The organism is Kitasatospora sp. NPDC058492, from assembly GCF_042720685.1.
Taxonomy (GTDB): domain Bacteria; phylum Actinomycetota; class Actinomycetes; order Streptomycetales; family Streptomycetaceae; genus Kitasatospora.
The window spans coordinates 137,122-194,792 of sequence record NZ_JBHXMU010000002.1 but is presented as its reverse complement, the minus strand read 5'-3'; the positions used below and the strand labels follow the sequence as shown (position 1 = coordinate 194,792).

General features: G+C 74.7%; 33 protein-coding genes (1 of these 33 running past the window's edge). 12 read left to right on the top strand and 21 right to left on the bottom strand.

Going from position 1 to position 57,671, the window contains the following annotated elements:
- Together ACFWPI_RS02365 and ACFWPI_RS02360 are read left to right on the top strand one after the other, a co-directional pair.
- On the top strand, window positions 1–591 hold the 3' portion of the coding sequence (locus tag ACFWPI_RS02365) for a DUF2690 domain-containing protein (RefSeq protein ID WP_380378606.1). The gene continues 339 nt to the left of window position 1, outside the view; only the last 591 of its 930 coding nucleotides appear in the window; its start codon lies beyond the left edge, outside the window; its stop codon occupies window positions 589–591.
- Between the two features lie 65 nt (window positions 592–656).
- Window positions 657–1,217: a DinB family protein gene (locus ACFWPI_RS02360; protein WP_380378608.1), complete on the top strand. Its 561-nt coding sequence runs from the start codon at window positions 657–659 to the stop codon at window positions 1,215–1,217.
- Window positions 1,218–1,255: 38 nt separating this feature from the next.
- On the opposite strand, the gene ACFWPI_RS02355 is transcribed toward ACFWPI_RS02360, so the two are convergent.
- A complete protein-coding gene (locus tag ACFWPI_RS02355; RefSeq protein WP_380378609.1) occupies window positions 1,256–3,706 on the bottom strand; it encodes a polysaccharide lyase 8 family protein in 2,451 nt (816 codons plus the stop codon).
- A gap of 115 nt (window positions 3,707–3,821) precedes the next feature.
- A complete protein-coding gene (locus tag ACFWPI_RS02350) occupies window positions 3,822–4,838 on the bottom strand; it encodes a LacI family DNA-binding transcriptional regulator (protein WP_380378610.1) in 1,017 nt (338 codons plus the stop codon).
- A gap of 241 nt (window positions 4,839–5,079) precedes the next feature.
- Here ACFWPI_RS02350 and ACFWPI_RS02345 point away from each other — a divergent pair, with 241 nt between their 5' ends.
- On the top strand, window positions 5,080–6,528 hold the full coding sequence (locus ACFWPI_RS02345; protein WP_380378611.1) for a DUF2252 domain-containing protein: 1,449 nt from the start codon (window positions 5,080–5,082) through the stop codon (window positions 6,526–6,528).
- A gap of 42 nt (window positions 6,529–6,570) precedes the next feature.
- Here the strand turns inward: ACFWPI_RS02345 and ACFWPI_RS02340 are convergent, their stop codons facing one another.
- Genes ACFWPI_RS02340 through ACFWPI_RS02330 form a run of 3 tightly spaced genes read right to left on the bottom strand, consistent with a single transcriptional unit; the run spans window position 6,571 to window position 9,334 of the window.
- Window positions 6,571–7,257: an alpha/beta fold hydrolase gene (locus ACFWPI_RS02340; RefSeq protein WP_380378613.1), complete on the bottom strand. Its 687-nt coding sequence runs from the start codon at window positions 7,255–7,257 to the stop codon at window positions 6,571–6,573.
- 38 nt (window positions 7,258–7,295) lie between these two features.
- Entirely contained in the window at window positions 7,296–8,774 is a 1,479-nt protein-coding gene (locus ACFWPI_RS02335) for an MFS transporter (RefSeq protein ID WP_380378614.1), read from the bottom strand.
- On the bottom strand, window positions 8,771–9,334 hold the full coding sequence (locus ACFWPI_RS02330) for a helix-turn-helix domain-containing protein (protein WP_380378616.1): 564 nt from the start codon (window positions 9,332–9,334) through the stop codon (window positions 8,771–8,773). Before ACFWPI_RS02330 ends, ACFWPI_RS02335 begins: the two co-directional genes overlap by 4 nt.
- Before the next feature lie 302 nt (window positions 9,335–9,636).
- On the opposite strand from ACFWPI_RS02330, the gene ACFWPI_RS02325 reads away from it, so the two are divergent.
- Window positions 9,637–10,974 carry a DUF5685 family protein gene (locus tag ACFWPI_RS02325; protein ID WP_380378617.1) on the top strand — a complete coding sequence of 446 codons (1,338 nt, stop codon included), beginning with the start codon at window positions 9,637–9,639 and terminating at the stop codon, window positions 10,972–10,974.
- Between the two features lie 181 nt (window positions 10,975–11,155).
- Here ACFWPI_RS02325 and ACFWPI_RS02320 read toward each other — a convergent pair whose 3' ends face one another.
- Window positions 11,156–11,323, bottom strand: a complete 168-nt coding sequence (locus ACFWPI_RS02320) for a hypothetical protein (RefSeq protein ID WP_380378619.1) — start codon at window positions 11,321–11,323, stop codon at window positions 11,156–11,158.
- A gap of 188 nt (window positions 11,324–11,511) precedes the next feature.
- Between ACFWPI_RS02320 and ACFWPI_RS02315 the strand changes: the two genes are divergently transcribed.
- Window positions 11,512–12,708: an alginate lyase family protein gene (locus ACFWPI_RS02315; protein ID WP_380378620.1), complete on the top strand. Its 1,197-nt coding sequence runs from the start codon at window positions 11,512–11,514 to the stop codon at window positions 12,706–12,708.
- 93 nt (window positions 12,709–12,801) lie between these two features.
- Here ACFWPI_RS02315 and ACFWPI_RS02310 read toward each other — a convergent pair whose 3' ends face one another.
- Window positions 12,802–13,641, bottom strand: a complete 840-nt coding sequence (locus tag ACFWPI_RS02310) for an HAD family hydrolase (protein WP_363373571.1) — start codon at window positions 13,639–13,641, stop codon at window positions 12,802–12,804.
- A gap of 248 nt (window positions 13,642–13,889) precedes the next feature.
- Between ACFWPI_RS02310 and ACFWPI_RS02305 the strand changes: the two genes are divergently transcribed.
- On the top strand, window positions 13,890–15,161 hold the full coding sequence (locus ACFWPI_RS02305; RefSeq protein ID WP_380378622.1) for an ROK family protein: 1,272 nt from the start codon (window positions 13,890–13,892) through the stop codon (window positions 15,159–15,161).
- Window positions 15,162–15,176: 15 nt separating this feature from the next.
- Here the strand turns inward: ACFWPI_RS02305 and ACFWPI_RS02300 are convergent, their stop codons facing one another.
- Window positions 15,177–15,746: a TetR/AcrR family transcriptional regulator gene (locus ACFWPI_RS02300; RefSeq protein ID WP_380378623.1), complete on the bottom strand. Its 570-nt coding sequence runs from the start codon at window positions 15,744–15,746 to the stop codon at window positions 15,177–15,179.
- 101 nt (window positions 15,747–15,847) lie between these two features.
- Between ACFWPI_RS02300 and ACFWPI_RS02295 the strand changes: the two genes are divergently transcribed.
- Both ACFWPI_RS02295 and ACFWPI_RS02290 read left to right on the top strand, forming a co-directional pair.
- A complete protein-coding gene (locus ACFWPI_RS02295) occupies window positions 15,848–16,318 on the top strand; it encodes a nuclear transport factor 2 family protein (protein WP_363373577.1) in 471 nt (156 codons plus the stop codon).
- Window positions 16,319–16,471: 153 nt separating this feature from the next.
- Complete coding sequence (locus tag ACFWPI_RS02290) at window positions 16,472–17,539, top strand: hypothetical protein (RefSeq protein WP_380378625.1); 1,068 nt, start codon at window positions 16,472–16,474, stop codon at window positions 17,537–17,539.
- Window positions 17,540–17,613: 74 nt separating this feature from the next.
- On the opposite strand, the gene ACFWPI_RS02285 is transcribed toward ACFWPI_RS02290, so the two are convergent.
- Window positions 17,614–17,940 (bottom strand): hypothetical protein, encoded by a 327-nt coding sequence (locus tag ACFWPI_RS02285; RefSeq protein WP_380369935.1) that lies wholly within the window; start codon window positions 17,938–17,940, stop codon window positions 17,614–17,616.
- A gap of 360 nt (window positions 17,941–18,300) precedes the next feature.
- Between ACFWPI_RS02285 and ACFWPI_RS02280 the strand changes: the two genes are divergently transcribed.
- Window positions 18,301–19,497 (top strand): hypothetical protein, encoded by a 1,197-nt coding sequence (locus ACFWPI_RS02280; RefSeq protein WP_380369938.1) that lies wholly within the window; start codon window positions 18,301–18,303, stop codon window positions 19,495–19,497.
- Between the two features lie 133 nt (window positions 19,498–19,630).
- On the opposite strand, the gene ACFWPI_RS02275 is transcribed toward ACFWPI_RS02280, so the two are convergent.
- The 4 genes from ACFWPI_RS02275 to ACFWPI_RS02260 all read right to left on the bottom strand — a co-directional run bounded on the left by ACFWPI_RS02275 (window position 19,631) and on the right by ACFWPI_RS02260 (window position 23,422).
- A complete protein-coding gene (locus ACFWPI_RS02275; protein WP_063350563.1) occupies window positions 19,631–20,620 on the bottom strand; it encodes a hypothetical protein in 990 nt (329 codons plus the stop codon).
- A 134-nt stretch (window positions 20,621–20,754) separates the two neighbouring features.
- On the bottom strand, window positions 20,755–21,345 hold the full coding sequence (locus ACFWPI_RS02270; RefSeq protein WP_380369942.1) for a hypothetical protein: 591 nt from the start codon (window positions 21,343–21,345) through the stop codon (window positions 20,755–20,757).
- A gap of 124 nt (window positions 21,346–21,469) precedes the next feature.
- Entirely contained in the window at window positions 21,470–22,354 is an 885-nt protein-coding gene (locus ACFWPI_RS02265; protein ID WP_380369945.1) for an alkaline phosphatase family protein, read from the bottom strand.
- A gap of 78 nt (window positions 22,355–22,432) precedes the next feature.
- Window positions 22,433–23,422 (bottom strand): phospholipase D-like domain-containing protein, encoded by a 990-nt coding sequence (locus tag ACFWPI_RS02260; protein WP_380369948.1) that lies wholly within the window; start codon window positions 23,420–23,422, stop codon window positions 22,433–22,435.
- 251 nt (window positions 23,423–23,673) lie between these two features.
- Here ACFWPI_RS02260 and ACFWPI_RS02255 point away from each other — a divergent pair, with 251 nt between their 5' ends.
- The gene (locus tag ACFWPI_RS02255) at window positions 23,674–24,939 is read left to right on the top strand and encodes a serine hydrolase domain-containing protein (RefSeq protein ID WP_380369951.1); all 1,266 of its coding nucleotides are present in this window, start codon (window positions 23,674–23,676) and stop codon (window positions 24,937–24,939) included.
- A gap of 101 nt (window positions 24,940–25,040) precedes the next feature.
- On the opposite strand, the gene ACFWPI_RS02250 is transcribed toward ACFWPI_RS02255, so the two are convergent.
- Entirely contained in the window at window positions 25,041–27,431 is a 2,391-nt protein-coding gene (locus ACFWPI_RS02250) for an ATP-binding protein (RefSeq protein WP_380369954.1), read from the bottom strand.
- A 295-nt stretch (window positions 27,432–27,726) separates the two neighbouring features.
- Window positions 27,727–30,489 (bottom strand): BTAD domain-containing putative transcriptional regulator, encoded by a 2,763-nt coding sequence (locus tag ACFWPI_RS02245; protein WP_380369957.1) that lies wholly within the window; start codon window positions 30,487–30,489, stop codon window positions 27,727–27,729.
- Window positions 30,490–30,840: 351 nt separating this feature from the next.
- Here ACFWPI_RS02245 and ACFWPI_RS02240 point away from each other — a divergent pair, with 351 nt between their 5' ends.
- Window positions 30,841–33,660, top strand: coding sequence for a BTAD domain-containing putative transcriptional regulator (locus ACFWPI_RS02240; RefSeq protein ID WP_380369960.1), 2,820 nt, complete (start codon window positions 30,841–30,843; stop codon window positions 33,658–33,660).
- Window positions 33,661–33,750: 90 nt separating this feature from the next.
- Here ACFWPI_RS02240 and ACFWPI_RS02235 read toward each other — a convergent pair whose 3' ends face one another.
- Both ACFWPI_RS02235 and ACFWPI_RS02230 read right to left on the bottom strand, forming a co-directional pair.
- Window positions 33,751–34,449 (bottom strand): sigma-70 family RNA polymerase sigma factor, encoded by a 699-nt coding sequence (locus ACFWPI_RS02235; protein WP_063350556.1) that lies wholly within the window; start codon window positions 34,447–34,449, stop codon window positions 33,751–33,753.
- Window positions 34,450–34,666: 217 nt separating this feature from the next.
- On the bottom strand, window positions 34,667–35,017 hold the full coding sequence (locus tag ACFWPI_RS02230) for a hypothetical protein (RefSeq protein WP_380369963.1): 351 nt from the start codon (window positions 35,015–35,017) through the stop codon (window positions 34,667–34,669).
- A gap of 616 nt (window positions 35,018–35,633) precedes the next feature.
- Here ACFWPI_RS02230 and ACFWPI_RS02225 point away from each other — a divergent pair.
- Complete coding sequence (locus ACFWPI_RS02225; protein ID WP_380369966.1) at window positions 35,634–36,971, top strand: AAA family ATPase; 1,338 nt, start codon at window positions 35,634–35,636, stop codon at window positions 36,969–36,971.
- Window positions 36,972–37,200: 229 nt separating this feature from the next.
- Here the strand turns inward: ACFWPI_RS02225 and ACFWPI_RS02220 are convergent, their stop codons facing one another.
- From ACFWPI_RS02220 to ACFWPI_RS02205, 4 genes are all read right to left on the bottom strand, one after another.
- Window positions 37,201–38,511: a S8 family serine peptidase gene (locus tag ACFWPI_RS02220; RefSeq protein WP_380369969.1), complete on the bottom strand. Its 1,311-nt coding sequence runs from the start codon at window positions 38,509–38,511 to the stop codon at window positions 37,201–37,203.
- Entirely contained in the window at window positions 38,508–41,945 is a 3,438-nt protein-coding gene (locus tag ACFWPI_RS02215; protein WP_380369972.1) for a right-handed parallel beta-helix repeat-containing protein, read from the bottom strand. Before ACFWPI_RS02215 ends, ACFWPI_RS02220 begins: the two co-directional genes overlap by 4 nt.
- A 64-nt stretch (window positions 41,946–42,009) precedes the next feature.
- Window positions 42,010–43,404, bottom strand: coding sequence for a hypothetical protein (locus tag ACFWPI_RS02210; protein ID WP_380369975.1), 1,395 nt, complete (start codon window positions 43,402–43,404; stop codon window positions 42,010–42,012).
- Window positions 43,405–43,611: 207 nt separating this feature from the next.
- Window positions 43,612–57,594 (bottom strand): hypothetical protein, encoded by a 13,983-nt coding sequence (locus ACFWPI_RS02205; RefSeq protein WP_380424522.1) that lies wholly within the window; start codon window positions 57,592–57,594, stop codon window positions 43,612–43,614.
- Between the last annotated feature and the right edge of the window lie 77 nt (window positions 57,595–57,671).

Below are 57,671 nucleotides of genomic sequence, written 5' to 3'. Positions count from 1 at the left end.
CCGCGGCCCGCCCCGTGGCGGCGGCCGGCGGCCGGCGTGGGGGCCGCCGTGGCCGCCGTGCTCATCCTGTTCGCGGCCCTGTACCTGCGCGGCCCGCACGGCGGCAACGGCACGGCATCGGCGGCGACGCTCCCGCCGAAGACGGCGGCGGCGACGACGGCAGCGGCGACCGCCGGGCCGGCGCCGCTCTGCGAGGGCGTCGGCTGCGCGGGCAAGGACCCCCAGGACATGCGGTGCGACGTCGACCAGCGCACCCTGCTGACCGGCAACGTGGGCAAGGTCGTCCTCTACGTCCACTACAGCCCGCGCTGCCGGGCCGCCTGGTCGGGGATCACCGACGGCTCCCCCGGGGACAGCGCCACCATCACCACCAACCACGGCTGGCAGGAGACCGCCCTGATCCACTGGGGCTACGACAACTACTCCGTGATGGTCGACGCGAGCCCCGGCGACACCACCTTGCAGGTGTGCGGCCACCAGAAGGACGGCGACAACTGCACCGGCGTCGTCACCGACCCCGCCGCCCGCGCGAGCGCCCTCCCCAGCCCCCCGCCTCCGGCCGCCACTCCCACGCCGACGCCGACGCCCTGAGGATCCGCCACCATCGCGGCAAAACCCACTGGCGGCTCGGGGCCGTACGAACGAGCATGGCCCTCATGAGCGACCAACCCGAACGATGGACCCAGGCGACCGTCTACCCCGACATGTGGGCCGACCCGGACGACGACCCCCGCAACAGCGAGGGAGTCTGCCCTGACGGCGAACTCCCCACCCTGAAAGACTTCCTGACGAACTACCGCCACACCCTGCTGATGAAGTGCGAAGGCCTGGACCCGGAGCAGCTGGCCCGCCGGTCCGTCCCGCCGTCGACGATGTCGCTGCTCGGCCTCGTCCGGCACCTCGCCGCAGTGGAACGGGACTGGCGCGGCTGGATCAGCGACGGTGATCCGCTGCCGAAGCTCTACGGCAAGCGGGACGCGGACTTCGACGGAGCCGTCGCCGAGCAGGCCGAGGTCGACGCGGCGTTCGCCGACCTGGCCCGCGAACAGGCCGCGACCGACGCCGCCCTGGCCGCGCACCCGGACCTGGGCACGCGGCTGGGGAAGAGCGGCATCGCGGTGCGAGAGCTGCTGGTGCACAGGATCGACGAGTACGCCCGTCACTGCGGGCACGCCGACCTGTTGCGCGAGTGCCTCGACGGGCGGGTCGGCCAGTGAGGCCCGTCCCGGTGCGCTGACCTCGGCGGCCGGTCCCGTCAGGCGGCGCCCCGCTGGAAGGCGGCGCTGCGCCGGAAGACCGCCGACAGGCTCGCTCCCCCGGTGCCCGCCACCGCGCAGCGCAGCACCAGCGGCCCGGAGTCCGAGAGCACCGTGATGCCGGTGCCGCCGCTCGCGAGCCGGTAGCCGTCCAGCGCCAGCGTCAGCTGGACGGTGGACGCCTTCCGGGTGGGGTCGGCGACGGCGACGGAGAGGTCGCCGCCGTTCTCGCGGAGCAGGACGGAGCAGGGGGCGGAGACGGTCAGCGGGCCGACGGTGCCGGGGGCGAAGAAGTTGGCGAGGGTGAGTCCGAGTCCGGGCGCGCTGATCGCCTGGGCGTCGGCCGTGTTGGCGAGCACGGTGGCCGTCGGGGCCGCCGCGCGGGCCGCCGCCTGGTCCGGGCCGGCCCCGGGCATCAGCACGTAGTGGTACGTCCCGTCGACGGGGTCGGTGCCGTGGTCGAGGCCGATCGACAGGTAGGTCCGGGTGATCGGGTCGGGCGCCCCGCCCCGGTTGATGTCGGCCCACGCCCCGGTCCGCCGTTCGCGGGCGAGGTCGAGGGTGGCGCCGTCGGGGAACACCCAGGCGCCCGACCCGGCGAGCGCCGCCCAGCGGACGCCGTCGGCCCGCCGGCTCCAGCCGGGGTCGGCGGGCTGGCGGACGCCGTCCAGCACGAACTCCCGGTCCTCGCGGGCCCCGAGGTTGCGGTGGTCGACGGTCGTGCGGACGGCGACGCCGTCGGTGCAGCCGATGCCCGCGCCGAGGCAGACGATCGAATCGTCCAGGCAGAACCAGGACTTGCGCCCGACCAGGGTGGAGCCGAGGCCCCGGACGTCCTGGCCGACCACCGACCGGTCGCCGTCGCTCGCCCCGCCCGCCCAGGCGGTCGCCGGGCGGGCCTGGCCCCAGTCGCCCCCGGCGCCGTCGGCCAGCGGGCGCGTCGACACGGTGGTGCCGGGCAGCCGGTAGGGGTCGGCGGTGGGCCAGAAGGAATCGCTGTACTGCTCGTCGCCCTGCTCGCCGCCGTACCAGTAGAGCATTCCGCTGCCGCTGTGCCAGGCCCGCAGGTTCTCGCCGTTCCCGCACTCGTAGAAGGCGGTCCGGGACGAGGACAGGCTGAGCTGCGCGCTCCAGCCGGGCCGGCGGTGGACGGCCCGGTCCATGGTGAACACCCGGCTGCCCGTGCCCTCGTCCGCCGCCCGGGTGCCGGAGTCCGCCAGGAGGGCCTGTGCGCGGGCGAGTTCGGGGATGTCGGCAAGGGCGTTGGACAGGTGGGGGAGCACCTGGTCGCGCTGGAGGGAGCCCTTCACGGCGGCGCGCCAGGCCGCCGCCTGGGCCGCCGGCACCGACCCGGAGTCGGCCAGCCGCAGGACGTCCCCGAGCAGGGCGTGGCCGCGCACGTGGTCGTCCAGGCGGGCCCGCCGCGCGTCGCCGGCCTGCACGCCGCGGCTGACGGCGCGGCCCGAAACCCCGTCCATCACCAGGCCGTTGAACAGGAACGGCAGGAACCCCCGGTCCACGGCGGTGAAGACGTTGCGCAGCGCGGGGTCGGTGACGGCCCAGGGCGTACCGGCGAGCAGGCGCAGCAGCCGGCTCAGGCTGCCGAGCAGCACCTCGCCGTAGCTGCCGGTGTACGGCACCCAGGTGTGCTGGACGAAGCTGCCGTCGGCGTAGATCCCGTCGCCGGTGGTCACGTAGCGGAACACCGGTGACAGCCCCCGCTGCGCGGCGGCGACCGGGGCCGCCGAGCGGCCGATGACACCGCGCAGCGCGAGCACCCGGCACAGGTCCACCCGGTTGGCCCCGGTGCTGGTACCGGTGTACTTGTCGACCACCGAGGACGGGACGAAGTGGTCCACGGCCGCACCGCACGCGGCCGCCCGTTCGGCCGTCAGGAGGTCGCCGAGCAGCACGCACACGTCCAGCAGGGCCTGGGGGGCGCCGATCTGCCAGTCCCACCAGTTCCCGTACGACGTGGTGGTGGCGGTGTAGGCGCGCTGGAGCACCCAGTCCAGGCCGGTCGTGACGGCGGCGCCGAGGCCGGGGTCGGCCGTCGAGCCGGTGGCCGGCCGGGTGAGGGCCAGGGCCATGAGCCGCAACCGCCCGACCGTCGACGTGACGGCGGCGGAGGCGGAGCCGACCGGCAGGTCGGGCCAGAGCGACCCGACCTGCGGGCTCAACGCGGCCTGGTGGCTCCGCGCCTGGTCGCCCAGCGCGGTGAGCGCGCGGGCGAACGGCGGCGCGGCCGGGTCGTACCCGGTGCCGGTCAGCTGCTCGGACCAGGCCGCGCGCATCGCGTCGTAGTTGTCGGCGGCCCGGGCCTCGGTTGGCCCGCCGAGCCACCACGCGGCCGCCGCGGCGCTGGCGGCGGCGCTGGTCCTGAGCAGTCCGCGCCTGCTCAGGACCGGTATCGCCGCCGGGTCACCGGTCTTCGTCCACGAGCTGTCCATCGGGCCGTCCTTCCTCGCGAACTCCCTTGTCTGACCGGAGAGTAAGCGCTTTCTATCGCGAGGACAACGCTTCCGGCACGGCCCGCGACCGGAGAGCCTGCTACCGGAGGGCCGGCTACCCGACCGGCCCCGTCGACCCGCGGGGCACCAGCTCGGTGGCGAGGACGGCCCGCTGCGGCTCGGGGCCGGGGCGGTGCAGCGCGAGGCGCAGCGCCGTGCGGCCGAGGTCGAGGTGCGGGATGCGCACGGTGGTCAGGCCGGGCCTGAGGTCCTCGGCCCCGGGCAGGTCGTTGAAGCCGATCACCGAGACCTGTTCGGGCACGGAGATCCCGTGCTCCCGCAGGACCGTCAGCACGACGGCCGCCACGTCGTCGTCGTGCGCGAAGACCGCCGAGAAGTCCGGCGGGCCCTGGGCCAGGCGGCGGCGCAGCCAGGCCCGCGCGCCGTCCCGGGTGTGGCACCCCTCCACCGTCAATTCGGCCGGGTGGCCCAGGCCTTGGGCCGCCAGCGCGGCCTGGTGCCCGGCGAGGCGCTCCCGGGTGGTGGTGGTCGCGGCCGGTCCGCCGAGGAAGAGGATCCGCCGGTGGCCCAGCGTCAGCAGGTGGTCGACGGCCGCCCGCGCGCCGCCCGCGTTGTCGTAGTGCACGGCCGTCAGCGGCAGTTCCTCCCCCGGGGCGGGCCGGCCGCAGAGCACCAGCCGGGAGCCGGCCTCGTCCAGGATGCCCGCCAGCCGGGCGATCCGGGTGCGGTACCCCGGGCTGTCCTCCACCCCGCCCACCAGCACGACGGCCTCCACGTCGCGCGCCCGCATCTCCTCGACCAGCGTCAGTTCGCGGTCGGGGTCGTCGTCGGTCGCGGCCACCAGGCAGAGGCAGCCCTCGTCCACCGCCTGCCGCTCCACACCGTGCGCGACCCGGTTGTGGAAGGGCGCCGCGAGGTTGCCCAGCAGGATCGCCACCGTCCGGGACCGCCGGCCGGCCAGCGCCCGCGCCTGCGCGTTGACGACGTAGTCGAGGTCCCGCACCGCGCGCAGCACCCGCTCCCGGGTGGCCCCGGCCACCGGGTAGTCGCCCGCCAGCACGCGCGACACCGTCGCCATCGACACGCCCGCCAGCGCCGCCACGTCGTTCACCGTGGGCCTGCCCCGCCGGGCTCTCCCCCCGTCGCTCACCGCTGTCCCCCCGGTCCCGACCGACTCCGCGCCCGGCCTTCGACGGCGGGCCGTGCCCCGAGGATACGGGCGGCTGCCACCTCGCGTCCGCCGGGCTCAGGAACCGTCGTCAGGCGTCGGACGTCACTCCCCCTGCAGAACCGTTCGCGCAGGTCGCGGGCGGGTGGGAGCCGGAAGGGACGGGTGGGGAACGGTGACGCAGGTGACCGAGGTGACCGAGGTGGCGGACGGGGCCGCGGCCGACGTGGACGGAGCCGCGCCGCAGGGGCGGCGGGCGTTCGCGGTGGCCGGGTTCGCGTCGGGGCGGGGCGGGCGTTCGCGGGAGCTGGGGAAGGCGCTGCGCGGGCGCATCCCCCGGGAGCGGCACGCGGAGTTCTCGCCGGTGCCCGGGCGGCCGACGGCTGTCGAGGCGATCGAGGCGTCCAACGCGGGCCGGATCGCCGCGTTGGTGCCGATCCGGGTGGGGCGGATGGCCGCCACGCCGTTCGCGTTCCTGCGCGGTTCGGCCGGGCTGATGGCCGCCGACCTGGCGGGCACCCCGGCCACCGGGGTCGGCGCCCAGCTGTGCGGGGACGCGCACGCCGCCAACTTCGGGCTGTACGGGGACGCCCGCGGGCAACTGGTGATGGACATCAACGACTTCGACGAGACCGTGCCCGGCCCGTGGGAGTGGGACCTCAAGCGGCTGGCCGCGAGCCTGGTGCTGGCCGGCCGCGAGACCGGGGCCGACGAGACCACCGCCCGGGAGGCCGCCCGGCACGCGGCCGGCTCCTACCGCCGCACGATGCGCACGCTCGCCAAGCTGCCCGCGCTGGACGCCTGGAACGCCGTCGCGGACGAGCAGTTGGTCTCCTTCACCGAGGCGCACGACCTGGCCGAGGTGCTGCGCAAGGTCGGCGCGAAGGCGCTGGGCAACACCAGCGCCAGATTCGCCGCCCGCAGCACCACCCGTACGGCGGACGGCGGTCGGCGGTTCACGGCCGCTCCGCCGGTGCTCACCGAGGTGACCGACGCGACCGCGCGGGCCGTCGCGCAGTCGCTCGGCCCGTACGTGGCGACGGTGCCCGCCGAGGTGCGCACCCTGCTGTCCCGCTACCGGGTGCAGGACGTGGCGTTCCGGGTGGTGGGCACCGGCAGCGTCGGCACCCGCTCGTACGTGGTGCTGCTCACCGACCACCGGGACCAGCCGCTGGTGCTCCAGGTGAAGGAGGCCCGCCCGTCCGTGCTGCTGCCGTACCTGGAGCGCGCGGGCCACCCGGTGGCCGGTCAGGACGGCCACGAGGGCCGCCGGGTGGTGCTCGGGCAGAAGCACATGCAGGTGGTCAGCGACACCCTGCTGGGCTGGACGACGGTGGACGGACTCCCCTACCAGGTCCGGCAGTTCCGCAACCGCAAGGGCAGCGTCGACCCGGCCGCGCTGCTGCCGGGCCAACTGGACGACTACGCCCGGATCACCGGCGCCCTGCTGGCCCGGGCGCACGCGCACACCGCCGACCCCGGCCTGCTGGCCGGCTACTGCGGCAGGAGCGAGGCGCTGGACGAGGCGGTCGCGGCCTTCGCCGTCGCGTACGCGGACCGGACCGAGGCCGACCACGCCGACCTGGTCGCGGCGGTGCGCGCCGGCCGCCTGCCGGCCGAGTTCGGCGTCTGACCGGCGCGTCCGCCCCGAGGCGTCCGCGTCAGGACGTCCGCGTCAGGCGGACAGGAACGGCGCCACCGCGGCGACGAACTCGGCGGGCCGGGCACTGTGCACGAGGTGCCCGGCCTCGATGGTGACCATCCGGCAGTCCGGGATCAGCCGGGCGAGCTCGGCGAGCCGCTCCTGCGGGACGTGGCTCGCCGAGCCGCCCGCGACCACCAGGGTGCGGGCGGTGATCCCGGCCATCCCCGCCAGCCAGGCCGGGTCGGGGGTGTCGACCTGCGTCTTGACGGCCTTCACCACGGCCCAGTCGAAGTGCACCGGCTCGTCCGGCGCGTCCGGCACCGCGCCGGCCGGGCGCGGGTGCGGTGCCGGGATGTCCTCCAGGACCAGCCGGCCGATCCGCTCCGGCCGGGCCTGGGCGACCAGGTAGCCGACCACGCCGCCCATCGAGTGGCCGACCAGGTCGACCCGCGCCAGGCCGAGCGCGTCGAGGAAGGCGAGCACGTCGTCGCGCATCTCCTCCAGGCCGTACCGGGCGGTGCGGCCGCTGTCGCCGTGGCCGCGCAGGTCGAGCGCGTACACGCGGTGCCCGGGGGCGAGGCCGGGCAGGACGACGTCCCAGTCCGTGGCGCGCTCCCCGAGGGCGTGCAGCAGCACCAGCGCCGGGCCGTCCGGCGGGCCGCTCTCGCGGTAGGCGAGCGCCACCTCGGGCAGGTCCACGATCCGGTTCTCGGTCATGCCCGCCACCGTAACTGCGGGCCTGCGCCGGACAGAACTCAGCGGACCGCTGTTCGCCCACGGCTCACCGCGACGGGCTCGCCGGTCGCCTCCCGGGCCGCGCGCCGGCCGGCGAACACCGAGGCCAGGACGGCGAGGGCGGCGACCGCCGCGCACACCACGCTGGTGGCCAGGTAGGCGGAGCGGTGGTCGCCGCCCCCGGCGGTCTGCCGCAGGTAGACGCCGGACAGCGCCGAGACCGCGACCGCCGCCGCGATCCGCTGCGCCATCTGCAGGATGGCCCCGCTCACCCCGGCCGCCTCGGCGGGCGCGTGGCGCAGCACGTACGCCTGGTTGGTGGCGCCCATCACGCCGATCGAGGCGCCGCCGAACAGTTGCAGCAGCGCCAGCAGCCAGGGCAGGACGGCGGCGGGCGCCCAGTGCGCGACCAGTCCGCTCGCCAGCATGACCAGGGCGGAGCCGGTCATGCCCGCGGTGACGGTGCGCCGCCCGAAGCGCTGCACCACCCGCCAGGCCAGCGCGGAGGCGACGCCCATGGCCACCGCCGAGGGCAGCGCAACGAGTGCGGCGCCCATCGGGGAGAGCCCGAGGCCGTCCTGGAGGAACATGGTGAGCACCAGTCCGGCGGCGAGCGAGGAGCCGAACTGGGCCATCGCGGTCACGGTGCCGAGCGCGTACGGCGCGGAGCGGGTGAGTGCCGGGTGGATCAGCGGGTGGCCGCCGGAGCGGGCGTAGCGGCGCTGCCACCAGGCGAGCGCGCCGAGCAGCAGGACGGCGACGGCGACGAAGGCCAACCAGCCGGTCCAGCCGGGCGGTTGGACGAACGGCAGCATCAGGGCGAGGGTGAGCGCGGCGACCAGCAGCAGGCCGACCAGGTCGAGGTCGGCGTGCCGGGCACTCGGGCGCGGCCTGGGCAGGTGACGCACCGCCAGCGCGACGGTGGCCAGTCCGAACGGCACGTTGAGCAGGAAGGTCAGCTGCCAGCCGTGCTCGGGGCCGGCCGCCGCCAGGACCGCGCCGCCGATCGGCGGGCCGAGCGCGAAGGCCAGGCCGCCCGTGACGGCGTACATGCCGAGGGCGCGGGCCCGCAGCTGGCCGTCGAACACGTCCTGGAGGGTGCCGATCATCTGCGAGTTGACGAGCCCGGCGCCCACGCCCTGGAGCAGCCGGGCGGCGATCAGCACCTCGGGCGCGGTGGCGGTCGCCGAGACCAGGCTGACCAGGGTGAACAGGGCGAGGCCGGTGACGAAGAGCCACTTGCGGCCCCTGACGTCGCCCAGCCGCCCGCCGGGGATCAGCGCCAGGCCGAAGGCGAGCGAGTAGCCGGCGACGATCCACTGGAGGTGGGCGGGCTGGGCGTGCAGGCTCTCGCGCAGGGCCGGGATGGAGGTGTTGAGGACGGACTGGTCGAGCAGCGTGGTGAAGCCGCCGGCGACGCAGACCAGCAGGACGCGGCGCCCGGCGGCGTCGAAGCGCTCGCGGGGCGCGGCGGCTATCCGGGTCTTCGGTCGCCTCACGGTCCCACCACCACCAGGGCGTACCGGGCGTCGTCCGGGCCGGGGGCGCGGAATCGGCTGGTCCCGGAGACGTAGCGCAGGCAGTCGCCGGGGCCGAGCAGGTGCCGCTCGCCGTCGACGGTGAGCTCCAACACCCCCTCGAACACCCACAGGTGGTGTTCCAGGTCCGCCACGCAGGGGCGGTCGTAGGCGATGTCGGCGCCGGCGGGCAGCCGGCCCTCGCCGATCTCGGCGCGCAGCGAGCCGTGCGGCGGGGAGACGGAGCGGCGGACGAAGCCGGTGGTCTCGTCCCGCCAGATCCGCTGGTCCGCGGCCCGCACCAGCCGGGCCGGCGCCGACTCGACCTCGGCGAGCAGCCGGGACATGGTCCGCCCGTAGACGGCGCAGAGCCGCCCGAGCAGCGCGGCGGTCGGGCTGACTTCGGCCCGTTCGACGCGCGACAGCGTGGAGCGGCTGACGTCCGCCAGCCGGGCCAGTTCCTCCAGCGTCCAGCCCCGTTCCAGTCTCAATTCGGCGAGCCGGTTGGCGAGCCGCTCGTCGGCGGCCGTCTCGATTCCCATATTCGCGATGCTATCCCGGATATGAGATCACTCCCAGGGGCGCGGGCTGCTGCGGGCGGGGCGTGGGGAAGGGCGGGCGGCGTGGACTCGGCCGGGACTGCGCGCTGCGTTCGACTGCGCGCCCCTGCGCTCCTCGCGCCCTCTCCCGTTCCTCCGGCTCCTCCGCCCCTTCGACTCCTCGGCTCCTCGGCTTCGGCTCCTCGGCTCCTCGGCTCCTCCGACCCCTCGGCCCGGGAGGGGCGGTGATCATATGATGTTCGGCGGATCAGGGCTGGTCAGCGGCCCACCGGCGAGGGGGAATCATGTTCGGCATCATCAGACCGTGCAAGCACCGGCTGTCCGAACGGCTTCAGGCATCGTGGCTGGCGCACCTGTGCGGGCTCTGCCTCGCGCTGCGCGACGACCACGGCCAACTCGCCCGCACCGCCACCAACTACGACGGCCTGATCATCTCGGTCCTGGTCGAGGCCCAGGCCGCCCGCGAGGACGCCTCCTGGCGGCGCACCGCCGGGCCCTGCCCGCTGCGCGGCATGCGCACCGCCTCCGTCGCCCGGGGTGAGGGCGCCCGGCTCGCCGCCGCCGTCTCGCTCGCCCTCGCCTCGGTCAAGATCCGCGACCACGTCGAGGACCGTGACGGCGTGTTCGGCCGCCGCCCGGTCGCCGTCGGGGCCCGCGCGGTCACCCGGCGGTGGGACCGGAAGAGTGCCGGCAGCGCCTCGGCGGTCGGCTTCGACACCGGCGTGCTGCTCGAAGCCGCCTCCCGGCAGGGCGAGTTGGAGCGGTCACTGCCGCCCGGCGGTTCCGTCCTGCTGGTCACCGAGCCCACCGAGACCGCCACCTCGGCCGCGTTCGCGCACACCGCCGTCCTCGCCGGGCGCCCCGGCAACGCCGCCCCGCTCGCCGAGGCCGGCCGGCTCTTCGGCCGGCTCGCCCACCTCCTCGACGCCGCCGAGGACCAGGCCGCCGACGCCGCCGGCGGCGCCTGGAACCCGCTGACCGCCACCGGCACCGACCGCGCCGAGGCCGAACGCCTGTGCCGCGACGCCGTCCACGGCATCCGGCTCGCGCTGCGCGAGGTCGAACTGACCGACCGGGCCCTGGTGCACCTGCTGCTCGCGCACGAGACCGAGCGGGCCGTCGAGCGGGTCTTCGGCCCGGCCGCCCACGCAGCCGCCTGCCGCACCCGGAACGCCGGACCCGTCGCCGACGGGTCCGCCCCCGACGGATCCGCGCACGCAACGACCGGCGGGCACCCGCACGCCGCCGCCGGGGAGCACCCGCACGACGCGCCGCCGCGCCAGGCGCCGCCCGGGCAGACCCCCGGTCAGGATCCCGGCCAGACCCCGCTCCCGCCATGGGTCCCCCAGGGCCCCGGCTTCACCCCGATCGGCAGCAAGCCGCCGCGACCGCGCAACCTGCTGGCCGGCTGCGCGGTGTGGGCGCTGATGGCCTGCACCTGCCAGTTGCTCTGCTGCGACCACAACGACCCGTTCAGCCGGGAGCGCCGGGAGGGCTGGTGCCAGCGGCACGACTGCGACTGCGGCGACTGCTGCGACCCTTGCAACTGCTGCAACGGTTGCGATGGCTACGACGGTTGCAGCTGTTGTGACGGCTGCGACTGCTGTGACTGCAGCTGCTGACGTGCCGTACCGTCAGCGGTCCGGATTCCACCGCGCCGCCGGCGGCAGCGGCGACGCCGTCACCTGATCGACCGCCACCGGCCCGGAGCGCCCCCGCGGCACCCCGGGCCGGTCCGCCGGCCCGTACGACTCACCGCGCCGCCAGAGCGGCAGCACCACCACCGGGCGCCGCTCCGGCCCGTCAGGCATCGAACCCGGCCGCCGCCCGGCGCCTCGCCCGGTCCGCCGTCCGGTCCGCCGCCAGCGAGTTCTCCAAGCGCGCCAGCAACTCCCGGAACCGCTCGGTGTCCTGCTCCGTCATCCGCCCCTCGGGCGCCGCCCCCGGCCACTCGGCCGTTATCTCGTTCATGAGTCCGACGTTACGCCCCGACGATCAACAGGCGATAAATGCGGAACGCACGCCTACGGGTGCGGCGGTGAACGGAGCCGGTCCTCTTGGCGCGCGCGGGGGTTGGTGGTTCACTTCTCATGTTAGGCAACTTTCCTAACATGGCACCAGTGCTCGACCGCCTCCCCCCGCGAGAGGACCAGCTCCCCATGGGCCGTAGCCGCACCAGGACACTGATCGCCGCGGCGGCACTCGCCGCCCTGCTCCCGCTCGCCTCCACACCCGCCGAGGCCGCCGCACCCGCCGCGCACGGCGCCCGGGCCGCCTTCCGGCACCCCGGCGTGCTGGTCGGCGACCAGCAACTCGCCTTCCTCAAGGGCAAGCTGGCGGCCGGGGCCGAACCCTGGACGTCCGCCTTCGCCGACCTCCGGTCGAGCACGTACGCCTCGTTGGACTGGCGGCCCCGGCCGCGCGCCACCGTCGAGTGCGGGTCCCGCTCCCACCCCGACAACGGCTGTTCGGACGAGCGCAACGACGCGATGGCCGCCTACGCCCACGCCCTGCAGTGGGTGCTCACCCACGACCAGCGGTACGCCGACAAGGCGATCGAGATCATGGACGCCTGGTCGGCCGTGATCCAGGAGCACACCAACAGCAACGCCCCGCTGCAGACCGGCTGGTCGGGCAACAACTGGTCCCGGGCCGCCGAGTTGATCCGCCACTCCGGGGCGGGCTGGCCGACCGCCTCGATCGACCGCTTCGCCACCATGCTGCGCACCGTCTACGTGCCGCTGCTGTCGCCCGGCAGCCCGCGCAAGAACGGCAACTGGGAGCTGATCGAGACCGACGCCCTGATGGGCATCGCGGTCTTCCTCGACGACCGCGGCCTGTTCGACCAGGCGGCAGGAATGTGGCGCAAGCGCCTGCCCGCCTACGTCTACCTGTCCTCCGACGGCGCCCTGCCGGTGCCGCCGCCCAAAGCCGGGATCGAGGGCAAGACCGCGCTGGTGAATTACTGGTCCGGCCAGTCGACCTTCGTGGACGGGCTGTCGCAGGAGACCTGCCGCGACTTCGGGCACACCGGCTGGGGTCTGGAGGCCGCCGCCCAGACCGCCGAGACCGCCCGGCTCCAGGGCCTCGACCTGTGGGGCGAGGGACGCGAACGGCTGGTCAAGGCCCTGGAGTTCCACACCGCGTACGAGAACGGCGCGAAAGTTCCGAACTGGCTCTGCGACGGCTCGCCGAAGACCGGCCTCGGCCCGGCCGTCCAGCTCGCGTACAACGAGTACCACCTGCGCGAGGGTGTGGCGATGCCGCAGACCGGGCGGTACGTGGCCGCGCGCAGCCCGTTCGGGGCCGACCACTTCATCGGCTGGGAGACCCTGACCCACACCAGCGCGCCCTGACGGCGCGGGCGGGAAGCGGCGGTTCCGGGAGTGCACCCGCCCGGGGCCGCCGTTTCGGCCGCGCCCTTCCCGGGAACGCCCGTTCCGCGCGGCTCACCCCTCGGGGAACAGGCCCTCCAGGACGGTGGCCACCCCGTCCTCGTCGTTGCTGCCGATGACGTGGTCCACCGTGGCCAGCACCTCAGGGTGGGCGTTGGCGACACCGTACGAGGTGCCCGCCCAGGCCATCATCGGCAGGTCGTTGGGCATGTCGCCGAACGCGACCGCCTGCTCGCGGGTGATCCCTCGCCGCCGCGCCAGGTCGCCGAGCGCGGAGGCCTTGCTGACGCCCTTCGCGACGGCCTCGACCAGCCGCTCGCCGTTCGCGTGGTAGACCGTCACCAGCTCGCCGAGCACCGGGCGGGCCAGCGCCAGCAGCTCGTCCGCGGACAGCTCCGGGTGACGGCCGATCAGCTTGGGCGCCGGGCGACCGAACAGCCGTGCGTCGTCGAGGCGTTGCACGGTGGTGTCGGCGTCCCAGGCGCCCGCCTCGTAGTGCGCGTCCCCGGCCAGCTCCTGGGCGTACTCGACGGCCAGCCCGATCCCCGGCACGGCCTCGCGCAGCCGCCGGGCGCTCTCGCCGAGCACGTCGACCGGGATCGGGTTCTCGGCGATCACCGCGCGGGTGCGCATGTCGTAGCCGAATGCGCCGTTGGAGCAGATCGCCACGCCCCGGTGGCCGAAGGCGGCCGCGATCTCGCCCATCAGGCGCGGCGGGCGGCCGGTGACCAGGACGACGAGCCCGCCGGCCCGTTCGACCCGGGCGAGCGCGGCGACGGTGCGGGCCGAGACGGTGCGGTCGCCGCGCACGATCGTCCCGTCGAGGTCGGTGGCCACCAGGCGCGGCGGCCGTATCGGGGTGACGGTGGGTGGGGTGGTGCTCGGGAGGCTCATGGGTCGGTGCTCCGTGCTGGTCGGGGTTTCGGTGGGAGCGGCCGGGCGCGGAGGCGTGTGCGGTACGCGCGCGTACGGCGCGGGCGGTGCGCACGCGGCGTGTGTGTGCACGCGGGGCGCCCGATTCGGTGGTGCAGGGAGCTCGCGGGCCGGGCCCGGCGGTGGCCGGGCGGACGGTCGCCAGACGCTCGGACGGTATCACCGGCGCGGCCCGTTCGGCGGCTGACGGGTGCCCTACGATCGACCGAATGAGCACAGCAGGACGGACTACGGCCACGGACGGGGCGCCGCAGCCCGTCACCCTCGCCCCACTGTCAGGGCCTGGACAACAGCCGTGGAACCGGCAGCGGCTCCGGAGCAACAACGAGTGGCTCCTGCTGGAGCGGCTGCGCTGCCACGGCCCGCTCTCCCGGGCCCAACTCGCCCGCGACACCGGGCTGTCCAAGCCGACCGTCTCCACCGCACTGGCCACCCTCGAACTCGCCGGACTCGCCCGCGAGGCCGGCAGGTTCGCCCCCGAGCGCGGCCGCACCGCCGTCCTGTACGAGACCGACCCGGCCGCCGGGCACGTCCTCGGGCTCGACATCGGCCGGGCCCGGCTGCGGGTCGCCGTCGCCGACCTGTCCGGATGCGTCGTCGCCCGCCGCGACCTGCCCAACCGCGGCCGCTCGGCCGACGCCGTCGCCGACGCCGTCGTCGCGGCCGCCCGCGAGGCCCTCGCCGAGGCGGGCCTGCCCGGCACCGCCGTCGCCCACACCGTGGCCGGCACGCCCGGGGTCTGGGACGAGCGCAGACGCAGCGTCAGGCTCGCTGCCAGCCTGCCCGGCTGGGGCCGCCCCGGCCTGTTCGACCGAATAGCCGACGGCCTGGGCACCACCGTCACCGTCGCCAACGACGCCAACCTCGCCGCCGTCGGCGAGTACACCTACGGCGCGGGCGCGGGCAGCCGGCTCTTCGTCTACCTGCTGGTCGGCACCGGACTCGGCCTGGGCGTGGTCAAGGACGGCGAACTGCTGACGGGGGCGCACGGCGCGGCCGGGGAACTCGGGCTGCTGCGACTGCCGGGCTGCGCCTCCGCCACTGCCACTGCCACTGCGACCACCGGCACCGGCACCACCCTGGAGGAGACCGTCTCGGCCGATGCCGTGGTGCGCACCGCCCTCGACCTCGGGATGCGGCGGCCGCTCACCGCCGAGAAGGTGTTCACCCGGGCCCGGCTCGGCGAGCCCGCCGCGGTCGAGGCCGTCCGGCAGGAGGTGGACCGCCTGGGCTACGTCCTCGCCGTCGTCGCCGCGCTGCTCGACCCGGACGTGGTCGTCCTCGGCGGCGGCATCGGGCGCAGCGCCGACCTGCTGCTGCGCCCGTTGGAGCAGGCCCTGTACGAGCGTTCCCCGCTGCGGCCCCGGCTGGAGCCGAGCCGGCTGGGCCAGGACGCCGTCCTGCTGGGCGCCGTCGCCACCGCCCTGGAGGCGGCCCGCCCCGAGGTCTTCGAGCGGCGCACGGCCCCCGTCCCGGGCTGACGGCCCCGCGGTCCGTCAGGCGCGGGCGGACAGGGCGGCGTCCAGCAGCACGCGGGCGGCCGCCTTGGCGTCGGCGGCGGCGCTCGGGTCGCCGTGCACGGCGGCGGTGGTCATCGCCCCCTCGGCGAGCAGCGCCAGCTGGGCGGCGGTGGCGGGCGGGGCGCCGGCGGCCTCGGCCAGGCAGGCGAGGTAGGCGTTGAACTCCTCCTTGTGCTGCCGGGCGGCCGCCGTGACCGCCGGTGAGACGGCGCCCAGCTCGCCGAAGGAGTTGACGAACGCGCAGCCCCGGAAGTCGGGTTCGGCGAACCAGCGGCCGAGCCAGTCGAAGACGGCGAGCAGCTGGTCGCGCGGCAGCGTGGCGGCGCCGGCCACGTAGGCGGCGAGGTTCGCCCGCCAGCGCCCGTCCCGGCGCCGCAGGTACGCCTCGACCAGGTCGCCCTTGGACGGGAACTGCTGGTAGAGCCGGCGCATCGTCAGGCCGGAGGCCGCCCGGACGGCGTCCATGCCGACCGCCTGGATGCCCTGACCGTAGAACAGCTCCTCGGCCGCGTCGAGGATCAGGCCCCGCGGGTCGTGCTGGTCCATCTGCCGTGCCCTTTGCGTGAGAACGATGGTTCTCCTAGGGTAGCCGCTACAGCGAGAACGATCGTTCTCACCGTCGGCTCCGCCATGCCCGAGGAGACCCCGTGACCGAACAGCGCCCTCCCCTGCCCCCGTTCACCCCGGAGACCGCCCGCCGAAAGGTCCGCGCCGCCGAAGACGCCTGGAACACCCGCGACCCCCACCGTGTCGCCCTCGCCTACACACCCGACAGCCGGTGGCGCAACCGCACCGAGTTCCTCACCGGACGCGAGCGGATCGCCGACTTCCTCACCCGCAAGTGGCACCGCGAACTCGACTACCGCCTCGTCAAGGAGCTGTGGGCGCACGACGGCGACCGCATCGCCGTCCGCTTCGCCTACGAGTGGCACGACGACTCCGGCCAGTGGTACCGCTCCTACGGCAACGAGAACTGGGAGTTCGACCGCGACGGCCTGATGGCGCACCGCCACGCCGCCATCAACGACCTGCCGATCACCGCCGCCGAACGCCTCTTCCACTGGCCGCTCGGCCGGCGCCCCGACGACCACCCCGGCCTCACCGCCCTCGGACTCTGACCCGGCGCCAGGCTCCACTCCCGGTCCCGGCACGGCAGGCCGGGGCGACCGTTGTTCCACGACCGTGACACGGCTCGCACCGGCCGCTGAACTCCCCCTGGGATGCTGCTCCTCGAACGCGAACCGCACCCGAGGGGGGACCTGGAAATGCCCGTGCGCAACAGATTCGGCACCACCGCCGCGCTCGCCGTGATGACCACCGTCGGCGCCGTCCTGCTCTCCGCCTGCGGCCCCGACAACGCCGGCTCGGACGCCGCCGCCCCCGGCAGCGCGGCGCCCGGCGCCACCGCTCCGGGGGCCCCGGCCCCGGGCGGCCCCGCCCGCCCGAGCAACCCCGCACCGAGCACCCCCGCGCCGAGCACCCCCGCGCCCGGCACCAAGGAGGTCAACGGCACCAGCGCCGCCAACCACCTGACCGTCAGCACCGGCACCCGGGCCGTCGCGATGAACGGCACCACCGTCGACTTCGGCACCGTCGTCCGCGACCTCGTCTGGTCCCCCGACGGCAAGCGGGCGGCCTTCATCAACGGCAACGGCGACCTCGTCGTCGCCGACCCCGACGGCGGCGCGAAGGTCACCCTCGCCACGGCCCCCGGCGGCGAGGCCTGGTCCCACCCGACCTGGCAGCACGCCGCGCAGGGCCCCAGCGACCTCCCCGAATCCGCCGAACGCTTCGACACCATCGTCTTCGCCGCCGCCAAGGGCGGCGTCCTGCGCCTGGAGAAGATCCCCACCAAGGCCGTCGGCGGCACCCCCGAGGTGCTCACCCCGCACACCTCCCTGGACGGCAACGCGAACATGCCGCAGCCGCCGCAGACCGGCAACACCTGGGCGGACGCCGGTGGCCGGCACGGCGAGATCGTCTACGCCAACACCCCCGCCGACGAGGTCTACCTCTACGACGACTACATCCGCCCCGCCACCCGCGACCTGGGCCAGGGCTCCCAGCCGGCCCTCTCCCCCGACGGCGAGCACGTCGTGTTCGTCCGCTCCGTCGACGGGCACGACCACCTGTTCACCCGCTCCAGCCGGATCGACCAGAAGGACGAGAAGGACCTCACCCCCGCCGCCGCCACCGACTACACCGAACCCGCGTGGTCCCCCGACGGCAGGACCATCGCGGCCCGCACCCCCGACGGCGTCAGCACCCTCCCCGCCGACGGCTCCGCCGCCCCGGCCCCGCTCTCCACCGTCAAGGGCCTTCCCGCCTACCGGCCGTGAGCCCCCGGAACAACGTGAGCAGCTGACGGCGGAGGGGGCGCGGCAGCTGGCGCGCCCCCTCCGCCGTCGGGCGCTCAGGAGATGCAGGAGATCGTCAGCCTGATGCTGGGGGGCGGGGGCGGCGAGTCGAGGTAGGGGGCGATCCAGACGATGATGCCCCTGCCTCCGTCACTGTCCCTCCACTGCCACCGCTGGTTCGCGCCGAGCCGGGTGCCGTCGCCGTTGGTGATGATCCAGTCGTTGTCCGGGTGCAGGCCCTCGGGGCAGATGGCGGTGACGCCGCTCGGGGAGCCGGTGGCGGACACGGTCTCGGGCAGGTTGTCGGCCTGGGCGGGGCCGGCGAAGGTGGCTGTCAGTGCCACCGCCGCCAGGCCTGCGCCGGCGAGTCGTCCGGGGCGCATGGATGTCCTCTCGTCGAGCGGCCCCTCGGATGGGGGCCGAGCGGTCACATCCGTTGCCACGGCGCCGCATCCGCACGCCCATCGCGCCGCACTCCACTCTTCCGCGCCGGGTGAGGGCGCGCCGGCGGCCTTGGGCGCAGGACAGCCGGGACGGGCGGACGTGGCCCATTGAACCCGGGCGGCCCGATCATCCGTCCTTCACAAGGGGCTTGGGGAATCGCCCGCACGGGTTCGGGCCGGCGCACCGCGGGCGTCAGGCCTTCGCAAGGGATGCGTATGGATCGAGACAAAGTGGCACTGATCGGCTGACCGGAATGCCATATTTTGTCCCGCCCATCACAGAACTCGCAAGGAGAGCACGTGCGTTCGACGAAGAAGCTGTCGGCCCTGGCCGCAGGGATGAGTGCCGTGGCCGTCCTGGGTCTGGCAGGGCCCGCGATGGCCGACGGCTCGTACGACCCGGCCCAGGAGAACTGCAACGCCGCCAACACGGTGACTCCCGGCTCGACCAGCCTGGTGTGGTGCATCCAGGCGGCGCAGCACACCTCGGAGGCCAAGAACCGGGCCCGCGGCGAGTTCGTCCAGGACACGCTCGACATGCTGATCAAGGCGACCGGCGGCAGCTACAACATCATGGTCTTCGACATCAAGGGCGACAACGCCTTCGGAGACCCCTGGTACGTCCACAACTACGAGCAGAGCTTCCAGAACGTCGCCTTCACGTACGACATCGACTACCACGACCAGACCTCGCGCGAGGACCAGACCTACCGGATCTGGATCTTCTCCGGCGGCGGCAGCTTCGCCAACGGCTTCGACGGCGGCTGGGGCAACTGGGGGTTCTACGGCCTCTTCAACCGGACCACCCGCGAGCACACCTGGACGTACCCGAGGGGCACGGGCAGCGCCGGCCAGCATTACAACCACACCGACGGCGTCGTGAACTTCTCCCCGATGCCGTTCCCCGGCGTACCGAGGGACCCGGGCACTCCCGCGCCGGGCGGGCTGCCGGCCACCCAGATCGTCCCCGCGATGCCGAAGGACCCCGGCACGCCGTACGACCCCGGGGTGCCCGCCACGCCGGCCAAGCCTCCCCACACCGGCAAGCCCGGCGATCCGGCCGAGCCCGGCACCAAGCCCGGCACCGGCACCCCCACCGGCTCCGGCCGGCCCGCGCTCAACACGCCCGTGCACCTGCGGACCGTCAACAACCTCGGCGCCGTCGCCACCGGCTCCGGCGAGGGCGCCTCGGTGGTCGCCGGGAAGCCGGGCGACGCGGGCGGCACCTGGACGTTCCGCGACGCGGGCGGCGGCCGCTACCGGATCACCAACGCGCTCGGGCGGGACCTCACCGAGAACACCGGCACCTACTTCGCCAACACCAAGGGGTGGAAGGGCTCTTCGGAGCAGAAGTGGGAGGTGAAGAACGTCTCGGGCGACCGGTACGTGATCCGGATCAGCGACCAGGACTGCCTGACCTACCACGAGGACGGCAAGGAGCTCGGGGTGTGGACCTGCGACGGCTCCGCCGAGCAGCAGTGGACCGTCACCCGCTGACCGTCGCGCCGTCCCGCCCGCCGGCCGCACAGGCAGCTGGCGGGCGGGACGGCGGGTGCCCTTCGGCCGGGCAGGGCCCCGCGGAACAGGCCCAGCGGAACAGGCCCAGCGGAACAGGCCTAGCGGAACAGGCCTAGCGGAACAGGCGGTCGCCGCTGTTGGCCATGCGGTGGGTACCGCTGTGGCGGTTCACCCAGTCACGGACGAGGTTGATGGCGTTGGCGCACTGCCAGCTGTTGTCGTACTCGCGCACGCCGGTGAAGGCGCCGTAGCCGGCGATGATGCCGTCCACACCCGCGTCGCCGAGCAGCTTGTCGACGTACCACGGGTCGTTGTAGGTGGCCGTCCAGGACAGCGTGGCCGCGAGCCGCCCGGCGGCGCGGTCCCCGGCGCCCTTCTTCAGCTCCGCGCACGTGTTGTAGGTGGCCTCCGTGCAGTTGCCGAAGCCCTTGGTGATGTCGGTGTCGCCGTAGTCCATCGCCCGGTGACCGGCCGGGAATCCGGAACCGGACCGGTTGAAGGCGCCCTGGACCTGGTCACGGGTGCCGGTGGACGTGATGCCCTCCAGCGGGCCGAGCTTGCCTTCCAGGCTCTGCCAGCCCCTGCCGCCGACGTCCGGGGTGTTGCCGCCGTGGTACTCGAAGAAGCCGTAGAGCACCTGGATCCCGGCGGCCGTCAACCGCTGCGCCTTGTCGCGCAGTCCGGCGACGCTGCACGTGCGGTTGGGCTGTTCCCCGCAGTAGTTCGGGTCCTTGATGTCCAGCCAGACCAGCGACAGTCGGCGTCCGGCGTTGGCGTTGGAGAGGATGCGGTCGATCATGCTGTCGAAGCTGGGGCCCAGGCGGTTCTCACCGGCCGAGGAACAGTCGTGGTAGGCGCGCCATTCGTTCGGGTTCCACCAGGCGCAGACGTCGATCTCGATGGCGTTGGCGCCGTGGCCGAGCGCGGCGTCCACGCCGTCCAGGGTGTCGACCCGGTGCGCGATGGCGTAGATCGCGTGTCGCGAATCGGCCGCCGCCGCAGGGGTCGTACCGAGCGCGGTGAGGCCGACGATCCCGCACAGTGCCGCCAGCAGCGCCAGCACCTTCCGCGCGCCGGTGCCGTGCCTGAGGTGAGTGGTCAAGAAACGTGCTCCTCGATGTCGGTGCCCTGATGCCGTCGCTGATGGACGGCCGCCCCCGATCCAGGACTGGTCATGTCCGCCTCAGTCTGCCACTGGTTCGTGCCCGGTACGGGGGGAACAGTGCAAATCCTCCGCTAAAGTCCGCCGCGCGAGGCCAACTCGGCCCGGAGCGCGGGCAGCTGCTCGTCGGCGGACTCGTGCGGCAGGAACTCGACCGGATCCAGGAAACGGAACAGCACCCGGCTCTCGGTGACGGCGTACTCGTAGTCGCCGAACCCGACCACCGCCCCCGTGCCGCCCCGCACCGCCCCGCGCACGGCGGCCGCCGTCAGCTCGTCCGCGCCGCCGTGCGCCGCCGCCCGGCGCCGGGCGTTCGGCCGGGCCAGGTACGGGCACACCATCGCCGCGTAGAGCATGCAGGCCCGGTGGCCCGGCCCCTCCATGGTCGGCGCGAGGTTGCGGTACGGCCGCCCCTCGGCGAGCGCGGCCCCGATCGCCGCGCTCTCCGCCGCCCCGACCACGCGCCACACCGGGCCCCGGGCCATGAATCCCCCGCACACCGAACAGAGGCGCTCCAGCGCGCAGTTCGCGCTGCGCTCGTGGTCGGTCAACGCGAACTGCGGCTCGCCGCCACGCCAGGGCGTGATCGCCGGCACCGGATAGCCCCGGACGTCCCGGGGCCGCTCCCCCACCCGCTCCGGCATCGGCACGGCATCGAATCGCACGCCCCCATCCTTGCCGCCCCCCCGCGCCGCTGTCGACCTCCGACGCGGCGGCCGCCCCGCGCGGCGGGCGCGGGGCGGCCGGTGGTCCGGGGACGGCTCCTGGTGGAGGGCCGGGCGGCGGGCCTCAGTTCCAGATGCCGGTGATGTCAGCGGCGTTGGCCGCGTTGCCCGCGTGGGTGGTGGCGCCGGCGAGGTCCTCCAGGGTGCGCAGCACGTTGTAGTGGTTGTAGGTGGCGGCGGAGGTGCTGCCGGGGGTGACGTGGGCGCCGTAGAAGACGGTCGGGATGCGGTTGCCCGCGAGCCGGTTGTCCTCGTCGAAGGTGACCACGAGCAGGCTGTTGTGGCTCTTGGCCCAGGTGGCGTAGGCGCCGAGGTTGTTCTTGATCCAGGTGTCGCCGGTGCCGACCGAGCAGTCGTGCATGTCGCTGCAGAGGTTCGGTACGACGAAGGAGACGTTCGGCAGGGTGGTGTAGTCGGTCGGGAACTGGGCGAAGGTCCTGGCCGAGTTCAACGGGACGTTGCCGAAGCCGAACCAGGGGTTGTGCTTCTGCGCGTACTTGCCGCTGCTGCACGTGGTGCTGCCCTGGGCGGGCAGGGTCTCGTTGTAGCTGGCCCAGGTCCTGCCGGCGGCGGTGACCTCGGAGGCCAGGTTGGGGCCCTGGAGGGCGCCGACGGAGACGCAGCTGTCGTCGGTGACGCCCTGGGTGGAGCCGGAGAACAGGGCGTAGTAGTTCGGCTGGCTGGGGTGGGTGATGCCGAACGACTGGGTGAGGTTGGCGCCGCCGGTGGCCAGGGAGTTGAGGTAGGGGGCGCTGCTGCTGCCGACGACCTGGTTGTAGGCGTGGTTCTCCATCACCACGACGACGATGTGGTCGGGCGCGGGCAGCGCGGCGGCCTGCGCGGTGGCGGCGGTGGCGGCCCAGAGGCCGGCGGAGGCCGCGAGCAGGGCGGCCACCGAGCCGAGGGCGGTGGCGGTGCGGCGGGAGCCGTGCTTGGTGGACGAAGTCATGACAATTCCTCAGGTAGGGAGCGGCCCTGGCGCGGACGCTCGATCAGGGCTGCGCGACGAACCGGTCCGGTACGGCGTCTAGTACGGCGTGCCGTTGGCGAAGTCGCGGGCGGCGGTGGACTCGACGGTGGTCAGCACGCCGGAGTCGGTGGTGATCAGGCCCAGCTCGCGGTTGTTGTTCAGCGAGTTGTCGGAGAAGTTCTCCGAACCGGCGAACACCTTGGCCGAGGGCGTGCCGTAGTCGGCGACGATCGCCTTGGCGTGGATGTACAGGCCCGTGGTCGAGGAGTAGGTGACCACCTGGCCGCCGGCCGTGACCACCTGGTCGAAGTAGCTGCTGTAGGACGAGGGGTTCATGCCCACCACCCGCACGGTGACGCCCCGGCCGGCGGCCGCGGCGACCGCGTCCACCAGGGCCTGGTCGCCGAACTCCAGCTGCTCCAGGTCCAGCGTGTGCTGCGCGCCGTTGATCAGGTCCAGCAGGCGGGCCTGCGAGTCGGTGGGCGACCAGACCAGGTTGTCGCCGTCGGAGGGGATGATCGAGGTCTGGGCGTAGTCGGCGGCGAAGACCTGCTCGATCGCGGCGACGTCGTTGGCGTCGGTGTCGACGACGCCGTAGTCGCGGCTGCTGGAGTAGTAGGTGGAGTCCAGGTTCCCGGTCAGGATCAGGGACTTGGCGCCGTCCACGGTGACGGTCTTCTGGTGGGTGTAGACGAACGCGGAGGAGGAGTACGTCACCCCGACGCCGGCGGCCCGCAGGGCCGAGTAGGCGGCGCCGTTGACCGAGGTGTGCCGGCCGTCGAGGATCACCCGGACGGTGAGGCCGGCCCGTCGGCGGCCGATCAGGGCGTTGACGGCGGTGGTGTCGCGCAGCTCGTACATGGTCACGTCGACCGAGCGGGTGGCCGAGTTGATGAGGTCGTAGACGACGCCGTGGTCCTGGTCCGGGAACACGATCGGCGTGTACGTGGCGGCGGTGGCGGCCTGGGCGGTGCCGGACAGCGGTATCAGGCCGGCGGCGGCGAGCAGCAGCGCGCCGGCCCGGCGCGCGGAGGTGGCCAGGGGCATGCGGAACTCCACGATCGGTGAGGGGGGAAGGCCTGGGCGAAGGTGCGGGAGCACGCGCGAGGCGCCCGAACAGCATCGGGTGGATCGGTCGACGCGGGTAGACGACAGCAGGTAAAACCTTGACCCCGGGTCGGGAAACGGATGGTGCGGCCGATCCGGTTCACTTTGCCAGCCACCGGCCCCGCCGGTGATAGTGGATCTTCGAGGACGTGGCCGGACGCCGCGTCAGCCGAGTGAGAGAACAGAGGATCATGGCGAAGATCAGCCTTCTGCGTCCGCTCGCGGTGGCGGCCGCGGGTGTCGTCCTGCTGGCGACCGGAGCCGCGCAGGCCGTGGCCGCCGACCAGGGCACCACCGGCGCGCCCACCCCGGACACGGCCGCGGTGCGCGCCGCCCTCCAGGCCACCACCGACGCGGGCGCCCCGGGCGCCTTCGCGGTGATCCGCGACCACGGCGACGCCGAGTCCACCCGGTCGCTGGCCGTCGGCAAGGCCGACCTGGACGGCACCCCGATGAACTCCTCGTGGAGGTTCCGGGTCGGCAGCAACAGCAAGATGTTCAACGCCGTTCTCGTGATGCAGCTGGCGGAGCAGGGCCTGATCGACCTCGACAAGCCGCTGCGCGACTACCTGCCGGCCGGCACCCTGCCGGACACCTGGACCATGACGGGCCGCCAGGTCATGGAGCACCGCGCCGGGATCTACGACCACACCAACGACCTGCTGGAGCAGGCCGGCGAGGAGACCACCAGCGCCTTCGAGGCGCGCATCCGCACCAACGTGTACGCGCCGCGCGACCTGGTGGCGATGTCCGTCAAGCACGGCCAGCAGTACACGCCCGGCAGCCGGTACTCCTACTCCAACACCGACTTCGTCCTGATGGGCCTCGCGGTCGAGCACCTCACCGGCCGCCCCTACGAGGACGTCCTGCGCGAGCGGATCATCGAGCCGCTGGGCCTGAGCAAGACCTCCTTCGTCGTGCCCGACCAGGAGATCCAGGGCGCCCACGTCACCGGCTACCTCACCAACGACAACCGCACCAAGCCGCTGCTGGACTCCACCCAGCAGACCGGCTCCTGGGTGTGGACGGCCGGCGCGGTCATCTCCGACGCCGCCGACCTCGACCACTTCCTCACCGCGCTGATGGCGGGCAGCTCCGGCGGGCTGGTCTCGGACGACTCGCTGAAGCAGATGACGGCCGCCCTGGCCACCCCCACCGCCAAGATCAGCTACGGCCTCGGGCTGCGCCGCATCTCGCTGTCCTGCGGCGACGTGTACGGCCACGGCGGCATCGTCCAGGGCTTCCAGACCCAGTCGTTCGCCACCCCGGACGGCAAGCGCTCCGTCGTCGTGTTCGCCAACGCCTCCAACAACGGCTCCGTGACGCAGGGCCTGATGAACGCGCTGGAGCCGGCCTTCTGCGGCAAGAAGCCGACCGTCGCGCCGCGGAACTCGTTCGCCCCGAGCGCCTTCACCGAGAACCACTCGCTGCCGGTGGTCGAGGACACCCGGATCTGACCGACCCGCACAGTCCGCCGCTCACGCGCCCGCACGGCCCACCCGCCGTGCGGGCGTGCGCGTCTCGGGCCCCGGGCCCCGGGCGTTCCCTCGTGCGGACCTCACCCCGTCCGGCGCCGCCCCTGCCGGGGGCCGTCCGCACTGAGGTCGGTGAGCGCCTCGGTGAGGAGTTCGCGGGCCTCCTCGGCGCGGCCCTGCTCGATCAGGGCGGTGCCGAGCTCGGTGAGGGTCTTGGTCATGCTGTCCGGCCGGCCGACCTCCTCGTAGTGGGTCAGGGCCTGCCGGTAGGCCTTCTCGGCGGCCGGCCAGCGCCCCAGCGCGGCGCGGTCCAGGCCGAGTTCGTGGGCCGTCATGGCCGCCGCCAGGTGCATCAACGGCGAGGACCAGCGCTCCACCAGCTCCAGCGCGCCGGCCAGCGCGCGCCGGCGGGACTCCACCGCCTCCTCGGCCCGGCCCGAGTCGCGCAGGCAGTTGGCCGCGCCGCGCAGCGTGACCAGCCGGCCGATCCAGCCGGCGCGGCTGTTGACGGCGGCGAAGGCGTCCGCGGCCCGGTGGTAGGCGTCGATGGCCTCCCGGTGCCGGTGCAGGTGCCGAAGGCCCGCCGCGAGGTAGGTCAGCGCCCAGCCCTCCTGCTCGCGGGCGCCGATCCGGCGGGCCAGTTCCAGCCCCTCGTTGGCCAGGTCGATGCCGCGCTGGTAGCGGTGCAGGCAGGTGACGTACGTCCACGCCAGGTAGTTGACGTGGACGGCCTCGGCCAGCTGGTCGCCGCAGGCGCGGGCCGCGTCGACCGACAACTGGAAGACCTCGGCCCAGATGTCCCAGCTCAGCAGCCGGTCGGAGAACCAGTGCATGGCCTCGGCGGTGTCGATCACCTCCCGGTGCCGGCCGGCGGCGAAGGCCTGGTGGAGGGCGGCCAGCCACTCCGGGTGCTCCTCCTCCAGCCAGCGCGCCGCCTCGGTGAGCGGCACCGGGGGGCCGGTCCGGTCCGCGTCGGCGTCGGGGTCGGCGTCGGGGTCCGCCGTCGCGTGGTCCGGGTCGAACCGCAGGCCGTACTCGGCGGCCCGGTTCAGCAGCCAGTCACCGGCCCTGGCCCGGGCCTGCGCCACCGCCTCGGGGCCCTCGTCGGCGTCGAGCCGCTCGCCCGCGTAGAGCCGGACCAGGTCGTGCAGCCGGTAGCGCTCCGGGGTGGCGAGTTGCACCAGCCCGGCGTCGATCAGCTGCTCCAGGACGAGTTCGGTCCGGCCGGGCGGCAGGCCCGCGTAGGCGGCGGCGACGGCGGCGGTGAAGTCGTGCCCGGCGGTCAGTGCGGAGCGGCGCAGCACCAGCTGGGATTCGGCCGGCAGCCGCCGGTAGGACAGCGCGAAGGCCGGGCGGACGGCTAGGTCCCCGGTTTCCAGCAGGTCCAACCGGTGTTCCTCGGCGGCCAGTTGGCGCACCAGATGGCTGACCGGCTGCTGCGGGCGGGCCACCAGCCGCTGCCCGGCGATGCGCAGCGCGAGCGGCAGGTAGCCGCAGAGCCGGGCCAGTTCGGCGGTGGCGTCGGGCGCCGCGTCGATCCGCTCGCGGCCGGCGATCCGGGCCAGCAGGTCGGCGGCCTCGCCCGGGGCCAGGGCGTCCAGCCGCAGGCGGAGCACCGACTCCAGTCCGGGCAGGGCGTTGCGGCTGGTCACCAGGGTCACGGCGGGCCCGGAGCCGGGCAGCAGCGGGCGCACCTGGCTCTCGTCGGCGACGTTGTCCAGGACCAGGACGAGCCGGCGCTCGCGCACCAGGGCCCGGTAGAGGCCGGCCCGCTCCTCCGTCCCGGCGGGCACGGCGTTGTCGGCGACGCCCAGGGCGCGCAGCACCTGGCCGAGCGCGTCGCGGGCGGAGAGCGGGGTGGCGGCCATGCCGCCGAGGTCGAGCGAGAGCTGCCCGTCGGGGAAGAAGGGGGCCAGGGTGTGGGCGGCGTGCAGGGCGAAGGCGGTCTTGCCCAGACCGGGCTGACCGCTGATCAGCACCACCCGGGGGTGGGCGGGCCGGTCGTCCTCGGCCAGCTCGGCCAGCAGGGCGAGGGCGTCCTCGCGGGCGGTGAAGTCGGCGATGTCGCGGGGCAGCGCGAGGGCGCCGGGCACGAGCGGGGCGGCGGGCGCGGCGTCCCCGGTCTCGGCCGGTCCGACGGGGGCCGGGGCGGGGGCGGCCGGTCCACGGGTGGGGGCGGCGGCCGACACCGGCCTGGTCCCCCGGGGGCGGCCGCACTGGGCGGCCCGGTCCAGCGCGGCGGTTTGCGGGGCGTCCAGGCCCAGCGTCTCGGCCAGGGCCCGGACGGTACGCCGCTGCGGCCCCCGGGTGCGGCCGCGCTCCATGTCCCCGACGGCGCGCAGGCTGACGCCGGCCGCCGCGGCGAGCTCCTCCTGGGTCAGGCCCGCCGCCACCCGGTGCCCGGCCAGCAGGCGGCCGAAGTCGCCGACCCCCTCGGAGTCCGTGCCCGTTCCCGTGCCGCTCACAGCCGTCATGTCCCGCCCCTGCTAGCGCCGTTACTTCTGCCAGGCGTTGTGCCTGATCGACCGTCCCAGGCAGAAGTATTCCCGGGCAGAAGTATGCCTCGTACCCAGCTCTTTCCCAGCATCGAGCGCCCAGCTCAGGCGCCGGGCACCCCGGCGCGGGCCGCGGCGTCCCACCCGCTGGTGGGACGGCCGCGCGTGCTGGTTCTGCCCATAGTTCCGCCTGTGGTTGCGCCGATCGGACGGGACGAACAGGGCGAGCGGGACGGGCGGGACAGGGCTGCTGCTGCGGCGGGGCGGCGCACCGTCAGCGCTCCCCCGCCGCCAGGGCCCGGGCCTGCCGTCTGGCGACGGCGCCCTCGGTGGTACGGCCCAGTTCGCACAGCAGGTCCGCCAGCAGGCCGTGGGTGCGGGACTCCAGCCCGGTGTCGCCGACCGTGCGGCCCAGGGCGACGGCGAGTCGGGCCGTGGACAGGGCGGCGTCGCGGCGGCCGAGCGCCTGCAGGGCGCGGGCCCGGCTCTGGGTGGCGAGGACGGCCTCGGCGCCGGAACGGGTGGTGGCGACCCGGACGGCCTCGTCGGCGTGGACCAGGGCCGGGCCGGGGGCGCCGGCCAGGACCAGCGCGTCGGCGAGGTCGGTGAGCGCGCGGACGAGCAGGTCGCCGACGGCCGGGGTGCGGGCCGCGCTCACCAGGTCGGTCATCAGCGGCAGGGCCTGGTCGTAGCGCCCGGCCCGCAGCAGTGCACCGGCCACCCGGGCCCGGCAGTGGTGGCGCAGCAGTTGGTCGCCGGCCCGGTCGGCGGCGGCCACGGCCCGTTCCAGCTGCTGGACGGCGGTGCGGTGGGCGGCGCGGTCGACGTGCAGGACGGCGAGGTCGGTGGCCAGCCGGGCGACGGCCGCCTGGTCCGCGCAGCCGTGGGCGGCGCGCAGGCCGGCCTCGGTGACGGCGCGCCAGTGCGTCCGGTCGTGGCCGGTGGTCTCGTACAGCAGGCCTATCCGGTGGGCGAGCTGCCAGGATTCGGCGGTCCGGCCGAACTGCTCGGCGCAGACCACCACCGCGCGCAGGGCGCTCTCCTCGCGGCGGAACCAGGCGGCCGCGTCCGCCGGGGCCGCGCCGCCACCCTCGGGCGTCCAGGCCGCGGTGGTCCAGCCTCCGGTGGTCCAGGCCGCGGTGACCGCGAGGTAGTGGGCGATCAGCCGGTCGAGGGCGACGAACCGGTCGTCGCAGGTGAGTTCGGCGGCCTGCCCGGCCGCGTAGCGCCGGACCAGCTCGCGCCGGGCGTAGCGGCCGGGCGTGGTCTCCTCCAGCAGGTGGACGGCGTCGAGGCGGGTCAGCAGGGTGCGGGTGGTGGCGGGCGGCAGGTCGGCGAGCGCGGCGGCGGTGGCGGTGTCGATCACCGCGCCGGGGTGCAGGCCGAGCAGGGTGAACAGCCGGGCGGGGGCGGGCGGCAGGGTGCGGTAGGTGTGGTCCAGGGCGGTGGTGACGCCGATCGGGCCGCGGTCGGTGCCGGCCAGGGTGGCGAGGCCGGTCTGCTCGTCGGCGAGTTCCGCGGCCAGGTCGCCCAGGGTCCAGCCGGGGCGGGCGGCCAGCCGGGCGGCGGCCAGCCGCAGGGCGAGCGGCAGGTGGTCGCAGGCCGCGGCGAGGTCGGCGGCCGCCTGCGGTTCGGCGGCGACCCGGGCCGGGCCGAGGGTCCGGGCGAGCAGTTCGGCCGCGTCCTCGGCGCCGAGCACGCCCAGCGGGAGCGGGATGCCGCCGTCCCGGACCAGCAGGTCGCGCAGCCGGCTGCGGCTGGTGACGACGACGACGGGGGTGCCGGGGGTGCCGGTGTCCCCGTCCCCTGGAGTCCCGACGGCCCCATCCCCCGGCGGGGGCGGGTCGGGCAGCAGCGGGGCGAGCTGCTCGTACGAGCGCGCGTCGTCCAGCACGATCAGCAGCCGGCGGCCGGCCAGCAGTTCCCGGTAGCGCTGCTCCCGCTCCTCGGGCGAGGCGGGCAGGGCTCCCGCCGGCTCGCCGAGGGCGAGCAGGAACCCGGCCAGCACGTCGGCGGGTTCGCGGGGCCCGGCCGGGTCGAAGCCGCCCAGCTCGGCGTGCAGGACTCCGTCGGGGAAGTGCTCGGCGGACCGCTGCAACCAGTGCTGGACCAGGCTGGTCTTGCCGACCCCGGCCGGCCCGGTGACCAGGATCGGGTGGCCGGAGCGGACGGCGGCGGCCAGGGCCTCGTCGAGCCGGGCGAATTCGGCCGACCGGCCGGTGAACCTGCGGTCCGGCGCACCGCGCCTCGGAAGCCGGGCGGGTCTGGGCGGCCCGTCCCGCTCGGGGCCGTCCGCCGACCGCTCACCGGCGTGGCGCAGCTCCGGGCCGGGCGGGCCGGAGAGCCGCGCCACCGCCCGGTCGTACCAGGCCGCCGCCTCGTCCCGGCGGCCGGCCTGGTCGAGGCAGCGGACCAGCCGGGCGGCCAGCGTCTGCCGGGTCGGGTGGGCGGCCGCCGCCTCGGCCAGCTCGGCGGCCAGCTCGCCGCCGCGGCCGGCCCCGAGCAGGCCCTCGGCGAGCCGGTCCAGGGCGCGCAGCCGCAGGTCGGTGACGTGCGGCAGGGTGCGCTCGCGCAGCAGGACGGACCCGCAGTCGACGAGGGCCGGGCCGCGGAACAGGTCCAGGGCGGCGCGCAGCAGGGGCACGGCCGGATCGTGCGGCTCGGGCTCGGTGCTCGCGGCGGGCGCGGCCGGGGCGGGCCGCAGCACGCCCGCCCGGTCGCAGAGCCCGCGGAAGTGCAGCAGGTCCACCCGGTCGGGGTCGCCGGCCAGCAGGTAGCCGGCGCCGCGGGTGCCCAGGGTGAGCCCGGGGCAGTCGAGCAGTTGGCGCAGGGCCGCGACGTGCCCCTGGAGCGCGGCGCGGGCGGTGGGGGGCGCGTCGCCGTCCCAGACCAGCTCGATCAGCTCGTCGGTGCCGACGGTCTGGTTGAGCCGGATGGCGAGGGTGCTCAGCAGGGCGCGGCGTTTGGGGGCCGAGGGTGTGACCGTCGTCCCGTCGTCCCGTCGTACGGCGACCGGCCCGAGCAGGTCGATGTGCATGCGGCCCTCTCCTCCCCTGTCGCCGATCGGATCCGCCGCCGACGACAACCTCCGGCGTCTTCCCGGCGTCGTCAGAGGATAGGCCTGGTCCGGTCACGTGCACGCGGCCGGATGGGGTCTGCTCGGGATTTGTGGATCTTGTCGGGTCGAACGCGGGCCCCGCGGGTTCCGCAGGGCCCGGGCTCGACGTCCGTTGCGCCGGGCGCCGCCACCCGGTGGCGCCCGGGGAGCGGGCGATCTGGCGCGAACAGGACACTTCAGGGCACTACACTGCTCCACCCCGGGGCACGCCCGGGACATCAATGGGGCGGGGGGACGCCCTGCCCGTCGTGGGGTGAAGTGGGGGTACTGGTGCGGATTCGGCTCCTCGGCCCGGTGGAGCTGCGGGCCGGGGCGGACGGCTTCGCCTCGCTGCCGGGGGCGCAGCGCAGGGCGATCCTGGCGCTGCTCGCGTTGCGGCTGGGCCGGGTGGTCGGGGTGGACGGCTTCTGCGAGCTGCTGTGGGGCGAGCGGCCGCCGGCCAGCGCCCGGGCCGCCTTGCAGGGGCACGTGGCGGCGCTGCGCAAGGCGATCGCCGACACCCCGTTCGTGCTGCACACCCGCTCGTCCGGCTACCTGCTGGCCGGTCCGGCCGAGGAGGTGGACGCGCTGTGCTTCGAGGCGCTGACCGACCGGGCCGCCGAACAGGCCGGGCTCGGCTGCGCCACGGCGGACGCGCAGGCGATCGCGCTGCTGGAACAGGCGTTGCGGCTGTGGCGCGGCGAGGCCCTGGCCGACCTGCCCGACACCGCCGTGCGCGCGGCCGTGGTCGACCAGCTGGAGCAGGCCCGCACCGCCGCCGTGCTCAGCTGGGCCGGGCTGCGGCTGCGCCAGGGCAGCGGGGTGGCGGCGGTGCCGGCCCTGGAACAGCACGTGCGGACGGACGGGCTGCGCGAGGAGCTGGTGGCGCTGCTGATGCGCTGCCTGCACCAGGCCGGCCGGCCGGCGGACGCGCTGTCCGCCTACCACCAGGCCCGGGTGCGGCTGGACCGCGAGCTGGGGATCCGGCCCGGCCCGGCGCTCCAGGCGGCGCTCGCCGAGGTGCTGTCCGGGGGCCGGGCCGAGCAGCCGGCCCCGGCCCGCTCGGCGACTCCTCCGGCCGCGCCCCGGGTGCCCCGTCAACTCCCGCGCCGCCCGGTCGACTTCGTCGGCCGGGACGGCGAGAGCCACTGGCTGGACGGCGAGTGCGGCCCGGAGCGCGCCGGTGACGGCCTGGCCCTGGTGGTCGGACCGGCCGGGGCCGGCAAGAGCGCGCTGGTCACCGCCTGGGCACACCGCCGCGCCCCGCACTTCCCGGACGGGCAGCTGTTCGCCGACCTGCGGGGCCTCGACCCGGCCGGCCCGGCCGACCCGGAGGCCGCCCTCGGCGGCTTCCTGCGGGCCCTCGGGGTCTCCGAGGGCGCCGTCCCCGAGGACCGGGACGGCCGGGCCGCGCTGTACCGCGACCGGACCAGGGGGCGGCGCCTGCTGGTGGTCCTGGACGACGCCGCCGATGCCGACCAGGTCGCCGACCTGCTGCCGCAGGGGCCCGGCTGCGCCGCCGTGGTGACCAGCCGCGGCTCGCTGGAGGGGCTGGTGGCCGCCGACGGTGCGGCCCTGCTGCGGCTGCCCCCGCTGCCCCAGGACGACTCGCTGCGATTGCTGGAGCGCGCGCTCAGCCCCGACCGGCTGCGGGCCGAACCGGCCGCCGCCGCCGAACTGGCCGGGCTCTGCGACCACCTGCCGCTGGCGCTGCGGATCGCCGCGGCCCGGCTGGCCACCCGCCCGGACTGGACGATCGCCGAACTGGTCGCCGAACTCGCCGACGAGCAGACCAGGCTGCCCGTCCTGGACGCCGACGGCGCGACCGGCGTCACCACCGAACTCCTCCTGACGTACCGCCGACTCTCCCCCGGCGCCGCCGAGCTGCTCACCCTCCTGGCCGCCCACCCGGGCCGGGAGGTGGACACCCTGACCAGTGCCGCCGTGCTCGGCACCGACCCGGCCACCGCCCGCCGGTCGCTCGGCGAACTCGCCGCCCACCACCTGCTCACCGGTGCGGCGCCCGGGCGCTACGGCCGCGCCGAGCTGGTCCGGCTGTTCAGCACCGGGCTGCTCGCCGAGCAGCCCGAGCCGCGCCGGCGCCTCGCCCGGGAGCGGCTGCTGGACTACTACCAGGCGGCGCTGCGGCAGGGCGGCGAGTTCATCGAGCCGGGCCAGGACGGTTTCGACACGCTCGTCCACCCGCCGCGGGCCCTGCCGCCGGCCGACGGCATCCGCGCCGCACTGGACTGGTTCCAGGCCGAGGAGCCCGCGATCCGCGCGCTGATCACTAGCACCGCCGACGACCCGGACCGGGTCTGGCGGCTGGCCCAGGCCGCCGGCCCGCTGTACTACGGCTCCAGCCGGTTCACCGACTGGCTGGGCTGTCTGCGCGCGGGCGTCCGGGCGGCCGAGCGGTGCGGCGACGAGCTGGCCGCCGCCCAGTTGCACGGCTCCCGGGCGAACGCGCTGCTCGGGCTGGAGCGCCGTCAGGAGGCGGCCGAGGCGGCGCGCCGGGCGGTGGCCGCCGGCGAGTCCGCGACCGGGCCCGCGGGCCGCGCCGCGTACGCCCGCGCGCTCGCCACCCAGTCGCTGATCACCGCGATCCTGGGCAGCGCGACCGAGGCCGCCCGGCTGGCGTCCGGCTCGGCCGCGCTGGCCGTGGAGTCCGGCGACCCCCGGCCGCTGGCCGTCGCCCTGGTCCACCACAGCTGGGTGAGCATGCTGGCCGGGGACCGGCAGGACGCGCTGCGGCAGGCCCGGGAGGCCAGGGAGCTGCTGCCCGCCCGCCCGGTCACCTCGATCCATCTCTGGTCGATGCTGACCGAGGCGCACACCCTGCCCCCGCAGGGGCGCAGCGAGACCGTCGACCTGGCCTGGCACCGGCTGCTGGCCGGCTGCGAGGAGGCGGGCCTGCTCTACCTCCAGGCCATCGCCGAACAGTCGCACGCCGCCTACCTGCTGAGCCGCGGCCGTGAACCGGAGGCCCTGGACCGGCTGCGCTCGGCGCTCGACCGCTTCCGCAGCCACGATCAACTGGCCGGGGTGCAGAGCGAGTTCACCACCAGCCTGGAGGAGTCGCTGAACTCGCGCTCGCCACGCCGGCACTGACCGGCCACCGGGCGTCCGCCCCCGGTCGCCGGGAGGCGGCCACCGGAGGCCGGTCAGCGGGAAGCCGGTCAGCGGGAAGCCGGTCAGCGGTCAGCGCGAGACGGCGGCACCCGAGCGGTCGAGCGCGGCGGCCTGGCCGCGGCCGTCGGCCGGGCCGTAGCCGTGCTCCGCCGCGAGGACCGGGCGCAGCGCCCGGATCGCGTAGAAGTTGCGGGACTTGACCGTCCCCGGCGGCACCCCGAGCCGGGCCGCCGCCTCCACCACCGAGCGGTCCCGCAGGTGCAGTTCGACCAGCACCTCGCGGTGGTGCTTCTGCACCCGGCGCAGGGCCAGCGCGATGTCCCGGGCGACGACCACCTGCTCGTACGGGTCCTCGGCGAGCGGACGGTCCTCCAGCGGCTCGCCGATCACCTCCTTGGCGCGGGCGGCGGCCATCCGGTAGTGGTCGATCGCGATCCGCCGGGCCACCGTGAACAGCCAGGGACGGCTCTGCTCGGCACCGGCCGCCAGCGCCTCGGGGTGCTGCCAGGCGCGCAGCAGGGTCTCCTGGAGGATGTCCTCGGCCTTGCCCCGGTCGCCGCCGGTGGCACGCAGCAGCGCGCGCAGCAGGTAGCCGCCGTGCAGCCGGTGGATCTCGGCGAGCGTGTCCGGGTCGAGGGTCGGGCGGGCCGCCTTCGGCGTGCCGGGCGCGGGGGCGGATCCCGTGGTGGCCGACGGGTCCGTGCCGGCCGGCGGGCCGACGGGCGGCTGGGCGACGGACGTGGGCTGGGCGACGGGCTGCTTCGACACGCGCGGCCTCTCAGATCGGGCAAGGGCAGGGCGACACACCGACCGGACTTCCCCGGCGGCTACAAGCAGCAGACTGCCCGCAGCCGCCAAGGCCGCACCAACGATCCGCCAACGCCCCGGCCCCGCACGGCCGGGCCGCAGGCCAGGACTCCGCACGGCCACCTCCCGGCCATCTCGCGGCCACTCCGCGCCCATCCCGTGGCCACCAGGCCGCCCCTCAGGCCTCGTTGAGCACGCGCACCAGCTCCTCGACCCCGTCCTCCCCCCGGTGCTCGATCAGCACCGCGACCCAGGTCGCCAGCTGCTCCCGCTCCACCGCCGACCAGGCCGGTGCCGAGGGGTGCTCGTCGACCACCAGCGCCGCCGCCAGCTCCCGCAGCCCCGGTGCGGGCTCCGGCCTCCACCGCTCGGTCGGCAGCGCCCGCAGGGCGAGCCGCCGGGCGGCGGCGGTCACCTCCTCCGCCGTGCCCTCGGGCACCACCAGCGCGGGTGGCCCGGGCCTGCTCGGCTCCTCCTGCCGTACCAGCGCCGCGACGACCTCGCGCACGTCCGGCCCGTCCGGATCCATCGTTGTCCCTCCCCCATCCCGTCCCACGGGAGTCACGCCGGCTGCTCCTGCATGGCACTCGTTCCGCATCGAGTGCCATCCGAAGACGGTATCTACTGACAGCCGGTCCAGCAGAGGGTTTTCCGGTACGGCCGGGCAGCTGCCGCTCAGCTGCCGCCCGCACACCGGTTCGGCCGACGACGAGGTCCGAACGAGAGGACCTAGCCGACCGGCCGGTGCTCGGGGGTGCAGGCCGGGCGGCCGATGCGGTGGGGGGTGGTGCCCATCAGGTCCTCCAAGCGCGGGGGAGGCACAGTGCGCGCCCCGACCCGCTCAACGGGCCGTCCGCCGGGGGCGGTTCACCCTGCCCCGGCGACGGCGCCGGGTGAACCGGAACCGGCCCGTCGTCCGTAGACGTCGCCCGGCTCCACCGGGCCGTGCTGGGCCGCGCACGGCCGGGAGCCCCTTCCCGAGGGGGGTGGGACGCGAGCGGGCCGCAGCGTCCCGCGCTCCCGTTGAACGGTGCTCCCGGCCCGGGCCGTTGAACCGATCGGACGGCCCCGTACCCGGCCGGCGCGGGGGGCGCCGGAATCCGGTGCACCAGACAGGGCCGACACGGCGAGCAGGAGGCGAACACATGGCGGCCGACCACACGCACACCGGGCGGGTGCACCGTCTGACGCAGGGCCCGGACTGGGACCTCGCCCCCGACTACGGCCCCGTCCTCCCGGCGGCCGGCGCCCTGGCCGTCGCAACGGCGACCATCCCGAGCGCCGTCCCCAGTGCCGCGCCGCCCGCCATCCCCAGTTCCGGGCCGAGCGCCGCGCCGAGCGCCGTCCCCGCTGCCGGGCCGAGTGCCGCGCCGCCCGCCGGACACCTCGCCGGGCCGGACTGGCAGCAGCCACTGGATGTGCTCGGGACGGTCCTGGTGCCCCCGCAGGCGCGGCCGGCCCCGGTCGCGCTGCCCCCGGAGCCGTTCGCCCTGCTGCCGCAGCTCCCCCAGGCCGCGCTTCCGGCCATACCGGCCATGCCTGCCCCACTGGCCCCACAAGCCCCGCACTCCGCGCCGCCGCAGGCCCCCGCCGCACGGCGGGGCCGCCGCACCCTGGGCCTGCCCGCCGGCCTGGGCCTCGGCCGGGGAGAGCGGGAACGGGAACGGCTGACGGCGGCCATCCGCACCCCGCTCCACCGCTCCTTCCGGATCGCGGTGATCGGCCTCAAGGGCGGTGTCGGCAAGACCTCGACGACCCTGGCGCTCGGCTCCGTCCTCGCCGAGATCCGCGCCGACAAGGTGGTCGCCGTCGACGCCAACCCGGACACCGGCACCCTCAGCAAGCGGGTCCACCGGGAGACCGGGGCCACCGTCCACGACATGCTCGCCGCCGAGGCCACCATCACCGGCTACATGGACGTCCGCCGCTTCACCTCGCTCACCCCCAGCGGGCTGGAGGTCCTGGCCAACGACTCGGACCCGGCGATCGCCAACAGCTTCAGCGGCGAGCACTACCGGCGGCTCGTCGACCTGCTCGCCCGGCAGTACCCGATCATCCTCGCCGACTGCGGCACCGGCCTGCTGCACAGCTCCATGCGCGCCGTCCTCGACCTCGCCGACCAGCTGGTCATCACCGCCACCACCAGCATCGACGGCGCGAGCAGCGCCGACGCCACCCTGGAGTGGCTGTACACCAACGGCTACGGCTCGCTGGCGCAGCGCAGCGTGACCCTGATCTCCAGCGTCCGCAGCAGCGGCCGGACGATCCGGGTGGAGGAACTCGTCGCCCACTTCGAGAACCGCTGCCGCGGCGTCGTGGTCCTCCCCTTCGACGAACACCTGGCTCTGGGCGGGGAGTTCGACCCGGCCAAGCTGCGCCCCAAGACCCGCCGCGCCTACCTCGACCTCACCGCCCTGGTCGCCGAGGGCATGCACTTCGCCCCGCCCGCCGCCGGCCCCCACGCCGCCGCCGCCCTCCACTAGGGCGTGTCTGACAATTCCCGCCGCGCGCTGATCCGCCGCGAATTGTCAGACACGCCCAAGCCCGGATCGAGCAGCCCGGCGCCTGCACGGCACGGGCGGCACCGCCGCCCGGTGGCGGGCAGCGTCCACCACCGGCCGGACAGGGCCTGAACGCCCCGCCCGTGTCGGTGGCACGGGCGGCCCCGCACCGCCCTGCCGGCCCAGGGCGCGGAGGGCTCCCGTCGGCCCGTCAGACCGACCAGCGGCCAGGGCGCCAGGCCCGGCGGCGGCCCGTCGCGCAGACCACGGCGGTGCCGACGACCAGGGTGACGCCGGCGATGATCCCGCCGGCGATCAGGGTGGCCTGCCGGGCGGCGGGGTCGGGGGGCGGGGACTGGACCAGGGACACCGCCAGGGCGGGCCCGGGGGTGGCCGGGGGCCCGTCCTGGAGGGGGGCGCTGAGGGCGGCCAGGGGGTCGACGGTCCCGTACCCGAGGTGCGGGTCGGGCAGGGCGGTGCCGGGGTGGTAGGCGGTGGCCCGGAGCCGGTCGGCGAGCCGGGCCGGGGTGAGGTCGGGCCGGTAGGCGAGGGCGAGGGCGGCGGTGCCGGCCGCCAGGGCGGTGGCGAAGCTGGGCCCGGCGGCGGTGAAGTAGCCCTTGCCGCCGGGGCCGACGCTCAGCACGGCGTCGCCCGGGGCGACCAGGTCGACCCGGACCGCGTCCGCCGCACCGCTGGGCGGGGCGCCGTTGGGCGCCAGGTCGGAGACCGCCAGGACGCCCGGGAGGGCGGCCGGGAAGGCCGCGACGGGGGGCGAGTTCGGGGAGGACTGGGAGCCGCCGCCGCCGTCGGGGGCGGCCGGAGCGATCACCAGGGCGCCCTTGCCGCCGGCGTAGCGGACGGCGTCGCCGAGTTCGGCCTCGCCCGTCGACAGCGCCAGGCCGACGGCGATGATCCGGGCGCCGCCGTCGGCCGCGTCCCGGATGCCCTTGGCCAGCAGGGCCGGGGTGGTGTTCCCCACGTCGTCGGTGACGGCCACGCCGAGGATCCGCGCCTCGGGGGCGAGACCGGCGAAGCCGATCCCGTCCTGGCGCCGGGCGGCGATCAGCCCGGCGAGGAAGGTGCCGTGGCCGACGCAGTCGCGGGTGGAGTCGCCGGGGCCGTACTCACGCGGCCCCGGCGTGAGGCGGCCCTCCAGGACCCCGGACGCCGGGTCGACCCCGGAGCCGACCACGGCGACGGTCACGCCGGCGCCGCGGCTGAGCTGCCAGGCGGCCTCGGGCCGCAGGTAGGTCTGCGCCCACGGGGTCCGGTCGGTGCCCTTGTCGGAGGGTTTGACGCAGCCGTCCGGCCGTCCGGCACCCCGGTTCTGGCCGATGACGGGCAGCGCGGCCGGATCGGCCGCGCCTGAGGTGGCGGCCGTGCCCGAGGTGGCGGCCGGCGTCGGGGCGGAGGTCGCGGCGGGCCTCGGGGCGGCCCAGGCGGGGGCGGCCGGGACCAGCAGGGCGCCGCAGCAGAGCGCGGCCGCGGCGGCCCGGGCCGGGCGGCCCGGTGCGCCGGTCACACCGCGCTCCCCTGCGGCAGCCCGGGGATGTCCTGGGGCAGCAGCAGGCTGAGCTCGGACAGGTCGCCGACGTCGAGCCGGGCGAGCCGCCCCGCCTGGCGGGTGACCATCGCCTCCAGCGTCTGCCGGGCGAAGCGGCCGTTGCCGAAGTTGCGGTCCCGGGGGACGGCCGCGCACAGCTCGCCGAGGAGGGCCAGGGTCTCCGGTGCGCAGACGTAGCCGGCCTCCTCCGCCTGGCGGCGCACGATGGTGACGAGTTCGTCCGCGCTGTAGTGGTCGAAGGCGATCTGCTGGGGGAACCGGGAGGCCAGACCGGGGTTGGAGCTCAGGAAGCCCTGCATCTCCTCCTGGTAGCCGGCCACGATCACCACGACCTCGTCGCGGTGGTCCTCCATCAGCTTCATCAGGGTGTCCACCGCCTCCTGGCCGAAGTCGCCGCTCGCGGCGCCGCCGCGCGGGGTGAGGGTGTAGGCCTCGTCGATGAACAGCACGCCGCCCCGGGCGCGTTCGAAGGCGTCCCGGGTGAGCTGGGCGGTGTGCCCGATGTAGCGGCCGACCAGGTCGGCCCGGGCGGTCTCGACCAGCTGGCCGCGCGGCAGCACGCCGAGTTCGGCGAGCAGCGCCCCGTAGAGCCGGGCGATGGTGGTCTTGCCGGTGCCGGGCGGGCCGGCGAAGACCAGGTGGTGGCTGATCCGGGCGGTGGGCAGGCCGGCCTCCTCCCGGCGGCGGGCCTGGGTGATCAGGTTGACCAGGTTCTCGACCTGCTCCTTGGCGGCGGTGAGGCCGACCATGGCGCGCAGCTGGTCGAGCAGGTCGCTGCCGCCTTCGGCGCCCGGTCCGCCGGCCGCGGCCGCGCGGGCCGCGTCGGAGTGCTCCTCGCCGAGGTCCTCGGGCAGCAGTCGGGCGAGGTCGGCGTCGGTGATGTCGGCCAGCTCGGCCAGCCGGGAGGCCTGACGGTCCACCATCTCCTCGAACACCTTGCGGGCGGCGCGGCCGTTGCCGAAGTCGGCGCCCTTGGGCATCCGCGTGAAGTGTGTGCCGAGCACCTCCCGGGTGGCGTCGGCGAGTTCGTAGCCGTGCCCGACCGCGGCCCGCTCGACGATGGTGACCAGTTCCTCCGCCGAGTAGTTGCGGAAGTCCACGGTGCGGCTGAACCGGGAGGCGAGGCCGGGGTTGGAGCCGAGGAAGGAGCGCATCTCGTCCGAGTACCCGGCGACGATCACCACCACGTCGTCGCGGTGGTCCTCCATCAGCTTGACCAGGGTGTCGATGGCCTCGCGGCCGAAGTCCGGCCCGGTGCCGCCGCCGGATCCGGCGGACAGCGTGTACGCCTCGTCGATGAACAGCACGCCGCCGAGCGCCGACTGGAACACCTCGGTGGTCTTGATCGCCGTACCACCGACGATGGACGCCACCAGGTCGGCCCGGGCGACCTCGGTGAGGTGGCCGCTGCGCAGCACGCCGAGTTCGGCGAGGATCGCCCCGTAGAGGCGGGCGACGGTGGTCTTGCCGGTGCCGGGCGGGCCCGCGAAGATCAGGTGCCGGCCCATCGGCAGGGCCGGCATCCCGGCCTGTTCGCGGCGCCGGGCCAGCTTGTTGAGGTTGACCAGGGTGGCGACCTGCTCCTTGACCCCCTCCAGGCCGACCAGCGCCTGGAGGGCCGCCTGCGGACCCTCGGGCTCGGGCGGCGGCAGGTCGTCGGCCGGGCGCTCGGCCTCGGCCTCGGCGCCGTCGGCCTCGGGCACGCCGACCGGGCGGGCGGCGGCCGGGTGGTCGTCGGCGCCGGCGGTCGCGGTGCCGTGGCTGTCGGCCCGCCCGTTGTCCCGGCTGGTCAGGTTCTCCACCGAGAGCCGCTCGCTGGGCCTGGTCTGGCACAGGCCCGAGCCGCGGTTGCCGGTGACGGTGCAGCCGGTGATCCGGATCGGTTCCTCGGACTCGGCGCGCAGCCCGTCCCGGGTGTTGCCCACCAGCTCGCAGCCGGTCAGGGCGGCCCGGCTGCCGGCGGCCAGCAGCACGCCGTGCCGGCGGTTGCCGTGCACCCGGGAACGGGCCATGGTCAGCTCGCCGCCGTCCTCGACCACGATCCCGTCGCCGGTGCACTCGGCCACGTCGCAGTCGCGGAGCGAGGCGACGCCGCCCGGACCGACCTCGATCCCCGGGGTCCCTGCGGTCTTGGCCGTCCCCGGCGCGCCGGTCGCGGCGGTACCGCGGACCGTGGTGCCACCGACCTGGGTGTTGCCGCCGTCGGCCACCAGCAGCGCGGCCCGGCCGGTCGCACCCAGCACGCAGGACTCCAGCCGCCCGCGGCCCTCCCGCAGCACCTCGACGCCGTGGCCGCGCACGTCGGCGATGTCCAGTCGGCGCAGCAGCGGGTTGGCACCGTCCCGCACGCTCACCCCGGCGCCTCCCGCGCCGCGCACCTCCAGCCGGTCGAACTCGGCGGCGCTCTCGCCGACCAGTTCCACCCCCGCCTCGCCGCTGTCGCCGACCGCCGTCCGGGTCAGCGACGGGCTGGAGGACTCGTCCACCACGATCCCGGCCGCCTCCGCGCCGGCCACCTCGCACTCCTCGAAGGTGCCCCGGGAGCGGCCGGTGACGTGGATGCCGTGGCCCTTCGTGCGCATCGTGCGGCAGCGCCGCACCACCGGGTCGGTGCCGCCGGTGAGGACCAGGCCGTGGCCCCGGGTGGCGCTGACCGTGCAGTCCTCCAGCAGCACCTGGGCGGTCGAACTCAGGTAGATGCCGATCGAGGCGTCCCGGACGGTGGTGCGCAGCACCCTGGTCGTGCTGTTCTCCTCCAGCGCGATGCCGGGCTTGTCGGTGGCGGAGATCTCGCAGTCCTCGATCGAGCCGCGGCCCTCGCCGTTGGCGCACACCCCGTTGCCCCGGGCGTCGCGCAGCACGCAGCCCCGGATCACGGGGTTGGCCCGCTCGCCGATCACCACGGCGGAGCTGCCGAGGTGCTCGACCACGCAGTCCTCGATCACGCTGGAGCCGGTGGAGGTCTCCACGATGCCGGCCCCGGCCGGGTTGACGACCCGGCAGCCGCGCATCGCCAGGGCGCCCTGCTGACGGGTGAGCACGGCCGTCCAGGAGTTGCCCGCCACCTCGCAGTCCTCCAGGGCGGCCTGGCCGCGCGGGACGTCGACGGTGGGCAGCTCCTCGTCCTGGCCCTGGAGCACCAGCCCGGTCAGCTGGACGGCCTCGGCCACCACCTGCACCACCGCGCCCCGCCGCGGCGAGATCCGGACGCTGCCCCGGGCCTCCTCGGCGGTGATGGTCACCATCTTGGTGATCACCAGGTTCTCCTCGTAGCGGCCCGGGCGGACGCTGATCACCGTGCCGCTGCGGGCCGCCTCCAGCGCGGCGCCGATCGTGCGGTAGCCACCGCCGTCGCGCTGCTCCGCACTGACCGTCAGCACATGGCGGGTCATGGTGCGTTCTCCTCCGTCGTTCTTGGCTGTCGTGCCGGTGCTGCCGTACGTCGGTGCAGCGGGGTCACCCGGTGCAGTTGGCCCGGATCGCGGACGCGGCGTGGTGGGCGAAGGTCTGCTTGTCGCTGCCCTGCCAGTCCTGGCCGCGGTCGTGCAGCGTCACGGCGAGCTTGCCGCCGTTGAGCTGGAAGGGGCCGACCGTGACCCACTGGCCCCGGTTGCCGACCTGGTTGACGTTGAACGAGCCCGACCCCGAACCGCTCTGCACCGTGTAGAGGGACGACGTTCCGCCGACCGCCTTGACGTCCCCGCTGTTCGGCACGTACACCGCCAGCTTGCAGGTGCCGGTGGTGACCGACCCCGTGGAGAACGTCCAGACCACCGAGTTGTCGTGGTCCTTGTTGGCGTCACCCGACATCGGCATCGAGTAGTAGCCGCCGTTGCAGCCGTCCCCCGAGTAGCCGCCGGAGTTGTTCCGCCAGCCCTCCTGGCCCTTGTCGTACCAGCCGCGCGCCTGCGCGCCCCCGCCGCTGCACCCCGGGCCCGCCACCGCGGCGAAGCTCGGCGCCGGCGGCGGGGCCGGCTGCGCGGGCTTGGCCGGGGGCTGGGCGGGCGCGGACGGCGCCGGCTGCTGGGCGGCGGCGGGCGGCGGCTGGGGCTGGTTCTGCGTCTGGGGCTGGGTCTGCGGGGCTCCGCCTCCGCCTCCCGCCGCGGTGCCACCGCCACCACCGCCACCGCCGCCACCGCCCTGGTTGGCCGGTGCACCGCCGCCCGCGTTCTTGCCCGCGTCCGGCTTCCCGCTGGTCGACGGCGCACCGCCGCCCGCCGGGACCCGACCCGCGAACGGTACGGCCTGGCCGCCGCCCTGGTCCGGCACGGCACCGCCGGCCGCGGCGGCCGCCCCACCGGCCGCCGCCGCGCCGGCGTCACCGGGCGGCGGGCCCTCGACCGGCTGAGCGACCTGCACGGGCTGCTCGCCCACCGGGTTCCCCGGAGCGTCGGCACCCGGGACGAACCCGTTACCGCCGTCCTGCTGCGTGTACCCGGCCGGCGGCGGACCGTCCGCACCGGACGGACCGGGGTCGTCCCCGCCGAACTTCGCGATGCCCAGCGGCACCCCGACCAGTACCAGGCCCGCGATCACGGCCGCGGCCACCATCGGCCGCGAGATCCGGCGCGGCCCGACGCCCTCCTCCTCGGCCGGGGACGGGCCGGGGACGGCGGTCACACCGGCGGGCGCCTCGGCGGCCGCGGCAGCAGCGCCCGTGGCAGGCTTCGCGGCCTCGACGGCGGGCACGGCGCCGGCGGCGGGCACCGCCGCGGGCTCGACCTCGGCAGGCTCCGCCTTCGCGGGCTCGGCCTTGGCGGGCTCCGCCTTCGCGGACGCGGCGCTCGCGGACGCAGTGCTCGCGGACGATGCCGGGCGGGCCTCCAACTCCTCGGGCACGACCCATGCCACAGCGGGTAGCTGGATCCCGCCGCCCTCCGCCCCTTCCGTCCGACTCCCCCGGCCGCTCCGGTCCTTGCCCACCCTGGCCCCCTGGCCCTCGATGACGATGCTCGGCAGGGACGGCCGCCGGTCGGCCCCGGTCGAGGCGGCCGAACGGCACGTCCACCCGTCTTGACGGACGCGAGGTGCCCGGAGGTTCAGCTGCGGACGAACTCGTCAGCCGTTCGGCTTCCGGTCCTTGCTCTGGCCACGGCCTTTTCGGGGGCCTCCCCGGCCCCGGCCGTGCCCGGACCCCTGGTTGCTCCCGCCGGCCGGGGTCGACCCGGATCCGCCGGTGGGCTGCGGGGGCGTGGTCGTTTGCGGGGCAGTGCTCGGCTGCGGGGCGGTGGAGGTTTGCGGAGTGGTGGTGGTTGGCGGAGTGGTGGTGGACTGCCCGGAGGCCGTCCCCTTGGTGTCCTTCGGGGCCGAGCTCGACGACTCGTCGGCGTCCTCGAATTCGGAACCCGTATCGGTGTCGGCGGCGGGGTCGGAGTCGGAGATGTACGGCTCGTCATGACTGCCCATTCCGGGCGAGAAGCCCTGGGGGGCGACGATCACACCGTCGACGAAGTCGAGCTTCGCCGTGCCGCCCTTGATGGGCACATCGGTCCCGGTGATCTTCGCCGTCAGGTCGGCCATCGCCTCCTTGTGCTGCGTGATGCAGTTCGGTGCCGCCCAGCCGCCGAAGATCTTTCCGTGGGTACCACCCGTCACCACGACGAAGCCGAGGTCCTTCGCGATGTGCTTGTTGAAGATGGCATGGCCCCAGTGGCACGCCATGCAGTCGCGCTTCCTGCCACCGATCGGCCACGGCGTGAGCCCCAGCTGGTCGGCCCTTCCCTTGCCCTTCTCCTCGGCCGTCGGCCCACTCCCGCGGCTGGGCGCGTCGCCGTCCGAGTCCTCGCTGTCAGAGTCCTCGCCGTCCGTCTTCTCGTCGTCCGTCTTCTCGGCGTCGGAGTCCTCGCCGTCCTTCGCCTCGCCGTCCTTCTTCTGCCCCTCCTCCGTCGCGTCGTCCTTCGCCTCGGCTTCCTGCGTCCCCTCGCTCGCCGCCTTCGCCTTCTCGGCCTCCTCCGTCTCCTTCTTCTTGGCCTCTTCCGCCGCCTTCGCCTCTTCCGCCGCCTTCGCCGCCTTCGCGGCCTCGAACTTCGCCCGCATCCGCGTCTCGACCTCGTTCAGGAGGTCCATCTCACCGTGGAGGCATCCCGTGCCCTTGTTCCTCTCGTTGGGGTGCCACACGATCTTGTTCGGGTTCTTCAGCGCCTCGCGGACCGCATCGAATCCTCCACCGTGGTCGTCGAAGCCCAGGAAGTCCTTGTCCCGGTACTTCCCGTCCCGAATCTCGCGGAGCTTCCCCAGGTCGTGGTTCCTGCCGTCCTGGCCCTCCGGCGTGTCGAGGCTCCTCAGACGGTTGGTCGCATCCGCCCTCTTGCGCGCGTCCATTCCGGAGTTACCCGCGACATGGACCGCGCCGTCAATGACGGTCAGGGCGAGGTGCGGCGTGCCGATGACCTTGAAATTCTCGCCACTGCCGTACCGGTCGACGTCCATCATGACTCGCGCCATCCGGTCCAGGGAGCGGCCGAAGGCTCCGCGCAGCGAGTCGGTCTCCTGTCCCAGGGGTGCGTCAAGGCTGGGCGCGCGCAGGTCGAGAGGCTGCTCGGAGCCGGCTTCGCCGGGCGTTCCCTTGACGATGTAGAGCTGCCCGTCCCTTTCGACCACGCGCGCGATCTGGCTGCCCGACTGCGAGGTCGAGCGGGGCCCCCTGTTCCCTCCCGTCGCCACGGTTCCACGCCCACGACCGGCCCCGGGCACCGCAGCAGCATCGGCGCTAGCCGCACGAGCACGCCCACGACCAGCCCCGGGCGGCACAGCATCGGTGTTGGTCCCACGACCACGCCCACGACCAGCCCCGGGCGGCACCGCATCGGTATTGGTCCCACGACCACGCCCACGACCAGCCCCGGGCGGCACCGCAGCAGCATCGGTGTTGGCCCCACGACCACGCCCGGCCTGGGTTCCGCCGCCGGAGCCGTTCCCGCCCCCCGCTCCGTTGTTCGGCCCCCGCGACTTCGGCGGGGCCGCAGCAGCCGAACTGCTGCCGGCTCCGGCGGGGTTGAGGATCTGCTGGATCAGGTCGGCCGCGGACGGCGGCTGCGGCGGTGCGGGCGGCTCAAGGTCCTCGACGTCCCCCTCGCCGTCGACGGCGTGCAGGAACTCGCGGAAACCCTCCAGCATCCCGTTGTCCGCGCGGGTCGCGTGGACCGGGTTGACCGGGCCTGCCTGGGCGGTGTCCGGCTCCTCTCCGAAGAGCCGCTCCAGGATCGGCAGCAGTTCGGGCTGGTGCTCGCGCACCCACCCGGCACCGTTGTTGCGGGGCAGACGGGTGTCCGGGTCGTTGCCGCGGTTGGTCCCGAGGTACACGTTGGCCAGCTGGGCGAAGAACTCCCGCTCGTCCGAGGACGAGTAGTTGCCGACCAGGTTGCCCTTCTCGTCGTACACCGAGCCGTCGGGCCAGGCCGCGGTCGACCTGGTGTCGAACAGTTGGCTCAGGGTGTCGGCCATGTGGCTGCCCAGGAACACGTCCCGTACGAGTTCGCGCTCCTCGTCGGTCAGGCTGAACTCGTGCAGGGCGTGGGCGAGTTCGTGGGTGGTGGAGGAGTAACCGTCCGCAAGGCCCGACACCTCGCCGGTGTCGGTGTCGGTGTCGGTGTCCTCACCGATGCTGGTCTCCTCGCCGAGCAGGTTCTCCTCGGTCACCGCGATGCGCTCGCGCTCGGCCGCGCCACGGACGGTCTCCCAACGGCGGCCGCCCTCGCCGACGGTGGTGCCGGCCAGGTGGTGGAAGCCCTCGACCTCGGTCATCGCGACGTCGCGCGGCACGACCACCACGCGTACCTCCCGCAGCAGCAGGCCGGCGGCGACCTCCGGATTCTGGAGGACCAGCTCCAGCTCGGCGTGCGCCTTCTGCCGCGCCGATACCGGCCGGTGAACCCGGTGGTCGACATCCACCAGCAAGCGGGCGGCCACCGTCGCGAACTCCGCCGAGGACAGCCCGTCCCGCAGAGGCCCGACGAAGTCGGTGTCCGCCGCGAGGGAGCGACGGGTCTCGGGCGAGAGGGAGTCCAGGGTCAGGAGGCGGTCGTGCGGACTCAGCTCCAGGATGTCGGACGCCCTCGGCGGCCCGGCGGGCGGAGGCGGCGGAGGCGGCGTGGGCAGCGTGGGCGCGACCGGCTCCACGTGCTCAGACTCAGGCGCAGGCGCAGGCACCGGCACCGGCACCGGCACCGGAGCAGGCACCTGCTCCTGCTCGTGCTCCACACGCGGCGGAGGCGGCGGAGGCAGCGTGGGCACAACCGGCTCCACGTGCTCAGCCGCAGGCACCTGCTCCACGCGCGGCGGAGCGGTATCGGGTACTGGTACGGGTTGCACGCTCCAAGGGCCGGGGCCGAAATCGGCGCCGCCGGTGTAGAGGTCCGTCGCGCCGATCTCGATGACCCGGTTGACCTCGGCCTCGTCGTCCGTGGGGCTGACGCCGAAGCTCAGCAGCACCGGTACGCCGTTCTCGTCCGTCCGGCCGGTGGCGACGGCCACGTGGTTGCCCTGACCGTAGACCACGATGTCGCCCTCGCGGGGCAGCGGGGTGTCGTGGGCGGTCGAGTCGTAGCTGGTCCTGGTGTGCGGGAGCAGGCGGGAGATCAGGTTCTTCGTCCACTGCGGTCCGTCCAGACCGCTCGCGTACGTGTCGTGGATCCACTCCCAGGAGACCAGTCCCTGAGAGTGCGCGGTGAGCAGGACGGACTCCCAGCAGTTGAGCGTGCTGCCGGCCGCGAGCGGCGGCGGCTGGTCCGCCGGGCCGTCCAGTGCCCAGGTGGCGAAGTCCGTCTTCTCCAGGTCGAGCGCACCCGAGGCGCGCCATTCCAGGACGACCCCACGCCGGGCCAGGTCGCGCATGGCGTCCGCGACTTGGCGGCCGCCGTCCGGAACGGGCAGGTCGAACCGGCCGCCGAGGTGGTCGGCGCGCAGCGCGAGCAGGCCGTCGAGGAAGGCCTGCGGCGGCGGGCCCGCGGCGGCTCCGGAGGCGTGGGCTCCGGCGAGGGCGGCGAGCGCGGCGTCGTCGAGCAGCCCGAGCTCGTGCAGTCGGCGACCCGCCGCCAGCACGTCGTCCGGACGGTTCACCGCGCCGGGGCCGATGCTGTCGGTGAGTTCCAGGCCGAGCGTGCGGGCCTGCTCGGGCGACAGCGCCGAGCCCAGGTGCCCGGTCACCGCCCGCACCAGCGGCTCGACGGCCGCCTCGGGTACCGGGCTCTTCAACGGCGGCGCGTTGCGCAGCCTGACCCGGCGCTCCTCGATCTTTCGGAGCAGCGGCTCGGCCTGCTGCCGTACGGCCTCGGCGTCCACCGGCTCCAGGGCGCCCAGTTCCTCCAGCCGACGGGTCAACTGCAGGACGTCCGAGGGGGCGTTGTTGTGCCGGCCCTCGGCGCCGACGAAGGCTCCCGAGGCCATCCGCAAGCCCGTCCGGTTTCCGGGCACACCCCGGTTGGCCTGCGCCAGCAGGAACTGGGGCGGCTGCGGGGCGGGTTGTTCCTGCTGGTGCTGCGGCTCGGTGTCGGTGTCCTTCGGCGGTTCCGGGGCCTCGGGCTGCTTGGGCTGCTCCTCGGCCCGGTTCTCCAGCTCGGACTGCTCCTCGGCCTTGTCGTTCTGCTCGGACTGCTCCTCGGCCCGGTTCTCCTGGTGGATCTCCGGCTCGGGCTCCTTGGGCTGTTCCTTGGGCTCTTCCGCGTCCTGTTCCTTGGGCTCTTCCTTGTCCTGCCCGGTGGGCTTCGGGGCGGGCGGCTTCAGCTGTCCGGAGGCGCCACCGAGCAGTTCGGCGACCTGCCCCGCGATGTCGTTCGACGCCGGGGCGGCAGGCTTCGGCTCCGCAGGCTTCGGCTCCTCGGGCTTCGGCTCCTCGGGCTTCGGCTCCTCGGGCTTGGGCTCCGCAGGCTTCGGCTCCTCCTCCGTGTCCGGCCGGAGGCTGTACGGGTCGGACGGCCGTCGGCCCGTGCGCCAGTTCTCCTTGGTGAAGTAGGTGTCGTCCGGCCCGGTGTACTCCCGCGTGATCGACTTCTTCGGGATGCCCACCACGACCGGGACGTCACCGGTCACCGTCCGCGGCCGCCACGACCAGGGGCCGGAGCGGTGCCCGAAGGAGATCGTGAACTTCACGTGTCCCTGGAAGCGCACCAGCGGCTCGGGGAACTTGGAGTTGGCCACGGCCCTTTCGGCGAGGGTGCGTTCACCGCCGGTGCGGCGGCCCGCGCCGCCGCCGAAGGTGATCCCGGCCATGATCTTGCCCTTGACCTTGGAGAACTCGACGCCGAGCTGGCCCATCAGCTGGGTCATCCGGGAGGACAGCGCCCGCTCGGTGAAGCGGGTCGCCAGTTCGGCGGACTGGGCGATCTCCGACTTCTTCTCCTCACGCCCCTGGCCGAGGCCGACCAGTTCGGCCTTGACCGTGACGCTGACCGTGTCGAGGACGCCCAGCCGGAGGGTCTTGACCCGCTCCCCTCCCGCCGTCAGGTCCGGGAGGGCGTCGATCAGGGGGCCCCGGTCGAACATCCGCCTGAGCTTGCGCATGGCGGCCGAGTTCTCGTTCAGCCGGAACTCGTTCCGGCCCAGGGTGGTGAGCAGGTTGCGCAGCGAGCCGACGTCGGGCAGGTCGACGACCAGGTCCTCGGAGCGGAGGCCCTCCCAGACCTCCCTGGGCGGCACGGGGTGGGTGATCTCGTTGGTTCCACGCTTCGGCTTGGCCGTCTCCCGACCGGGGCGCGGGGCCTGGTAGGAGGCCTCCTCCCGGGTGGTGACCGGCTGCGTGTCGGAGGTCTCCAGCAGGACCTCGAAACCCACCTCGACGGCGACGGTGGCCTGCCGGCGACCCCGCCCCCGCGTCGTCGGCGCGGCGGGCGTGCTCGGGCCGCCGGCGCCGTGCGGGGTGGCCGGGGCGGCGTTCTCCGCGTTGCCGTCCTTGGGAGCCTCCTCCTTCAGGGGCTCCTTTCCGGCCTCCTTCGCGGCCTCCTTCGCCGCCTCCTGGTCCCGCCAGGAGCGGGCCGACTCCTGGATCCGCCGGCCCTGCCGATCGAGTTCGTCTCCGAACGGCTTGGGCAGGGGCGCACCCTCAGGCAGCTTCTCGGTCTCGCGACGGAGCGCCTCCTGGCGAAGGCGCTCGGTCCGCGCCTCCTCGGGGAGCGTGCCGCGGACGGGCCGCGCCGACCCCTTGCGGCGCATCTCGACCTGGATCATCGCGGCGCCCTCGAAGACGCTGCCGGCGACCTTGGTCTTGGTCGCCACACCGGTCCGGCCGACGCCGTCGTGCTCCGCGGTCCGTTCCTGGCCCCGGACGTGGCTCAGAGTGCCGCCGGCCACGACGGCGACGGGCACCGCCCCGAGCGGGTCGGTGGTGCCCACCACCCGCGCGGTGAAGGTCTCGTCGGTGCCCCGGTTCTGGCCGGCCGTCCCGTCGGGGCCGCCGTGGGCGACGCCGCTGCTGCCGCCGGTCGCGAACTCGGTCTCGACCGTGTCGGCGGTGTGCCGCATCTCCCGGACCCCGGCCCAGCGGAGCACCACCGTGCCGCCGGGCACCTTCACGAAGAGCTCCTGGCCGGCCATCAGCGCCCGCAGCCGGGACTGCAGCGCTCCCGGCAGCAGGGCAGGCGCCAACCTCCGCCGGACCCGCCCCCAGCTCGCGCCGTACACCTCCCGTCCGCGGCCGTCGAGCTGGTCCAGCAACGAGGTACGGACGACCTGGCCGGCGCCCGTCGGCTGGGCGCCGACGGGGGGCTTCGGCGTCCCGTCCTCCTGGCCGGCCGCGCCGCCCTTGGGTTCCGGGGCCCAGACCCGCAGCACCACGTCGGAGCCGCTCAGCACGCCGGAGGAGACGATCCGCTCCGGCACCGAACGGAAGGTGCCGGGGGCCGGGGCGACGCCGGTCTTCGGGTCGATGGGCAGTTCACGGACCGGGAACACGAAGTCCGCCGCGGTGACGGCGCTCGTCCCGCCCGAGGCGTGGGCGAGATTCCGCCGGTCCGACCGGTCGAGCAGCGCCTTCGGCAGCGTCGACTTCGCCACGATCTCGATGTCGAAGGCCACGTCACCGGTGAACCGGGCCGCGCGCTCGACCGTCTTCTCCTTCTCGGACCGGCCGGTCACGGCGTCCCGCGTCGCGCCCACCGTCTCCTGCACGGCGGACGACTGGCCGAGCGTCACCGCGACGTACGGGAACTTCCCCTCGATCGCCGCCGCCACGCTGACTCCGCTGCGCACGTCGCGAAGCGCCCCGGTGGACGACACCGTCTCACCGCCGCGCTCGAACTCGCACTTCTCGATCAGTTCCTGGTAATCCCGCATGGTCACCTTGGCCCGGGCGACCCGGACCTCGACGGTGAACCCTTGATGCGACACCGAGACGCTCAGGCTGCCTCCGGTGGTGAGGGCCGACAGCCGGGGGCGCAGCGCCGTCTCGTCGAGGCGGGGGGCGAGGGCGGCCTCGACCCAGGCCCAGTGACGGCCGAACAGCGGCTTCAGCTTGGCGCCCACGGCGTCGAGGACGGCCCGCGCGTCCTGCAGTCCCAGCACGGGGTCGGACGGTCCGAGTTCGCCGGTCCGGGACACCCGGGACGGCGGCTGCACGCTGGGCGTCCGGTCCGGCGCGAGGATCGGCTTGGGGGCCTTCGGGAGGAGCGGGATGTTCTCGACGCCCGGCGTCTCCTCGACGACCGGGGCCTCCTCCACCTGCGCGGCCTCGTCGGCGTGCTGGACCTCCTGGCGGTCGAACACCAGGCGGGCCGGGCGAAGACCCTCGCCCTCCGGCGTGCGGTGCGGTGCGGTCAGGGACTGCGGGACGGCCAACAGCGTCCGGACCAGGGCCCGTTCGGGCGCGGTCGAGCCGTCCCCGCCGTTCTCGACGACCTTGAGGTCGAGCTCGACGGTGGCCAGGTAGACGACCATCTTCTCGGCGAACTTCGCGTTGGCGGTACCGCTGACGGAGTCCGCCGCCCGGTCGCCGCTGCGCCACCGGGTGGTACGGCCGGCTCCGCCGGAGGCCGCCATGACGGTGTTGGGGGCCCTGAACTCGGGCCCGCCCTGGAACTGGCCGCCCGCCGCGTGGAAGGAGTTCTCCCGGACGCCGCCGGCATCCGCCCACTCGTTCACGACGTTCAGCTCGGCGTCCTTCTCGAACTCCCGAACGTACTCCAGCTTCTGGACCTTGGCTCCGGCCAGCACCAGGGCGTCCCGCTCGCCGGTCCTGACCAGCAGCGGCGACTGGAGGTCGATGCCGTGGGTCATCCCCGTCAGCAGGGCCCCGAGCCGCTCGCTGCGGAAGGCCCCGCGCACCAACGGGCCGAGCTCGTTCCAGCCCTGAGCACCGAAGGTGCGGCGCCCCAGCGTCTCCAGGACCTCCCTGAGCGGCCCGACGGGCTCGGTGGTGCTCCCGGGAACGTGCGGGACGACATCGAGCACGACCGTGCCCGGCGGCAGTCCGGTCTTGCCCTTCGCCGGGTCGGAACCCCACAGCTCGGGCTTGGGCTCCCGCGCGGGGGAGCCGGGGTCCAGCTCCGGCCCCTGGAGCGGTCCGGGTTCGGCGTCGGGACGGAACGTGCTTTCCGTGCCGCCTGCTTGGCATTCCGCGGTGTCGAAGAGCACCCGGAAGGCCAGCCGTGTCGTCGCCCGCTCCGGGGAGACGACTCCCTCCGGGTCCCAGTGCGTCAGGGCGAGTTCGGCGGTGCCGTCGAAGAGCGTGCCCTTGATCTTGGCCTTGAGGGCGGTTCCGGTCCGCTGGGAGCTCTGACCGATGATGTTCCGGTCGCTGCCGCGCTGCCCGTTCACGCCCCCCGTACCGGCGCCCCCGAGGAAGTCCTTTCCGCCGCTCGACTGCTTGGCCGAGATGGCCAGTGCCAACGCCCGGGCCTTGGCGTCGGACTCGGTGACGGCGCTGGTGACGTCGGTGCCGGTGTTGAACTCGCCCGCATCGGTGTTGCGCAGGTACGTCAGGTCCAGCACCTTCGCCGACACCAGGATGCTGCCCCGGCCGTCGGACAGCGGGATCTCCAACGGCTCGCCGGCCGTCATCGACCTCAGCTGGGTCTGCAGGCTGGGCAGGTCCAGCTGGGCGAGGATCTCGGCCCGCACCGAACTCCAGGCGTCGCCGAACCTCTGCCGCCCGAAGGCCTCCAGCCCGGAGGGCTCGCCGGCCGCTCCGAACAGCGCCGTGTCACCCGCGGCGGCGTTCCCGCGCCCGTGCAGCGTGTCGACGTTCTTGACCACGTCCATCCCGCCCAGCGCCGCCGTCCGCAGCACCCGGGGCGGCGGGGCGTGGCGGATCTCGTCGGGCGCAGACCCGACGGAAGCAGCCTCGGCGGCCGGCGTGACGATCCGCACCGGCAACGGGACCCGCACCGGCTCCGGACGCTGCTCCGCGCCGGTCCGCCCGGTGTTCACCACCAGGGTCCGGGAGAACGGCGGCAGGAGCGTCCGCACGCCCGGGACCCCGGAGAAGTCGAGGTCCAGCCGGACCGTCGCGTCCACCCACAGCACCGGCTCGGCGGTCTTCCTGCGGTGGGTCATCCGGCCGGTCGCGGTGACCGTCACCGCCTTGCTCCGGTCCATCATCGCGCTCACCGGCCCGGACAACCCGGTGTTCGACGCCGGCTTGCCGCTCACCACCAGACCCCCGCCCCACCGGGACCGGCTCTCACGCAGGGTGCCCGCTCCGGCGGACGAGTCGCCGCCGTCCTCGAACTCGAACTTCTCCGTCCGATGCTTCGTGACGGGAGTCTCCAGCGTGGCGCTGATCCGCAGCGTCCCGGAGCCGCCACCGAGGTCCAGGGGCACCAGCAGATCGTCGCCCCGGGTCATCCGCGACAGGTTGGGCTCCAGCATCCCGACGTCGAGCTGCTCGGCGAGCCGCTGCCGGATCTCCTCCCGCCGGCTCGCCGAGACACTTGCGGGCAGCTGTCCGAGTACGGCCGCCACGACCTGGTCGTCCTCCCCGTCGACCAGCACCACCCGGTCGCCCGCGCTGATCCGGCCCTGCTCCGTCATCCGGCCCGGCGGGGCGGGCAGGGGCGGCGCCTTGGGCGGCTCCGGTGCCTTGGGCAGGTCCTCCTGCTTGGGCGGCTCCTGCTGCTGCGGCAGGTCCTCCTGCTTGGGCAGTTCCTGCTGCTGCGGCAGCTGCTGTTCCTTCGGCTGCTCCTGCTCCTTGGGCAGCTCCTGCTCCTTGGGAGGCTCCTGCTGCTGCGGCAGTTCCTCCTGCTGCGGCTCCTTCTGCCCCTCGTGATCCTGCTTCGGCGTAGGTGCAGGCGTAGGCGTAGGCGTCCGCTCAGGCTCCTTCAGCGGCGGCGGAGTCGGCTTGGTCTGCGACTCGGTGACCACAGGCACGTCGGCCGGACGCGGCGTGGTGGGCCGAGGGGTCGTCGGCTGCATCGCGCTGTAGTGGGTGACGCGAATGTCCTCCTCGTTCGAGCGGAGGATGTGGACGATCCGCTCCGACCCCTCGTTCAACAGACGGGGCACGGAGGCCTGGTCGTACACCCTCAGCTGGATGCCGAAGGCGTGGGCGGCTACCACCGCGATCTCGTCGTAGAACGGGGTGCTCCACAGCACCCGGTTGCGCACCGCCATGTCCACGAATCGGCTGAGCGGCAGATCGGTCAGGTCGGACAGCGTCAGGTGCCGGGGATCCCTGTCCCCCGCCTGCACCCACACCAGCTCCCTGAGTGCCGGCATCCGGTCGAGCACGCGGTCCCAGGTCGCCGTCCGCTGCGGCCCGTCCTCGCCCAACACCGCGAGGAGGTGCTCCAGCACGTCTCCTCTACTCAGTCCCAGGTTCTCCGCGCCGGCGATCGCCGCCAACTGCTCACGGTTGAAACCGTCATCGGAGAGCAGGAACCGAAGGGGACTCATCCCCAGGGCGTCGAGGTCCGTCCGCTGCCTGGTGCCTTCCTGCCCCCGGAACCACTGCGAGACGGCCGCGCGTGCGCCCCTGACGTCCAGGTGCCCGTGGCCCCAGGAGTCCAGTTGCCGGGGCGCGCTGGCCAGGATCGACGTGAACAGGCAGTTGCCGTCGCCCGGGACCCGCAGGACGTCGAAGTGCGACCCGTCGCCCACCGACCTCTGCCCCGTCACCGGCCACTCCCGCGTGGCGGGCGTCGGCGGGGCCGCCGGCGGGACGCCGCCCTGCCCGGTCTCGCCGAGTGCCCCGAGGCGCCTGTCCTTCGACTTCGCCGTGTCGTCCTTCTTCTTCTTTTTCGGGTCCACCGGCTTCGCCGGCGGGTGCGAACCCTGCTCGGTGTCCGGTTCCGTACCCGGCACGAACTTGACCCAACGGCCTCGGGTGCCGTGCTCGTCACTGAGGAGGCCGAGCGGGGCGTAGCGCTGACCGGCGGCCACGTTGACCGAGGTCGTGGCCGCCCAGACGACCCTGCCGGTGGCGTTGGCGAACTGCTGCGCCACCACCTGGCCGTTGTCCCCGCGGGCACCCGCCTGGCAGGCGAACAGCACGATCTGGGCGTCGGCGGGCATGCGCCGGAAACTGGGCCGCCTGCGGATGACCTGGCCGAACGCGTCGCCCGAGAGGTGGACCTTCCTGGTCCCGTCCGTCTGCTTCGACAGCGTGGGCAGGAGCGTCGCGAGGTGCGTGGCGTGCGTCATGGCCGCGTAGATCGGGGCCGCGACGTTCCAGGGGACGAGGCCGATCGTGCTGAGGTCGGGGTTGTCCGAGGCCCCGGCGGCCTCAATGTCGTCCTGGTCGTAGAAGTCGGACGGCAGGTACTCGAAGTGCGGGTTGGTCGGGTCGAACCCGTCCCGCACCTTCTCCCAGTTCCGGGTGAGCGAGTCGTCCCGGAAGAGCCGGCCTCCCGACTGCCCGCCGAGCGGGAACAGGATGGGCTGGCTGTCGAGGTCCGTCGCGTCGATCGGGTAGGTCGAGTTCGAGTCGACCAAGCGGCCGTTGTCCTTGTGGACCTTCCTGACCTGGACGGTGTGGGAACCCTGCTCCTCCACGAGGGCCGGGTCCGGCGGAACCTCCTTGATCCAGAACCCCCGCTCCACCTTCGCGCCCGGCTTGTCCCCCAGTGCGGTGCGCAGTCTGCCCTTCACCCTGATGACACCGCCGGACATCGAGGTCGCCACGGAGTTGGTCCACACGGTCCGCCCCGTCGCCTTGGCCAGAGCACGGGGGAACGCCAGGTCCGCCCCCAGGCTCGCAGGGCCGACGAGCACCAGCGGGGTTTCCGGGGTGATGCGGTCGAGCGGCAGGTCGGACGCCACGCCCTCGGCGAGCTTCTCGGGGTCGAGGTCGTCGAGTTTCTTGGGCATCAGCACCAGGAGCGGTTCGGGCCCGGTGACGTCGGTCAGGCTGTAGTGCTTGCTCGTCTCCGGCGCATCGGCGCCGGGCTCGGTCCCAGGCTGTGGGACGGGTTCGGGGCCGCCGTCGGACGCCTTCTTGGGATCGTTCCAGTAGTAGACGTTGCGCGCGGTCTCCAGCAGCTCCGGCGGCGGCTCCGACCAGCTTTCTCCCCGCACCTCCAGCGCGACCACGGCTCCACCGGGCGTGGTCACCAGACGGGTCCGGTACTCCTCCTCGCGCGGCTCCTGCCCCTGCGGCACGGGTTCGACCTGGTCGGGGGCCGCGACGGGCTCCTCGTGCGGTGCGTCCACCGGCGGCGTGTCCGCCGCCAGCCGCTCCCGCAGGGCGGCCCGGAGGGCGGCCCCGGTCAGCGCCGGGTCGACCAGCACGGCCGTGTCCACCAGCCTCCGCAGGTGCTCCGGCACCGGGCGCTGCCGGTCGGGCAGCGCGTGCAGTTCGTGGGCCATGCCGCCCAGCCAGCCGCCGGTCAGGAAGGGCACCCGCATCCGGTACTCGTCACGGGCGAGACGCTCCAGGCGCCGCAACGCCCGGACCCTTTCGAACTCGCGGGTGACCCCACCGGGGGGCGCGTCCGGGTGGAAGAGGTCGTCGTGCAGCTTGAGCAACGCCCCCGCGGCCAGCTTCTCCCGCGAGGACGGCGCGGACGCCGAGGACACCTCGCCGGGCGGTACGGTCGTCGACTCGCCCGGTTCGTTGGCGAGTTCCCTGGCGGCGTGGTCCAGCGCCTCCCGGTCGACGGTGCCACCGGCGCCGTCGATACCTCGGGTCACGACGGATGCCGGCTGAGCGGCCTTCTTCGCGGACTTGGCGGTCTTGGGGGCGAGAGCGGTGTCGTCGCCGCCGAGTCGGTTCCGGTCGGACGCCGGCTCGATGTGCTCCGCCTTGGCCCCGGGTCCGCGCTCCCCCGATCCTCCCGGGAACTCGGGCATCAGGTCATGACGCCGCAACGACTCGACGTTGACGCCCAGTTCGGACGCCAGCCGGTGCCAGGGGTCGGCCACCCCGTTGGAACGGTGTTCGGCGAGCAGCCTCCGCGCCTCGGCCAGGGAGACATCGCCGTGCACACCGCCGCCGCCACCCGACTTGTCCCGCAGGTCGGCCAACTGCTGCTGCCATTCGGCCTCCTCGGTGGCCTCCCGGCGCGCCTGCCGCTCGGTTTCCCGCTGATCCTCCTCGGCCCGCAGACGCTGCCGCTCGGTCTCCCGCTGCTGCTCGCGGGCCTCCTCCTCGGCGCGCAGACGCTCCCGCTCCTTGAGGGCCTGCCGGTCGGCCTCGGCGCGGACGGCCGCGTCGGCCGCCCGCTGCTTCCGGCGCTCGGCCAGCTTCGTCTCCGCCTCCGCGGCCTCCTGTGCGCGCCGCGCGGCCTCCTGCTGGAAGGCCGGATCGTTCTTCTGCTCCTCCCGGCGCTGCTCGGCGGCGTCGCGGCGCTGGTCCCGCTGGCCGGACTCGGTGGCGCGCCCATCGCGGGTGGCGTCCTGGCCGCCCAGCTTCTCTCCCGAGCCGGGGAACTTCTCCGCCGGGGGCTTGCCCTCCGGCCCCGTCGTGCCCGAATCCTTCAGGTCGCCGAACCCGTGGATCCCGGACTTCGGAGCCGGCTGCTGCTGCTCACCACCGTCCGAGCCCTGCTTCTCCTCCTCCTTCGGCGGCGCCGCCGGCGGGTGCTCCTCCTGCGGGCCCGCCACGGTCTCGTCCGTCAGCAGGTGCCCCTCGCCGGGGAACTTCTCCGCCGGAGCCTTCTCCTTGCCCGGATCCTTCACATCACCAAGCCCGTGAACGCCCGTCTTCCGGACCGGAGGCACCGTCCCAGTACCACCGCCCGAACCCTCAACCACCC

What these genes read in the sequence shown, in the direction of transcription:
- ACFWPI_RS02305 (WP_380378622.1), top strand. Translation starts at nt 13,890, where the DNA reads ATGAGCACAGCAGGACGGACTACGGCCACGGACGGGGCGCCGCAGCCC.
- ACFWPI_RS02255 (WP_380369951.1), top strand. Translation starts at nt 23,674, where the DNA reads ATGGCGAAGATCAGCCTTCTGCGTCCGCTCGCGGTGGCGGCCGCGGGT.
- ACFWPI_RS02245 (WP_380369957.1), bottom strand. Translation starts at nt 30,489, where the DNA reads ATGCACATCGACCTGCTCGGGCCGGTCGCCGTACGACGGGACGACGGG.
- ACFWPI_RS02310 (WP_363373571.1), bottom strand. Translation starts at nt 13,641, where the DNA reads ATGAGCCTCCCGAGCACCACCCCACCCACCGTCACCCCGATACGGCCG.
- ACFWPI_RS02330 (WP_380378616.1), bottom strand. Translation starts at nt 9,334, where the DNA reads ATGGGAATCGAGACGGCCGCCGACGAGCGGCTCGCCAACCGGCTCGCC.
- ACFWPI_RS02325 (WP_380378617.1), top strand. Translation starts at nt 9,637, where the DNA reads ATGTTCGGCATCATCAGACCGTGCAAGCACCGGCTGTCCGAACGGCTT.
- ACFWPI_RS02355 (WP_380378609.1), bottom strand. Translation starts at nt 3,706, where the DNA reads ATGGACAGCTCGTGGACGAAGACCGGTGACCCGGCGGCGATACCGGTC.
- ACFWPI_RS02360 (WP_380378608.1), top strand. Translation starts at nt 657, where the DNA reads ATGAGCGACCAACCCGAACGATGGACCCAGGCGACCGTCTACCCCGAC.
- ACFWPI_RS02320 (WP_380378619.1), bottom strand. Translation starts at nt 11,323, where the DNA reads ATGAACGAGATAACGGCCGAGTGGCCGGGGGCGGCGCCCGAGGGGCGG.
- ACFWPI_RS02225 (WP_380369966.1), top strand. Translation starts at nt 35,634, where the DNA reads ATGGCGGCCGACCACACGCACACCGGGCGGGTGCACCGTCTGACGCAG.
- ACFWPI_RS02250 (WP_380369954.1), bottom strand. Translation starts at nt 27,431, where the DNA reads ATGACGGCTGTGAGCGGCACGGGAACGGGCACGGACTCCGAGGGGGTC.
- ACFWPI_RS02215 (WP_380369972.1), bottom strand. Translation starts at nt 41,945, where the DNA reads ATGACCCGCCATGTGCTGACGGTCAGTGCGGAGCAGCGCGACGGCGGT.
- ACFWPI_RS02300 (WP_380378623.1), bottom strand. Translation starts at nt 15,746, where the DNA reads ATGGACCAGCACGACCCGCGGGGCCTGATCCTCGACGCGGCCGAGGAG.
- ACFWPI_RS02265 (WP_380369945.1), bottom strand. Translation starts at nt 22,354, where the DNA reads ATGACTTCGTCCACCAAGCACGGCTCCCGCCGCACCGCCACCGCCCTC.
- ACFWPI_RS02230 (WP_380369963.1), bottom strand. Translation starts at nt 35,017, where the DNA reads ATGGATCCGGACGGGCCGGACGTGCGCGAGGTCGTCGCGGCGCTGGTA.
- ACFWPI_RS02315 (WP_380378620.1), top strand. Translation starts at nt 11,512, where the DNA reads ATGGGCCGTAGCCGCACCAGGACACTGATCGCCGCGGCGGCACTCGCC.
- ACFWPI_RS02285 (WP_380369935.1), bottom strand. Translation starts at nt 17,940, where the DNA reads ATGCGCCCCGGACGACTCGCCGGCGCAGGCCTGGCGGCGGTGGCACTG.
- ACFWPI_RS02260 (WP_380369948.1), bottom strand. Translation starts at nt 23,422, where the DNA reads ATGCCCCTGGCCACCTCCGCGCGCCGGGCCGGCGCGCTGCTGCTCGCC.
- ACFWPI_RS02340 (WP_380378613.1), bottom strand. Translation starts at nt 7,257, where the DNA reads ATGACCGAGAACCGGATCGTGGACCTGCCCGAGGTGGCGCTCGCCTAC.